Genomic DNA, 52,631 nt, shown 5'->3' with positions numbered 1-52,631 from the left:
GACTGGCAGGGCCGGTTCGCGACCTTCGAGCACGAGGCCGCCGCGGCCGCCTCGCTGGGCCAGGTGCACCGCGCCACGACCCACGACGGCCGGGCCATCGCCGTGAAGCTCCAGTACCCGGACATGCAGAGCGCGGTCGAAAGCGACCTGGGCCAGCTGCGCGCCTTGATCGGCCTCTTCAAGCGCATGGACGGCTCGATCGACCCGACCGAGATGATCGTCGAGATCGGCGACCGCCTGCGCGAGGAGCTCGATTACGAGCGCGAGGCCAGGATGATGTCCGTGTACGGAAACTTCTTCGCTGGGCGCGAGGATATCCGCACGCCGTCGCCGGTTCCGGAGCTTTCGACGGGCCGCCTGCTGTCGATGACCTGGCTGGACGGCCAGGGCCTGCTGGCCTTCAAGAGCGCCCCGCAGGAGACCCGCGACCGCATCGCCGCCCTGCTGTTCGAGGCCTGGTGGAGCCCGATGACCCATCTCGGGATCATCCACGGCGACCCGCACCTGGGCAATTACAGCTTCGGCGGGGAGGGGGCTTCGCACCTGAACCTGCTCGACTTCGGCTGCATCCGCGTGTTCCCGCCGAAGTTCGTGGCCGGCGTGGTGCGGCTCTATCGCGCCCTGTCCAACGACGATCGCGCCGAACAGATCGAGGCCTATCGCACCTGGGGCTTCCAGGGCCTGACCGACGACCTGGTCGACACGCTGAACGTCTGGGCCCGCTTCATCTACGGCCCGCTCTTGGACGATCGGGTCCGCACCGTCGCCGACGACGTCCCGCCCGGCGAATATGGCCGCCGCGAAGCCTTCAAGGTCCGCCAGGCCCTGAAGGCGGTCGGCGGCATCACCATCCCCCGCGAGTTCGTGTTCATGGACCGCGCGGCGATCGGGCTTGGGGCGGCGTTCCTGCATCTGGGCGCGAGCCACAACTGGCGGGCGCTGTTCGAGGCGTCTCTGGAAGGGTTCTCGGAAGAGGCCGTGGCGGAGCGGCAGGCGAAGGCGCTGGCGGCGGTCGGGCTCTAGCCCTCGTACTCGCTGAGCAACGTCTCCAGCCGCCGCTGCTCGGGCTTCAGGGCCATGTGGAAGCGTAGGGCGTTCCAGCCGAAGCTCGCCAGCAGCGCCCCGCCGCAGAGGGCCAGGGCCTGGATACCCTGGGCGCTGTCCATCTTGCCCTCGCGCTGCAGCCGCTCGATCGCCTGCCACATCGGGAAGACGAACACCGGGGCCATCATCCAGAACACACGGTAGTTCCGCCGCGCCGCCTGGTTGCGGGCCAGCAGGCCGGCCAGGGTGTCGCGCATCGGCCGGCCGGTGTCGCGCGGACGGGCCCGAAAGCCGTTCCAGAGCACCGCGAGCATCACGATCCAGCAGACGCCCAGCATCGCCATGCCCGGCCAGCCGTCATAGCCGTCGCCGGCCCGCAACACGGCCGCGCCGGCCACGAGGGTGAACACGGTCATCGCCGTCAGCGGGATGGCGGTCAGCAGGCGCTCGGTCCTGCGGCGGGTCTTCAGCGTGGTCATCAGTTCCTCCATCAGTCGGGCCTGCTGGGCTTCGGAAGGGCGGTTGGCCTCCGATCGCCAAGCCTGTTCGAGGCGCTCAAAGTCCATCGGCGTCCTCCTTCACTTGGGTCGCTAGCCGTTGGCGCAGGCGGGTCAGCCGCGCGCCGACATTGCTCTCCGTCAGACCGTGCAGCCGGGCGATCTCGCCATAGGCCACGCCGTCCAGCGACAGCAGGACCAGCGACCGCTCGACCGGCGCCAGGGTGCGGATGGCGGCGTACAGCCGCTCCAGCAGCGGGCCTTGCGGATCGCTACCGGCGTCGCGGACCAGCAGCTCGGCCTCGATCACCACGCCGCGCAGCCGCCGCCGGACCTCGCCGCGCTTCCACGTCAGGGCGGCGTTGTGGGCCACGCGATGGGCGAAGGTCCCGGCCGTGCTCTGCTCGCGGAAGCTCGGCCGAGCCCTCCACAGCGCCAGCGTCAGCTCCTGCAGCAGGTCGTGCTGGTCGGCCGGCTCCGCGAACGCCCGCGCCGTCCGGTGCAGCATCGGCAGATGCGGCCCCAGCCAGTCGGCGAAGTTGTCGGTGTCTCGGCTCAACCCTGTTCCCCTGTTTCGGAAGGTTAGATGCCGGCCGACGCCTCGTCCTTACGGAAGGCTTTTCTTTTTTCAAACGCTCGTTAGCCTGACTGGATGTCCGATGACCTGACAGACGCCCAGACCGGCGCGATCCCCGAAGGCTTCACCCAGTTGAACTGGTCGCGCGGCTTTGGTCGCCAGATCGGGCCCTTGTTCGAGCACCACGAGGGGCCCGGCCAGGCGCGGCTGGCGTTCCGGGTCGAGGAGCACCACACCAATGGCCTCGGCAACTGCCACGGCGGCATGCTGATGAGCTTCGCCGACATGGCCTGGGGCCGGATCATCTCGCTGCAGAAGTCCTACAGCTGGGTCACCGTGCGGCTGATGTGCGACTTCCTGTCGGGCGCCAAGCTGGGCGACTGGGTCGAAGGCGAGGGCGAGCTGATCGGCGAGGAGGACCTGTTGTTCACCGTGCGCGGCCGCATCTGGGCCGGCGACCGCACCCTGATCACCGGCACCGGCGTCTTCAAGGCGCTGAACCCCCGCAAGCCGCGTCCCGGTGAGCTGGCCTATACGGAGGCCGCCAATGGCTGACGATCAGACCTCGCCCGCTTCGCTGCTGGCTCCGTTTCATGGGCAGCCGCCGCCTGCGCCCGTCTGGTTCGAGGCCGCCATCGCCGACGCGCCCGAGCGCTCGACCTTCACCGTCGAGGGCGCGGAGATCGAACTGCTGACCTGGGGCGAGATCGGCAAGCCGGGCCTGCTGTTCCTGCACGGCAACGGCGCCCACGCCGACTGGTGGAGCTTCATCGCGCCGTTCTTCGCCAAGGATTGGCGGGTGGCGGCGATCTCGTGGTCAGGCATGGGCGGCAGCGACTGGCGGCCCGCCTACACCGCCGAGCTGTTCGCCGACGAGATCTTCTCCGCCGTCGCGGCCGCTGGCCTCGAAGCGGGCGGCGTCAAGCCGATCGTGGTCGGCCACTCGTTCGGTGGTTTCCCGACCCTCTACTGCGCCGCGCGTCACCCGGAGCGCCTGCGCGGCGCGATCATGGTCGACAGCAGCATCCAGCCGCCCGAAAAGCGCTGGAAAGGCCCGCCGCCGCGTTCGGGCCTGGGAAACCGCGTCTATCCGACGATGGAGGAGGGCCTGGCCCGCTTCCGCCTTGCCCCGCCGCAGCCGTGCGAGAACCTCTACATCGCCGACTTCATCGCGCGGCGGTCGCTGAAGGCGGTCGAGGGCGGCTGGACCTGGAAGTTCGATCCGGACCTCTGGCACAATTTCCGGATGCCGGACCTCGGGCAGCTCCTGCCGCAGATCGCCTGCCCGGCGGCCTTGATGTGGGGCGAGCGGTCGAACCTGATGCGCAGCGAGACGCTGGACTACATGCTCGAGCAGATGCCGAAGGACGTGCTGCTGCTGCCGGTGCCGGACGCGGATCACCACGTGATGATCGATCAGCCGCTGGCGTTCGTGGCTGGACTGCGGGGGCTGCTGGCGGGGTGGAAGTAGCGAGCTTCGCCACAAGAAACCCTCTCTCATAGAGAGAGGGAGGGGCCCGCGCCGAAGGCGTGGGAGGGTGAGTGGTTTCACCTTTGGCCGGAGAAGTCTGGGCCTTTCAACGACGCCCTATCGGCGCTTGGTTCTGCGAGATTATAACCACTCACCCTCCCACCGCTTCGCGGCGGGCCCCTCCCTCTCTCAAAGAGAGAGGGTGTCTTCTCGCGTCGGAGACCTCGCCCTCTTGAGCACCGCCTCCGGCCCCGTTCTCGTCTATGCCCCCGATCGCGGGATCGGCGATCTCATGTGGCATCTGCCGACCATCCGGGCGATCGCGGCGACCACGCCCGAGGGCCAGGTCGTGCTCGTCGCGCGGCCGTCCAGCCGCGCCGCCGAGGTCCTGACCGTCGAGCCCAGTGTCGCGCGGGTGCTCTACGCCCCGCACTACAAGGACAAGCTGAAGGGCGTGCGCGAGACGCTCGACTTCTACCGCCTCTGCAAGGCCGAGAAGCCGCGCGCGGTGTGGATCCTGGAGAAGATCGACCGCCCCGCCATCGCCGCCGCTCTCGCCGGCGTGCCCGAGCGGCGTGGTTTCGGCCTGGGGCACGGCCAGGAGACGTTCCTGACCACGGGGCCGTACCTGCCCAAGTCCATGCGTCCGGCCCACCGGATCGATAAGCTGGCGGCCTTCGAGAAAGCTCACGGTCTCGTCGTGGCCAGCCGCGAGCCGGCGCTGAAGCTGGATCCCAAGGCGCTGGAAGCCGTGAAGGCCAAGTATGCCGACAGGCCCGGCCCGTGGCTGACCCTGGGCATCGGCGCCAGCGAGCCCGCCCGCACCTGGCCCGCCGAGCGGTTCGCCCAGACGGCGGCCAAGCTCTCCGACCTGTTCGGCACGGTGTTCTGGGTCGGCGGTCCACACGAGGCCGAGGCCGCCAAGGCCGCGATCGGCGACCTGCCGAACAATGTCGTGGCCTGCGACCTGACGCTGGACAAGTCCGCCGCCCTGATCGCGCTCTCCGCCGGCTTCCTGGGCAACGACTCCGGCGCGTTGAATGTGGCCGCCGCCGTCGGCACACCCTGCGTCGGCCTGATGGGCACAGCGCCCGTGCCGGCCTATTCCCGCTGGCTGTCGCGCCTGGACGGCGGGGAGGGACGAATCGCGGACATCACCGTCGATCAGGCCGCCTCCGCCGTACGCACCCGCTTCCTTAAGGAGGCGTGGGACAATTCGCACGCTTGAGGCTTAAGCCCCTCCGTTGTATCGGGCGGGCTCGGTATCCTCCCTTTGCTTCCAAGGACGACACATGGCCGGCGACTATCACCGCGGTGAGATGGACATTTCTGAACAATCGGCGACGTTCGCCGCGTTCAACGGCATGACCAAGTGGGGCTCGCTGAGCGTCGCCACGCTGCTGCTGTTCATCACCCTGCTGTTCTGCACCAAGGCCGGCTTCATCGGCGCGGTGATCCCGGCCGTGGTGCTGCTGGCCGCGGGCATCTTCTTCCTCCGCGATAAGCCTGCCTCGGCCCACTGACACCGGTAGACATCGGCATATTTTCTCCCTGAGCCAGGTCTTTAGCCTCGACAAGAGGCAAGACTATCCCCTACAGAGCGCCGCATGCTGGTGAGCAAACAGCGCTCTGGGGAGGGGTATGCCGATGGCCGTTATCGCCGTCACGAAAGAGACCCGCGCGAACGAGACGCGGGTCGCGGCCACGCCTGAAACCGTCAAGAAGCTCGGCGCCGCCGGCTTCTCGGTGGTGGTGCAGGCGGGGGCGGGGACGGCCGCGTCCTATCCGGACGCCGACTACGAGGCGGCCGGCGCCAAGATCGCCAAGACGGCCAAGGACGCCCTGAAGGACGCCGACGTCCTGTTCAAGGTGCGCGCGCCGGAAGCGGCCGAGATCGCGGCCCTGAAGAGCGGGGCCATCGTCGCCGCCGCCCTCAATCCCTATCAGGACAAGGAAACGCTGGACGCCCTGGCCAAGGCCGGCGCGACGGCGATCGCCATGGAATTCATCCCGCGCATCACCCGCGCGCAGGTGATGGACATGCTGTCCAGCCAGGCCAACCTCGCCGGCTATCGCGCCGTGATCGAGGGCGCCGAGGCCTACGGCAAGGCCCTGCCGATGATGATGACCGCCGCCGGCACCGTCGCTGCGGCCAAGGTGTTCATCATGGGTGTGGGCGTCGCCGGCCTGCAGGCCATCGCCACGGCTCGCCGCCTGGGCGCGGTGGTCACCGCCACCGACGTGCGTCCGGCCACCAAGGAGCAGGTCGAGTCGCTCGGCGCCAAGTTCCTGGCCGTCGAGGACGACGAGTTCAAGAACGCCCAGACCGCCGGCGGCTACGCCAAGGAGATGTCCAAGGAATACCAGGCCAAACAGGCCGAACTGGTTTCCTCGCACATCGCCAAGCAGGACATCGTGATCACCACGGCCCTGATCCCGGGGCGTCCCGCGCCCAAGCTGGTCAGCGCCGCCCAGGTGGCGTCGATGCGCGCGGGCTCGATCCTGGTCGACCTGGCCATCGAGCAGGGCGGCAATGTCGAGGGCGCCAAGCTGAACGAAACGGTCCTGACCGCCAACGGCGCCAAGATCCTCGGTCACGCCAACCTGCCGGGCCGCATCGCCACCGACGCCAGCGCGCTCTACGCCCGCAACCTGGTGGCCCTGGCGACCCTGTTCACGACGAAGGAAGGCGCGTTCGAGCCCAACTTCGAGGACGAGATCCTGCAGGCCGCCGTCGTGACGCGCGGTGGCGCGATCGTCCATCCGAACCTGAAGACCGCCTAACAACAGCATTGAAAGGGAGGCTCCCATGGAAGCCGTTGACCCCACCGTGTTCCGTCTGGCGATCTTCGTGCTCGCCATCTTCGTCGGCTACTACGTCGTCTGGAGCGTGACGCCCGCGCTGCACACGCCGCTGATGGCCGTCACCAACGCCATCTCGTCGGTGATCATCGTCGGCGCCCTGCTGGCCGCCGCGGCCCACGGCGCCAATAGCGACCTGGCCGGCGGCGCCGTCGCCGGCTCGACCTGGATCTCCAAGGGGGCCGGCGCCGTCGCCGCGGCCTTCGCGGCGGTCAACATCTTCGGCGGCTTCTTGGTCACCCAGCGAATGCTGGCGATGTACAAGAAGAAAGAGAAGAAGTGAGCGGACGAGAGCAGGGGGAAATCACATCATGAACGCCAATCTCGCCGCCATTCTCTACATCGTCTCGGGGGTGCTCTTCATCCTCGCGCTGCGTGGCCTCTCGAGCCCTGTGACCAGCCAGACGGGCAACCGTAACGGCATGATCGGCATGGCCATCGCCGTCGGCACCACCCTGGCCACCCTGTGGAGCCAAGGGGCGCTGGACGTCGTGACCTTGGGCCTGATCCTGGGCGGCGTCGCCGTCGGGGGCGCGGTCGGGGCGATCATCGCCCGCAAGGTCGCTATGACCTCGATGCCGCAACTGGTCGCCGCCTTCCACTCGCTGGTCGGCATGGCCGCCTGTCTGGTGGCCGTGGCCGCCATCTACACGCCCGGCGCCTATCACATCGCCACGGCCGACGGCACGGGCGTGCAGCTGAAGAGCCTGATCGAGCTGTCGCTGGGTCTGGCCATCGGCGCCATCACCTTCACCGGCTCGGTCATCGCCTTCGCCAAGCTGAACGGCAACATGGGCGGCGCGCCGATCCTGCTGCCGGCCCGTCACCTGCTGAACATCCTCATCGCCCTGGCCATCGTGGCCCTGGTCGTGGTGCTGGTGCTGAGCGGCGGCCAGGCGCTGTGGGCCTTCTGGGGCATCTTCGCCCTGAGCCTGCTGGTCGGCGTCACCCTGATCATCCCGATCGGCGGCGCGGACATGCCCGTCGTGGTGTCGATGCTGAACAGCTATTCCGGCTGGGCGGCGGCGGCCCTGGGCTTCACGCTCGAGAACACCACCCTGATCATTACCGGCGCTCTCGTCGGCTCGTCGGGCGCCATCCTCTCGTACATCATGTGCAAGGCGATGAACCGCTCGTTCGTCTCGGTGATCCTGGGGGGCTTCGGCGCGGCCGACGCGGTCGCCGGCCCCGGCGGCAAGGTCGAGAGCCGTCCGGTCAAGCAGGGTTCGGCCGACGACGCGGCCTTCATCATGAAGAACGCGTCCAAGGTCATCATCGTCCCGGGCTACGGCATGGCCGTCTCGCAGGCCCAGCACATCCTGCGCGAAATGGCCGACAAGCTGAAGGAGGAGGGCGTGGAGGTGAAATACGCCATCCACCCCGTCGCCGGCCGCATGCCGGGCCACATGAACGTGCTGCTGGCCGAAGCCAACGTCCCCTATGACGAGGTCTTCGAACTGGAGGACATCAACAGCGAGTTCTCGACGGCCGACGTGGCCTTCGTGATCGGCGCCAACGACGTCACCAACCCGGCGGCCAAGACCGACCCGACCAGCGCCATCTACGGCATGCCGATCCTGGACGTCGAAAAGGCCCGCACGGTCCTCTTCATCAAGCGCGGCATGGCCTCGGGCTATGCCGGCGTCGAGAACGAGCTGTTCTTCCGCGACAACACGATGATGCTGTTCGGCGACGCCAAGAAGATGGTCGAAGGCATCGTGAAGGGGCTCTAGGGCTTCCTTCATCGCCAGAACGACGAAGGCCCCGGCAGCGACGCCGGGGCCTTTTTCGTGCGCGCTGCCTGCGATCAGGCGGCGGCGTCGATCTTCTTCAGCAGGCCGGCTGCTTCCAACGTCATATGAGCATTGATGGCGTCGATATCGCAGCCGTTCGGCCAGGTCGGAATGCCCATCTCGATGAAGACGCGGGCAAAGAAGGCGGGATCGCGAAGAGGCTCGGTCACCACTCCGGTGCTGACGAAGTCGCTGAGATCGAGGACGCCCGTCATCTGGTCGTCGAAATCGATCTCCAGGCGACAGCCCTCCAGCGCCTTGACCCGAACCGCGCTGACCATTTTGAGCTTATTCATCCGTGAGCCCTTCGATTTTGAATGTCGGCAGCTTCGCGACGGCCAAATCCCAGTTCCGCATCAGTTCGGGGCGGTTCTTCACGATCCACTCTACCACATAGCGCGTTTGGCGGCGTGGGAGCTGTCCGGCCATCCGGTGGCCTGTCGCGATGTCGAAGACGGCGCGGTGATCGCCATAGTCGGCGTGGATATGGGGCGGGTTGTGGTCCGCGAAATTGATGCGGATGACGATACCTAGGAAGATCGAGATAATCGGCACGCGCGTGCTCCAAATCTACAATCAATCTATGGATTAGTTTTTCTCGGCCTGCAATCCACACAAAACAAAGGCCCCAGGTTCTACCTGAGGCCTCTGTCGCGGGGTGTGGGGGAGTGTCTTGGGTAAGCGGGACTGATGATCACTTCGCGGCGTATTCCTGGGTCTGGGCGGCGATGGCCAGGTTGCGGTGCTGTTCGGCCGGCAGTTGGCGGCTGACTTCGCGACGGACTTCGGCGACGCAGGCGCCGATCGTGGTGTTCAGGCCTTCGCTGCTGGAGGCCTTGGCGCGGCACAGGTCTTGGCCGGCCGTTTCGACGCGGGCCTTGAAGATCTTGGCTTGGCTGGGGCTGGCCAGGTTCAGGTCGCCGTAGGGCACGCGAGCGGTGATCTCGGCGGCGTTGGCGGCTTGGGTGAGGCCCAGCACCGGAACGGCGGCGAGGCTCAGGCTGGCGACGGTGGTCAGGCTCATGATGAACTTGCGCATTTGAAGTATCCCTCTGGCTGGGCGCTATTCCCTGCGCCGATGAATACTGTATGAACCCAAGAGTTCGCCAAGTCCCGTTACGTCTCCTTCATGACGTGTAATTAAAGAAATGACGGACGTTTAATGTAATGAAGTTTCCGTAATATTTGAAGATTGCGTGACGGCTGTTCTCGACTCTCGATGCGAGCTTGGCCTTACGGTTAACGCATGGTTAAGCTGCGCCCTGTTTTTGCCCCATGCGACATTCATACACCCCGCCGATTCACCATCCCGAAAGGTCAAGCATGAGAGCTAGATCGCGCGCGGCGCGGTGCTCTCCTTGGCCGAACGTCCGAGAGGAAAGCGGTTTGATCCCCAAGAGCCTGGCCCTTCAGTCTCCGCACCTGCGCGTCGCGTTCTTCACCATGCTGGCCGTCGCGGCCATGGCGGGGACGCTGAACGGCGCCGTGGCGTTGGGCGAGTGGGTGGCCCATACGGCGCCCGTCTCCAGTCCGACCCCCGCCATCGTCCCGACCGAGCCGACCGTCGCCGAAGAGGCCGAGCCCGCCCCGCCGCCGCCGGCCTATCAGTTCGACGCGCCGCTGCCCGGCCGGGTGGTCAACTCGCCGTTCGGCCTGCGCCAGCTGCCGTGGGAAGAGAACGGCCGCCTGCACCAGGGCGTCGACATCGCCGCCCCCAGCGGCGCGGCGGTCAAGGTCGCCGCCGACGGCGTGGTCAAGGCCACGGGCCTGTCGCCGACCTACGGCCGCTATGTGCAGGTGATGCACAAGGGCGGGCTGACCACGATGTACGCCCACCTCGCCGGCCCGGCGAAGGGCGTGAAGCGCGGCGTCTATCTGCGGCGTGGCGAGACCGTGGCCTATGTCGGCAACTCCGGCCGCTCGACCGGCTCGCACCTGCATTTCGAGATCCGCAACGGCGAAAAGGCGCTGAACCCCAGCTTCTTCCTGGGTCGCAGCTTCGCCCAGGCCGACGACCTGCCGCTGAAGGCCGCCAGCCGCGTCGGCAAGAAGGTCCATCTGGCGACCGTCTCCAAATGGCCCAAGGGCGTCACCAAAGCCGGCAAGGATGGTGTCGTCGTCACCCGCGTGAAGGGCGGCCGCGTGCGCGCTACGATCCCGGTGGTCGGCGGCTCGATTCCCAGCGTCGCGGGATAAAAGTCAGCTCAGAGAGCATCGCGTTCTCGACGCGTCACAAAGCGCTACTACATTGAACGCCATGATCCAGTTTCTCGGCCGTGGCGTCGCGGGCTTCGCGCTCCTGCTCTTGTCCTATATCGCCGTCGGCGGGCTGATGAGCGCCTCAGGGGCGCCCAAGCCGCGCGGCCAGCTGATCGAGATCGAGCCGGGGCGCAAGCTCCGCCTGGTCTGCGAAGGTCCCAAGAGCGATCGTCCGGTGGTCTGGCTGGAGGCCGGCGCCTTCGGCTTCGCCGCCGACTGGGGCGCGACGCAGGAAGCCCTCACGGCCGCCGGCTGGCGCTCGTGCGCCTATGACCGCGCCGGCATGGGTTTCTCGCCCAAGGGCCCCAGCCCGCGCGACGGCATAGCCATCGTCACCGACTTCGAGAAGCTGGTCGCCGCCTCGGGCGAGCCTGGCCCCTACATCCTGGTCGGCCACTCGATGGCCGGCCTGCGCCTGCGCGAATATGCCGGCCGCAACCCCGACAAGATCGCCGGCATCGTCCTCGTGGACGCCGCCACGCCCGAAGCCGCCCAGGATCCGCGGATGCAGGGCTTCATCAACGCCTTCGCCTCGGCCTCCAAGTGGGCCGCGCGCGGGGCCTCGCTGGGCCTCTACAAGCCGCTGGCCCACACCCGCCTGGGCGACAAGATCGACCTGCCGCCGGCCGCCAAGGCCGAGAAGAACTGGGCCTTCGCCAACGGTAGCCACAACCGCGTCGCGGCCGAGGAGGTCGGGCTGTGGAAGCAGGCCTCCGACCAGGCCGGCCAGCAGCCGCAGTTCGATCCGAAATGGCCGATGGCCGTCGTCACCGCCGGTCCGGTCGCCGGCCGCGAGGACCGCAAGGCGATGCAGGCCCTGCCGGCGACGCGATCCCAGCACGGCCTGGTGGACCATGTCGAGGCCGCCACCCACACCCTGCTGATCGGCCGCCGCTTCGCCGACCACATCGTCCGGGCCGTGGCCTTCGTGGCCGACGCTTCCAAGAAGGGCTGATACAACTTTCAGGAAGCCGATTCGGGAGGGGTCCATGGTCAGCGCCGTCAGCCTGGAGGGCGTCAGCAAGACCTACGACGACTTCCACGCCGTCCGGGACGTCAGTTTCGAGGTCCCCGCCGGTCGGATCACCGGGTTCCTTGGCCCCAACGGCGCGGGCAAGACCTCGACCATCCGCATGATCCTGGGCCTGCTGCCGCCGACGGCGGGGCGGATCACCGTGCTGGGCGCGGCCGACGCCACCAAGGTCCACGAGCGGATCGGCTTCCTCCCCGAGGAGCGCGGCCTCTACAAGCGCATGACCCCGATCGACGCCATCGCCTTCTTCGCGGGGCTGAAGGGCGTGCCGGAGGCGGAAGGGCGCAAGCGGGCCAAGGCGATGCTGGAGGCTCAGGGTCTGGGCTTCGCCGCCAGGCGCCCGATCAAGGACCTCTCCAAGGGCATGGCCCAGAAGGTCCAGCTGATCTCGGCCCTGGCCCATGAACCCGAACTGGTGGTGCTGGACGAGCCGTTCTCGGGCCTCGACCCCGTCAACCAGCAGGCCCTGGAGGCGATGATCCGCGAGATCGCCGCGCGCGGGGCCACGGTGCTGTTCTCGACCCACGTGATGCAGCATGCCGAGCGCCTGTGCGACAAGGTCGTGCTGATGGCGCGGGGCCGCAAGGTGTTCGACGGCGACGTCGCCACGGCCCGCTGCGCAGCGCCCCGGGCGCTGGTGCTGGAGGGCGATCTGCTGGCCGAGCAGGTCATGGTGCTGCCGGGCCTGGGCGCGGTGACCTCCGAGCCGCTGCCGGACGGCGGATGGCGGCATGTTGCCGTCTTGCCTGAGGCTGGGACCGGGCAGGACGCCCTGAAGGCCGCCTTCGCGCGGGATCTTGCCTTGAGGCGGTTCGAGCTCAAGGAGCCCAGCCTGCACGACGCCTTCATCGTCCTGACGGGAGACCAGGCATGAGCCGCCTGCTGAAGATCGCCCGCCGGGAATACCTGGCCTATGTCCGCACGGTCGGCTTCTGGCTGTCGATCGTGGCCCTGCCGCTGGTGATCGTCATCAGCGCCGGCGCGCCCCTGATGATGATGAAGACCGCCAAGCCCGAGCGGCTGGCGATCGTCGACCTGACCGGCCAGAACCTGGGTCCCGCCGTGGCCAAGGCGATGGTCGAGGACCAGAGCCGCGCCAACGCCCGAGCCCTGCGCGCGGCGGCCCTGTCGGCGGGCGGTCCCAAGGCCCAGGAGGCCGTCGGCAAGGCCCAGGCCAAGGGCGGCCAGGCGGCGGGGCTGGAGGCTCTGTCCGGCTTCAGTCCGAGCTCGGCCGCCCGCTTCAAGCCGCCCAACGCCAAGATGGTCATCCTGCCGGCTCCCATCGCCGCCCAGGCCGCCGCCACGCCGCGCGAGGCGGGCCAGATCGCCCGTCGTGAGGTGGCCGACAAGCGTCTCGATTCGGTGCTGATCCTCAGCGGCCGCGACGAGGCCATCGTCATGGACCTGTGGAGCCGCAATCTCGGCGCGCCGGTGCTGGAGGGCGATCTGCGCCAGGTCGTGGGCGTGATCATGCGCGAACGGGCCCTGGCCCGCGCCGGCGTCTCGGCCCAGACCCTGAAGGCCGCCGATGACCTCAAGCCCGCCTTCAACAGCCTGTCGCCCCGGGCGGCCTCGGGCGAGAAGGTGTCCTTGCGCGATCGCCTGCCGACCATCGTCGGCTTCGCGGCCGGCATGCTGCTGTGGTCGATGGTGCTGACCGGGGCCAGCATCCTGCTCAACAGCGTGATCGAGGAGAAGTCGTCCAAGATCCTCGAGGTGCTGCTGTCCTCGGCCTCGGTGCCGGAGATCATGGGCGGCAAGATCCTGGGCGTGGCGGGCCTGACCCTGACCGTGCTGGCCATCTGGGCCATGGCCGGCTGGCTGGCCATGATCAACTTCGCGCCCGGCCTGGCCGGCGACCTGATCGCCGTGCTGCTGAGCAAGGGGCTGGTGTTCTACTTCGGCGCCTATCTGGTCGGCGGCTACCTGATGTACGCGGCGCTGTTCGCCGGCATCGGGGCCTTCTGCGAGAGCCAGCGCGACGCCCAGACCCTGCTGGGGCCGGTCATGATCGTCATGACCATCCCGGTGGTGTTCATGAGCCAGGCGATCCGCTCGCCCGACGCGCCGATTCTCGCCGCCCTGTCGTGGATCCCGCCCTTCACGCCGTTCCTGATGCCCGTGCGCATCGCCGGCGATCCGCCGCTGGTCCAGGTGGTCGGCACCACGGTGCTGATGATCGTCACCACGGCGGCGATCATCGCCTTCTCGACCCGGGCCTTCCATGTGGGCGCCCTGGCGACGGGGAAGGTGAACCTGAAGACGCTGGTCGGGCTGATCGTCAGGAAGCAGGCGGGCTAGGCCCAAAACGACGAAAGCCGCGCGGATCGCCGCGCGGCTTTCGAAATCTTCAGCGAAGAAGAGGTCTGGTCTTACCGACCAGCCGGCTTCTTCGGCATCGGCAGCAGGCCTTCGCGCTGGGCGCGCTTGCGGGCCAGCTTGCGGGCGCGACGGACGGCTTCGGCCTTTTGGCGCGCGCGCTTTTCCGACGGCTTCTCATAATGCACGTGCCGCTTCATTTCGCGGAACGAGCCTTCGCGTTGCATCTTCTTCTTCAGGGCCTTCAGCGCCTGATCGACGTTGTTGTCGCGGACGAAAATCTGGACCAGGGGTATCTCTCCATTCGACAGCCCGACCAATTTCCCAAGTCCCTCTTGAGGGGCCGGGCGGGCGAACAAAACCGGGTAACCTGAGAGGGGTTCTCCCAGGCGATGAGGCGGGGCTGATAGCAGAGCGAAGGGCCGCTGTCCATGCGCGACGCGGCCTAAACACCGGTGTAGACTCGGATTTATGACGCAAACGGCACACACCTCCGCTCAAGCTTCGGATCAACCGGGATCGTCGTGGGCCGACGACGCCGAGCAACGGGTGCTCGACGAGGCCCTGCGGCTCGCGCCCAAGCTGGGCTGGAACACGGGGTTGGTGTCCCGCGCTCTGGCGGCGGCAGGCCTCAGCGACGCCGAGGGCCAGCTGCTGTTGCCGGAAGGTCCGCGCGACCTGGCGGCCCTGCTGTCGCGGCGCCATGACGCGGTCGCGCTGCGCAAGCTGGCGACCTTCGACCTGGCCGCTCTGAAGATTCGCCAACGGATTCGTGAGGGCGTCATCGCCCGTCTCGACGCGGCTTCGGAGCACGCCGACGTGCTGCGCCCGCTGGCCGCCTTCCTGGCCTTCCCGACCAATTTGCCGCTGGCTCTGCGGCTGACCTGGGAATCGGCCGACGGGATCTGGCGCTGGGCCGGCGACACCGCCACCGACGAGAACCACTATTCGAAGCGCGCCATCCTGTCGGGCATCCTCGTCTCGACCCTGGCCGTCGACATGGCCTCGGGCCGCGCCTCGGCGCTCTCGCACCTGGACGCGCGCATCGACAACGTCATGGCCTTCGAGAAGTGGAAGGCGGGCCTGAAACCCATGGACCTGGCCAGCGAGATGGTCGGCGCGCTGGCTCGGATGCGGTACGGGAAGTAATCCCGAGAAGGGGCCTCAGCCCCCGAACGCCGCCGCCAGACGCTCGAACTGGGCCTGCACCGGACGCGGGGCCTCTTCGTTCGGCGATTCCACGTACATGCGGCGGTCCAGGTGCCGGACGCGCTCATACAGACGCTCGGAGCGCTGCAGCAGGTTCATCAGGCCGAAGGGCAGTTCCTCGACCGCCGGCGGTTCGCCCGCCGCTTCCTCGCCCAGGCGGTAGCTTTCGGCGCAAGCCGCTTCCGGCGGCATCTCGCCTTCACGCACCGCGCGCTGCACCAGCAGCCACGAGGCCACCTGCATCAGGCGGGTGGTCAGGCGCATGCTCTCGGTGGCGTAGCCCAGGGCGGCATTGCGGGAGAGGACCTTGCTGTCATGCCGGCCGGCGCCGTCGAGATAGGCTGCGGTCTCTTCGACCAGCTGCATGCCTTCCTCGAACGTGCGGTCGAACAGTTCCGATCGCGCGAAATCCTGGATCACTCCAGCGCGCCAAGGTGTGTCCGCGAACGCGTTCACTTCGGTCATAGCTACTCAATGCCCCTCGAAAGGCCGCGAGGACGTCTCGCTTGGCAGAGGGGAGTGCAACCCCCGTGCCAGAACTCGCCGTCCCGTTGCGACCCACCCCCTTCGATCGACCGTACTTGAAGCGTCAGAAGGCGGATGACCGCTTAAGACGCCAGTAACCTCACCGAAACCTTAAAATAAGCCTTAGTCCAGGCGACCAAACAGCGCATTGGCCGCGTCGCGGCCGGCCTTTTTCTTGGTCAGCTGGGCCTTGGTGCGTTCGATTTCGGCCTGCAGGGCCGCGATCCGCTCTTCCAGTTCCGAGACCCCGTAGACCTCCAGGTCCTCATGGGTCGTCTCGTTCAAGGCGCGTCCGTTGAAGGCGCGAGGCTCGGCCGGCTCTTCGAACATCGGCTTCTCTCCCTTTTCCGTCGGCTATCTGACGCCTACCTAGGGTCCAAGGCAAGCATGAGAGGAAGCCCGGGCATGGCCGGAACGATGACGGCGATCGCGATCGAAGGCGGCAAGGGCGCGGCCGACGCGCTGAAACCGGTCGAGGCGCAGCGACCCGAACCGGGTCCGGGACAGATCCTGATCAAGGTCGCCGCCGCGGGCGTCAACCGCCCCGATCTCCTGCAGCGCCTGGGTTTCTATCCGCCGCCGCCGGGCTCGCCCGAGACGCTGGGCCTGGAGGTCGCGGGTGAAGTCGTGACCGGTTCGGGCCGCTGGAAGGCCGGCGACAAGGTCGCCGCGCTACTGGGTGGTGGTGGCTATGCCGAATACGCCGTGGTCGACGCGCGCCACGCCCTGCCGATCCCGCAAGGCCTGGATCTGGTCCATGCCGCGGCCCTGCCCGAGACCGTCTTCACCGTCTTCGTCAATGTGTTCGAGCATGGCGCCCTGAAGGCCGGCGAGACGCTGCTGGTTCATGGTGGAACGTCCGGAATCGGAACAACTGCCATCGCCATGGCCAAGGCTGCCGGCGCCAAGGTCATCGCCACGGGACGCGGCGCCGACAAGAAGGCCAAGGCCCTGGAGCTGGGCGCCGACATCGCCATCGACACCAAGGCCGAGGACTTCGCCGAGATCGTCAAGGCCGCCGGTGGGGCCGACGTGGTGCTCGACATGGTCGGGGCCAGCTATTTCGACAAGAACCTCGACGCCCTCAAGACCGGCGGCCGCATCGTCTACATCGCCAGCCTGGGCGGGCCGGTGCTGGAAGTGCCGGTCATGAAGATCATGCAGAAGCGCGCCGTGATCACCGGCTCGACCCTGCGGCCTCGCCCGGCCGACGAAAAGGCCCGCCTGGCCGCCGAGGTCGAACGCGTGGTCTGGCCGTGGGTCGAGGCGGGGCAGGTGAAGCCGCTGATCGACGCGACCTTCCCCCTGGCCGACGCCGCCAAGGCCCACGCGCACCTCGAAGCCGGGGAGCACGTGGGCAAGGTGGTGCTGACGGTCTAGTGCGACGTGCCGCCGGTGGCCGTTGTCGCGGCGGCCGGAGCCGCGGCCACGCCCGGCGCGCTGATCGGTGTCGTGATCGGGGAGTCCTGATCGACGAAGGCGGTCAGGCGCTGGCCCGTTTTGATCTCGACGTCCTTGCCGTGCTTGATCAGGCCCAGCGGACCGAACAGCACCGTCAGGGTGATCGTGGTGCCGTAGCGCGCGTCGCCCTCGGAGCCCTTCTGCCCGCGCAGGCGGATGCGGGCATTGCCGGCCTTCAGGTAGTCGAGGCGGACGTTCAGTTCGCCCGGCTTGCCCATCATGCCCTTCTTCTTGGCGTGGGTGACCTCGCCCGCGCCGCGCAAGCCGGCGGGAAGGACGGTGCCGTCCGCCAGGGTGACGTCTTCGGCCAGGCTGATGGAGAAGCGATCGCCTTCGTGATTGGTTTCGGACGAAAGATTGTCGTCGAAGCGGACGGAAAGCTCGGTGCCTTCCGGAACCTGCACCGTCGTCTGAGCGAACGCAGGCGCGCACACGAGCATAAGCGCCGCGGCGCAGGCCGCGGTCATAAGCGTTTTCATAGGTTTCCCCCCGTCGGCCCCTCGCCGACGCATGGAGGTAAGCGCAACTTGCTCTGATTGTGAATTGATCGTTTTTCGCGGTAAGCGGTCGCGGTCCTCAAATCGCGTATCCGGCTGCGATGTTTGCGATTCAACCTTGGGCGCCGATGTGCTTGATCGGCGATGGTCGTGTTGGGGAGGAAAAGCATGAAGTATGTGATCGCTGCGGCGATGGGTCTGGCCTTGCTGGGTTCGGGCGCCGCGCGCGCTCAGGACGCCGTCGATTTTCGGGGTGCGACCCTGGGCATGACGTTGGACGCCTGGCGTTCGGGGCCCATGCCCAAGCAGCTGAAGGAGGAGGCCGCGCCGGTCTGCTCGAATGACGATGACCAGCCCAGCTATCTTGCCGAAGCCGCGCCGGAAAAGGCTGAGGTCGCGGCGGGTGTCGTGATCTGCACCTACGGCTTCCCGGCGGGCTACGGCTTCATCGGTCAACAGGTCGGCTCGGCCGAAGCCTTCAAGGTGTTGTACCGCTTCTATCAGGACCGGCTGTTCGAGATCCGTATCACGGCTGAAGTCGAGGCGGCCCCGACCTTCCTGACGGCGCTCAAGGATCGGTTCGGCGCGCCGACTAGCGCCAGTAAGCGCAAGGTCTTCAACTACATCTCCGAGACCACGACCTGGGATCGCCCCGACGTGTCGATCGTGGTCAGGTCGCCCTCGCCGCAGTCGAACTGGATGGAGGTCGTCTACGCGAACAAGGGCGTGGCCAAGACGGTCGCGGCCGCGAGTAAGGCCGTCTCCGGTGCGGACAAGCTCTAGGGCAGTCTTTTCAGGACCTTGCCGCCGAGTCCCCGTTCCCTTTTTCCGAGAACCGGATTATAGCGTTCATCAACATCCCGCCCGGCCGAAAGGCCGGGCGCCGTCATTTCTGGAGGACCGCATGTCCGACATCCTGATGCCCAAGGCGACCGCCGTCTGGTTGGTGGACAACACTTCGCTGAGCTTCGAGCAGATCGCCGATTTCTGCGGCCTGCACCCGCTGGAAGTGCGCGGCATCGCCGACGGTGAAGTGGCGCGCGACATCCGCGGCGCCGACCCGATCGGCAACGGCCAGCTGACCCGCGAAGAGCTGGACAAGGCCCAGGGCAATCCCGACTACCGCATGAAGGCCCAGGTCAGCCGTCACGCCGAGCTGCTGAAGCCGCAGAAGAAGGCCCCGCGCTACACGCCGGTCTCGCGTCGTCAGGACCGTCCGGACGCCATCGCCTGGTTCCTGCGCCACCACCCGGAAGTGACCGACGCCCAGATCTCGAAGATCCTCGGCACCACCAAGGCCACGATCGAGCAGGTCCGCGCCCGCACGCACTGGAACGCCGCCAACATCAAGCCGATCGACCCGGTGACCCTGGGCCTGGTGGGCCAGCTGGAGCTGGACGCCCTGGTCAAGAAGGCGGCCGAGAAGAAGGCCAAGGACGACCTGAAGAAGGGCATCCTGCCGGAAGACCCGACCCTGCGCCCCGCCTCGGAGGCCGGCCAGTTCGAGCCCGAGGTCGAGGAAGAGGAAGAAGACTTCCGCGCCAAGCGCGGCGACCTCAAGGCCGAGGACGTGTTCGGCCAGTCGTCGGGCTATGTGGACGAGGAAGACGAGGACTAATCCTCGGCTCCTGAGCGTAAAAAAGCAGAGGCCCCGCTCCTTGCCGGAGCGGGGCCTCGTGTTTTTCGGCTGCTGTCAGCAGCTAGTGAGTTCGCGCCCTAAGGCCCTCGATCTCCTCCTTCAGCCTGAGCTTTTGCCGCTTCAGCTCCATGAGCATCACGGCGTCGCTCCCGGGTCGATTGGTCTCCTCCTGGATCTTGCGGTCAAGGTTCTCGTGACGGGACCCAAGCTCGCGGATACGGGATTCGATGGCCATGGCTCTCGGCTCCATTGCTGTTGGAGAAGAAAGTGAACACCCGCTGCGCGGCGCTGTCAGATCACATATGATTGCAAGCGGCCGCGCTTGACGTGGCCAAATCTACTCCCAAGGCGGACGAAAATTTACCATGACCGATGCTCCGAAGACGGTTGAACGTCCCAAGCTGGTGGTAGGGATTTCGGGCGCTTCCGGGGTGGTCTACGGCATCCGGACGCTGGATGCGTGCCGCGAGCTGGGCGTCGAAAGTCACCTCGTGGTGTCCAAATCGGCGGTGCTGACGCTTCAGCAGGAGACCGGCGAGTCGCTGGCCGAGCTCAACGAACGGGCGGATGTTGTCCATCGCGTGAGCGACATTGGGGCGGCCATCGCCTCGGGCTCGTTCCGGACCCTGGGCATGGTCATCGCGCCCTGTTCGGTGCGGACGATGAGCGAAATCGCCACCGGCGTAACGTCTTCGCTGTTGACCCGGGCCGCCGACGTGACCCTGAAGGAACGCCGGCCGCTGGTGCTGCTGGTGCGCGAGACGCCGCTGCATCTGGGCCATCTGCGGACCATGACCAAGCTGGCCGAGATGGGCGCGGTGATCGCTCCGCCGCTGCCGGCCTTCTACGCCAAGCCCGCGACGATCGCCGAGATGGTCGACCAGTCGGTGGGCCGGGCGCTGGACCTTTTCGACCTGTCCTGGCAGCCGGTGAAGCGCTGGGGCGAGGACTTGGAGACGATCTCCGGCAAGGGCGCCCAAGGCGAGGAAAGTTAACGCCGATGCGGCTCTGGGACTGGGCTCTGGAGGCCTATGCGCGTCAACCTGTCGCGGAGGCGTGCCTGAGCCTGCAGGACGCCCACGGCCAGAACGTGCCCTGGCTGCTGTGGGCGGCCTGGATGGCGGGGGAGGGGCGTACGGCCGACCTCCAGGACGCCGCCAGGATGATGCGCGCCTGGGACGTCGAGGTCGGCGCGCCGTTGCGCGGCGTGCGCCGGGCGTTGAAGCCGTCGCGTCCTCCGGTCGACGACACCGCCAAGGAAGCCCTGCGCGACGCGGTGAAGGCCGTCGAGCTGAAGGGCGAGCGGGTGTTGATGGAAAGTCTGGAGGCGCTGAGCGGCCCGCCCGGCGCGCCGATCGCGGTGCTGGACGGCCTCGTAGCGGCCGCGCAGGCCTCGGGCGATCCCGCGCGCCGGGCGGCGTTGGAGACGCTGGCGTCCGCCCTTGAATTAACGTCGCGCTGAGCGCCTTTACCGGTCGTCAGCCTTTGCTATCTAAGTCCCTACTGGGGCCCACCTGAGATTTAAGTCCATGAACGACGATGATCCGTCGGAAGACACCGACATTTCGATCGAACGTCGCCTTGGCCTCCTGCGCGAGGACCATAAGGACCTCGACGACGCCATTCGGGCCCTGGAAGAGCGCTACCAGCCCGACATGCTGCAGATCGCCCGCCTGAAGCGGAAGAAGCTGGCTCTCAAGGACGAGATCGGCCGGCTGGAAGACCAGCTGACCCCGGACATCATCGCCTAGCCAGCGACCGCCTTCACGCAGGCCGCGCGGGCCTCGGGCGTCAGGTCCTTGGGCATGACGACCTGCTGGAAGCTCAGCATCGCCTTGCCCTCGGGCTTGAAGCGGATCGTGCGCTGTCCGTCGCCGTCGGCGACGATGTAGCCAATCTCGACCGAGCTGTCCCCGCCCTTGCCGCCCTGCCGACCCAGCCGCATCATGCCGTCGCGCAGGCCCGCCGCATAGGCGGGGCCGTCGGGAGCCACGCCGGTGATCACGCCATTCTTGGCGCTGGCGTCGGCGTCGAAGCCCAGGTCGAACGCCGGCCGGCTCACCGTCTTCACCGTCAGGCAGCCGCCGAACGCGTCGGGCGCCAGGACGATCGGTTCGCCCCGGGTGATCCAGCGGTCGATCTCTGGCGTCAGGTCGACGCCGGTTCGGGCCTTGACGACGCGCGGCAGCAGGTTGGCCGCCGCGTGGTCCCATTCGGCGGCGTCGCGGCCCTTGGCGTAGTCGCGCATGGCCAGCATGACGGGATCGAGACCGCCGTTCGGCTTCAGCCGGCTCTCCAGCAGCAAGGCCATCAGGGCGCCGCGTTGGTAGGGCAGCTTGTGAATGGCCTTGTCGTTCCAGAAGCGCTCGGCGATCGTCGCGTTCGGCAGGGCGCGGCCGGGCGAGGTGTCATAGGCCTCGAGCGCGGCGTTCCAGGCGGCGACGAAGGCCTCCAGGTCGACGAAGCCCGAGCGCAGCGACAGGCGACGGGCGTAATAGTCGGTGAAGCCCTCGCTGACCCAGTAGCCCAGCGGCTCGTCGGGACCGTCCTTGAGGCCGCCGATGCGGTTGGAATTCCACGTGTGGAAATATTCGTGGGCCAGGAACAGCTTGTAGTCGTCCAGCGGCACATTGCGGGTCGAGATCACCGCGAAGGCGTCGCCTAGGCCCGTGCCGCGATAGGAGGTCCATCCCGGCGGGGAGTCCTGGTCGACCAGGGTGATCAGGAACGGCTCCTTGCCGTCACCCCAGAAGGCGCGGCTGGCGCCGATGGCCTGGGACGCCATGTCGGCGAAGGCCGCGTCCGTGAACCCGAACTTGCCGCGCACGGCCAGGCGCAGCGGCGCGCCGGCGGCGTCGCGCTGCAGGAGGGTGAGGTCCTTGTAGGCGATGGCGACGCTTTCGCTGATGGCGTCGACCGTTCCAGCGTCGCCCAGCGTCTCCAGATCGGAGGCGAAGGCCAGGCCCGAGCCGGCGGGATCCCAGGCAAAGCGCGCCTTGTCCTTGTCGCGGCCCTCGGGGGTCACGAAGACGGTGTGGCCGATCACGTAGAAGCCGTCGGGGCCGATGATCGGCTGGCCATAGGTGACGCTGTCGACGGACGGCGGGCCGTCATAGGCGCTGATCACGCGATAGCGGACGGTCAGGGGCGCGCGGGGCTTGGACTTGATGGTCCAGGTCTTCTCGTCGGTCAGGGATAGCGTTCCGCCGGTGACCACGGGGGCCTTGATGAAGCGCCACAGCTTCTCGCCGCCGCCCCAGTCCTGGGGCACGCGTAGCTGGGTCTGGCCGTCGGCGTCGGCAGGCAGGGTGATGGTCACCGACAGGGCCGTGACCTTGCCGTTCTCGAGGACCGGCGCGAGGCGGTAGGTGTCCACGGGCGGCGTCGCGGCCAAGGCTGGCGCGGCGATGGCGGCGACCGTCAGGCCGCCCAGCAAGGCTTTGGTGATCAAGCGTCGTCCCCCAGTTGACGCGAGCCTAGGGGCGCCGCGGGGGACAGGTCAGCTTAAAGTTTCGTCAGGCGGCGATCAGGGTCGCTTCCAGGTCGCGGACGGTCTGCAGCAGGCGGCCGGGGGTGATCGGCTTTTCCAGCCGCGCGTCGGCGTGCTGGTCGTCCTTCAGCAGGCGGGCGTCGACGGCCGAGGCCATCAGGGTGATGGCGCTGGGGCGCGCCTTGCGTACGGCGCTGACCAGCTCGCCGCCGCTCATGCGCGGCATCGAGTGGTCGGTGATCACTAGATCGGGCTCGAACGCGTCCAAGGCCTCATAGGCTTCCTGGCCGTCCCGGCACAGCAGGACGTCGAACCCCGCTTCGGTCAGGGTGATTTCGTAGATCATCGAGAGGACCGGATCGTCCTCGGCGACCAGAATACGCTGCATGCAACCCGCCCAGTCATGCTTAACAGACTATGAACGTGTTACCGCACCCACCGGGTCCCAGTCGCCGTGCGATAAGGTCGCATTCCCTGAAGTTGTCGCTACGCCTGCTTCCGCTTGCGGACGAACATGGCGGCATCGGCCTCGGCCAGGGCCTCTTCCGGATCGGCGCCGGGCTCGATCTCGCGCACGCCATAGGAGATGTGCAGCGGGGCCGACCACTCGCCGAACTCGACCGGCTGGCTGCGGATGGCGTCGGCCAGGCTCTGGGCCTTGGCCAGGGCGGTTTCCTTGTCGGCCTGGGCCAGCAGCACGGCGAACTCGTCGCCGCCCATGCGGCCGACCAGGTCGCTCTCGCGGACATTGGCCAGCAGGCGCTTGGCCACGGCCTTCAGCGCCTCGTCGCCGGCGGCGTGGCCGAAGCGGTCGTTGACGCTCTTGAAGTTGTCGAGGTCGAAGAACACCAGGCTGGCCGACGAGCCGTAGCGCTGGGCGAAGGCCGAGACGCGCTTGGTCTCGCGCAGGAAGGCGCGGCGGTTCAGCACCGGGGTCAGGGCGTCCATGTCGGCCAGGCCCTGCGCCTCGTTCAGGCGCAGCTTCAGCATGGCGACCTCGTTCCGCAGGTCGTCGATCTCGGTCATCAGGGTCTGCAGGGCTTCCACGACCTGGGGGGTCATGTCGGCTTCGCTCAGGCCCAGGAAGGCGGCGCTGTCGGGCGCGGCGACTTCACGCGCCACGACCTGGGCGCCAGCCCTGGCCAGGGCGCGCTTGCGGATGGCGGCGAAAGGTTCGGTCCGGGCGCCGGAGATCTTCATGGGTTCACTGGGAATCGTTATGGCACAGCTCGCAGTAAGGTTAACGGGAACGCCGTTCGACGCAATCGGGGGCGCCGATAAGCCGCAGGCCGATGACGACGCGCCCACTCTAAAGGCGACCACGGAACGTTTTGTGTCGTTTTGGGCTTGCCGCAGCGGGCGGAGGCGCATACGGGGCGGCTTTCCGACGCTCGCCGAGAAGAGACGACGCCGATGACTTCGACCACCCCGCCCGTCGCCATCATCATGGGCAGCCGCTCGGACTGGCCGACCATGAAGGGCGCGGCCGATGCGCTGGACGCCCTGGGCGTGGCCTACGAGGCCAAGGTCGTCTCGGCCCACCGCACCCCGCAGCGCCTGTTCGAGTTCGCCACGGGCGCGGAAGCGGCCGGCTACAAGGTGATCATCGCCGGGGCCGGCGGCGCGGCCCACCTGCCGGGCATGGCGGCCTCGATGACCAATCTTCCGGTGCTGGGCGTGCCGGTGCAGTCCAAGGCGCTGAGCGGCCTCGATAGCCTGCTCTCGATCGTCCAGATGCCGGGCGGCATCCCGGTCGCGACCCTGGCGATCGGCGAGGCTGGGGCCAAGAACGCCGGCCTGCTGGCCGCCCAGATCCTGGCCCTGTCGGACCCGGCCCTGAACCAGCGTCTGTCGGCCTTCCGCGCCGCCCAGACCGACAGCGTCGCCGAGAGCGTCGAGGACTAAGCACACATGGCTGACTTCCCCCTCGTCCCCGGTTCGACCATCGGCATCCTCGGCGGGGGGCAGCTGGGCCGCATGCTGGCCCAGGCCGCCGCGCGCCTGGGCTTCGATGTCGTGATCCAGGACCCGGAGGAGAACTCGCCCGCCGGTCGCGTCGCCGCCCGCCAGATCGTCGCCGCCTATGACGACCGCTGGGCCTTGAAGCGCCTGGCCGAGGCCTGCGACGTCGTCACCTACGAGTTCGAGAACGTCCCGGCCGACACGGTTTCTGAGCTCGCTTCGCTCGGCGCGGTGGTCTCGCCCGGCGCCAAGGCCCTGGCCGCCGCCCAGGACCGCGTGGTCGAGAAGAGCTTCCTGGCCGAGATCGGCGTGCCCACCGTGGCCTTCGCCCCCGTCCAGGACAGCGAGAGTCTAGCCGCCGCCGTCGCCAAGATCGGCGCCCCGTCGCTGCTGAAGACCCGCCGCGAGGGCTATGACGGCAAGGGCCAGGCCTGGATTCAGAAGGCGTCCGACGCCGAGGCCTCGTTCGAGAAGATCGGCCGCCGCGCCGCCATCCTGGAAGCCCCGGCCGACTTCGGCCGCGAGCTGTCGGTGATCGCCGCGCGCAGCCGCGACGGCGAGATCGCCTGCTATCCGCTGTCGGAAAACCACCACGAGGGCGGCGTGCTCAAGCGCACCGTCGCGCCGGCCAAGGTCACGACCGCCACCCGCGACCAGGCCGAGACCATCGCCATCAAGATCCTCACCGCGCTCGACTATGTCGGGGTGATCGGGGTGGAGCTGTTCGAGCTGGCCGGCGGTAAGCTGCTGGTCAACGAGTTCGCCCCGCGCGTCCACAACACCGGCCACTGGACCCAGGACGGCTGCGAGGTCGACCAGTTCGAACAGCATATCCGCGCCGTCGCCGGCTGGCCGCTGGGTCCGACCGCGCCGCACCACCATGTCGAGATGACCAACCTGCTGGGCGCCGACGTCGACGCCTGGCGCAAGCTGGCCGCCGAGCCCGAGACCCGCGTCCACCTCTACGGCAAGGGCGAAGCCCGGCCGGGGCGGAAGATGGGGCATGTGAACCGGTTGAGGCCGCTGCGGGACTAAGATGCTCCCCCGTGATACGGGGGAGCTGTCGCGGAGCGACTGAGGGGGCTAACGCGGCCTAGGCCCAGCTCGCCCCCTCCGGCCCTCTGGGCCACCTCCCCCGCAACGCGGGGGAGGATCTGTGAGCCTCTACGACCCCAGGTGCGTGTTGAACCAACTCACGATCCGGTTCGTCAGGTCCGTCCGGTTCTTCGCCTGGCGGATGCCGTGGCCTTCGTCCTGGTAGATCACCAGCGAAGTCTCCACGCCCATGGCCTTCAGGCCGTGCCAGAACTCCATCGACTGGGCCGCCGGGGTCTCGACGTCGCGTTCGCCGACATAGATGAAGGTCGGGGTCTTGGCGGCCTTGATCGTGCGGATCGGCGACAGCTGGTCGTAGATCGCCGGGTCGTTGTAGGCGGTGTCGCCGAAGAACGGGACCATCCACTGGTCGATGCCGTTCTGGCCGTAATAGCTGATCCAGTTGGCGATGCCGGCCCCGGCCACCGCGGCCTTGAAGCGCTGGCTGTGGGTCACCGTCCACATGGTCATGTAGCCGCCGTAGCTGTGGCCGAAGACGCCTAGGCGCTTGTCGTCGACCGGGGCGATCTTCTCGACGGCATCGACGCCCGCGAGGATGTCGCGCAGGTCGCCGCCGCCGAAGTCGCGGCGGTTGGAGGTCTTGAAGGCCTCGCCCTGGCCGAAGCTGCCGCGCGGATTGGGCTGGAACACGTAGTAGCCGGCCTTCAGCAGGTCATAGACCGTGCCGCTGGAGCCGTAGCGCGAGGTCACGGCCGAGGACGGGCCGCCGTGGACGATGACCACCATCGGATAGGTCTTGCCCGGCTCGACCTTGGCGGGGGCCTGCAGCCAGCCCTGGACGTCGAAGCCCTCGTTCTTCCAGGTGACGCTCTTGCCGATATAGGTGGCGGTCAGGGCGTCGTTGTCGTGGGTGATGGGTTTGAGGGCCTCGGGCGCGCCCAGCAGCACCTGCGGGGCCTTGGCGAACGAGTCGACGACCGTGGCGGCCAGCTTGCCGCTTGGGTCGAACGAGACGCGGCCGTCGCCGGCCGAATAGCTGACCTCGCCGCGCGCCATGATGGTGACCTTGGCGCCGCCGGCCGGGTCGATGCGGGCGATGGCGCTGTCACCGCCCAGGATGGCCGAGGCCATCGGGCCCTTGGCGGTCCAGTCCAGGCTGGTGAAGGTGCCCTTGTAGCCCTCGGTCAGGTTGGTCGGCGCTCCTCCGGTGAACGGCACGGTCCAGACGTCGCCGCCGACCGCGCCGAAGTCGCTCATCAGGCCGCCGATGAAGGCCACCGACTTGCCGTCCGGCGACACGCGCGGGGCGTTCAACTGCAGCTTGGGCGCGGCGATCACGCGGCTTGCGCCGTCGACGCCGAAGGCCTGCAGGCTGGCGACCCACCAGTTGTTGTCGCCGTCGCCCTTGGCGGCCGTGCCGACGAAGCCCTTGGAGTCCGGGGTCCAGTCGTACTCGTAGACGAAGGTGTCGTCGGGCGAGGCGAACTTCAGCTCGCCGCCGGCGGTCGGGACCACGGCGATGCGCTGCTCGTCGATCGCGCCGGCGACGCCGATCTCGCCGACCTGACGGACGCCGGCCTGGGTGGCGCCGGTCTGCTTGCGGGCGCCGACCGTGGCGAGCATGGCGATCGACTGGCCGTCCGGGGCCCAGCGCGCGGTGCTGGCCACGCCGGTCACGGTCGTGACGGTGCGGGTCTTGTCGCCCTCGACCACGAACAGGGTCGCCGTCCCGGCCTTCATGTCCGAGCCGATGAAGGCCAGCTTCTGGCCGTCGGCCGACCAGGCGGGGCCAGCGTAGCGGCAGGTGTCGCAGGGATCGAAGCGGCCCGTGACCTCGCCCTTGGCCGAGCGGATGACGACGGCGGCGCGGCTGTCGGACTGGGCGCCGACGACCTCGGCGCTTTCGACGGCGGCCAGGCGCTTGCCGCCGGGGGCGAGGGCCAGGGCGTTGTAGCCGTGGACGGCGGGGGCAGCGGGCGCGGCCGCTTGCAGGGCAGCCGCGGCGACCAGGGAGAGCACGAACGACATCACGTGAGCCTTGAGTGAGCCTTGCCGGGAAGGGCGTATGCGTCGGCTTCGCCCGCCAATGTGTCTGAAAAATTTCTGTCGCAATTTGTCCGGGCTTGGCGGTCGCCGGGAAACACCTAAGGTCGAGCAACGAACCTTGGCCTTGAGGGATGACCGTGTTCCCGACGCTCGAAACCGAACGCCTGATCCTGCGGGTTCCGATCCAGGAGGACTTCGACGCCGGCTGGGCCGAGTTCCATGGCGATCCCGAATGCATGCGCTATCTGGGCGGGGCCATGCCGCGCAGCATCGCTTGGCGGACCCTGGCCCAGGTGGTCGGCATGTGGCCTTTGCGGGGCTTTGGGACCTTCTCGCTGATCGAGAAGGCCACGGGCCGCTGGGTCGGCCGCTCAGGTCCCTGGCAGCCGGAAGGCTGGCCCGAGCGGGAGGTCGGCTGGATGCTGCATCGCTCGGCCTGGGGCCAGGGCTACGCCACCGAGGCGGCGCGGGCGAGCATCGACTTCGCGTTCGGGACCCTGGGCTGGACCACGGTCGCCCACATGATCCACCCGGAGAACCTGGCATCGCAGGCCGTGGCGGCGCGGCTGGGCTCGCGGTTCCTCAAGATGGTCTACCTGCCGCCGCCGATGGACGCAGCCGGCCCGACGCAGATGTGGGGCCAGGACGCGCCCCAAAAATCCTAGTCGCCCTCGTCGTCCGCGCCGACCAGGTCGGCGGCGTCGAAGTCGTAGTCCAGCAGGTCGCCCGGCTTGCAGCCCAGCGCCGCGCACAGCCGGGCCAGGGTTCGGAAGCGGATGCCCTTGACCTTGCCCGAGCGGAACAGGGAGAGCTGGGTCTCGCTGAGGCCGACCTCCTGGGCCAGGTCGCGGGCTTTGAGGCCCTTGGCGACGATCAGGGCGTCCAGGGTGACGCGAACGGGCATCAGATCATCTCGTCGAGTTCGGCCTGCGCCGCCAGGGCCTGGTCCATCACGCGGCCCAGCAGGAACAGGGCGCCGCCGATCATGCCCAGCGTCATGCCGGCCACGTCGAAGTTCAGATAGCTGCGCTTGTCCGCCCCGACCAGCCGCATCAGGTTGATGACCACGAAGACGCTGGCCACGCCCCCGACGCCCAGGGCCAGGCCGACGCGGCGCAGGGCCGAGGGCAGGGCGGCCTGGATCAGCCGGCCCTTGGCGATCTCGCCCAGCGCCTGGCCGATCGACCACACCCCGAACAGGTAGCAGGCGGCCGGGATGTACTGGATCGTCAGGGCCAGCACCTTGGCGGGGCTCGGCGCCGTGGGCCGATGCAGGACCATCAGCAGCAGCGGCGCGATCCACGCCATCAGCGCCAGCAGCAGGCCAACGCTGATCACCATGAACACCGCCAGCCAGCGGAACTGACCGCACATGCGGCGGAATTTCTGGGCGTCGATGGCGTTCACGGCGGGCTCCCAACCTGTCTCATCTTTAATCTTGACTTAAAGACGATCGCTTCGCAACTTTATATCTAACTTAAACGAAATGAGCGCCGCGACCATGTCAGCCGCCATCGAGACCCAAGGCCTATCCCGTCGTTTCGGCCCGCGCCTGGCGGTCGACGGCGTCTCCATGACCGTGCCCAAGCGGGCCGTGTACGGCTTCCTGGGCCGCAACGGCGCGGGCAAGACCACGACGTTGAAGATGGTGCTGGGCCTGATCCGCCCGACCTCGGGCGTGGCCAGGGTCTGCGGCGTCGACGTCGCCCGCGACCGCATCGGCGCGGCCCGCAAGATCGGGGCGCTGCTGGAGGCGCACGGCTTCTACGGCAACCTGACCGGCCGCGAGAACCTGGCCCTGACCGCGACCCTGCTGGGCTGTCCGGCGACTGAGATCGACCGGGTGCTGGAGGTGGTCGAGATGCGCCCCGACGCCGGCCGCAAGGTCGCCGGCTACTCGCTGGGCATGCGCCAGCGGCTGGGCCTGGCCCGTGCGATGCTGGGCGCACCGCCGGTGCTGGTGCTGGACGAGCCGACCAACGGCCTCGACCCCGACGGCATCGCCGACATGCGCCGGTTCCTCAAGAGCCTGCCCGAGCGCACCGGCGCGACCGTGCTGCTGTCCAGCCACCTGCTGGGCGAGATCGAGCAGACCGCCACCCATGTCGGCGTGGTCAATGACGGGCGGCTGGTGCTGGAGGGCCGGCTGTCGCGGCTGAAGGCCGACCTGGCGCCGGAGATCAGCTTGCGCACCGGCGACGACGGGCGGGCAGCGGCGCTGCTGCGCGGCCACGGCCTGGACGTCCGCGCTGCCGACAGCCTGACCGTGGCCCTGGACCCCGGCGACGCCGTCGATCCGGCCGTGGCCGGGCTCACCGCCCTGCTGGTCGAGGCCGCCGTCCCCGTCTTCGCCATCGGTCCCCGCGCCCAGTCGCTGGAGGACATCTACCGCCGCGTCGCCACCGCTCCCCAACGCCAGCAAGAGGCCGCCTGATGCTCGCCGTCCTGTCCGTCGAAATCCGCAAGCTGAACCGCTCGCTGGCCGCCGTCCTGGCCCTGGCCGCGCCGTCGCTGATCGCCGCCTTCGGTTTCTTCATGCTGCTGCGCGGCGGCCAGCCAAGGCCCTGGGCGCAGTGGATGCAGATGGCCACCGGCGTCTGGGCCTATTTCATGCTGCCGATGAGCGTGACGGCCCTGACCGCCCTGGTCGCGCACATGGAGCACGGCCCGCGCGCCTGGGACCACCTGCGGGCCCTGCCCGTGCCGAGATGGCGGATCTATGCCGCCAAGGCGTTCTGCGTGGTCGCGTTGGTGACGGTCATGACGGGGCTAAACCTGCTGCTGGCCTGGGGCGCGATCTCGGCGGCGGCGACGATCAAGCCGGCCGTCGCCCCGACCGGCGCGCTCGACTGGATCGGACTGCTGGCTGTCAATCTCAAGGTGGTCGCCGCCGCGATCCTGCTGACCGCCATCCAGCTGTGGACCGCCCTGCGCTTTTCCAGCTTCGTGCCGGCCCTGGCGATCGGCATCGGCGGGACCTTCTTCTCGGTGGTGGCGACCTCGGCCAAGGAGGGGGTGTTCTTCCCCTGGCAGATGCCGGTCAACATGCTGGCCAAGGAGGCCTGGCGGGTCGAGACCGCCCTGGCGCTGGGCTGTGGCCTGGGTCTGGTCGCCCTGGCCGTGGCCATCGCCCACCTGGCGCGGCGGGAGGTGTTGTAACCCCGCGCCGGGCTCTCTAGGACCGTCTCCGACGGAGGACGGCATGAACGAACAGGCGCTCATAGGATTGATCGGCGGCATGAGCTGGGAAAGCTCGGCCCAGTACTATCGGCTGATCAACGAGGCGGTGCGCGACCGGGTGGGCGGCGTGGCCTCGGCCCGGACCCTGATGTGGTCATTCGACTTCGCCGAGATCGAGCACCTGCAGCATGCCGGCCGCTGGCCCGAGCTGTCGCGCCGCCTGGCCGACGCCGCCCGGGCGCTGGAGGCCGGTGGCGCCGACTTCCTGGTCCTCTGCACCAACACCATGCACCGCGAGGCCGACGCCATCGAGGCGGCGGTGAAGATCCCGCTACTGCACATCGCCGATCCGACGGGCGAGGCGATCAAGGCGGCGGGTCTCTCGACCGTCGGTCTGCTGGGCACGGCCTTCACCATGGAGCACGACTTCTATCGCGGCCGCCTGGAGAAGAAGCACGGCCTGGAGGTCCTGACCCCCGACGCCGACGACCGCGCCGTCGTGCACCGGATCATCTACGAGGAACTGGTCACCGGTCAGGTGCTGGACGCTTCGCGCGAGGCCTACAAGGCGGTGATCGGCCGGCTGGTCGAACGCGGCGCCCAGGCGATCATCCTGGGCTGTACCGAGATCATGCTGCTGATCTCCCAGGCCGATAGTCCGGTCCCGGTGTTCGACACCACGACCCTGCACGCGATGGCGGCCGTGGATCGAGCCTTGAACACGGCCGCCTAGCCGATAGGGTGCCCTCCGCTCAAGTTGCGGAGTTACCCTAAATGCGTCTGCGCCTCGCCCTGCTCGCCAGCCTTTCCATCCTGGCGGCGACGCCCGTCCTGGCCCAGACCACATCAGCCTACGACTCCGTCGATCCCTTCATCGGCACCGGCGGCGATGGCCACACCTTCCCCGGCGCGGTCGTGCCGTTCGGGATGGTGCAGCTGAGCCCCGACACGGACATCCTGCCGTTCAAGCAGAGCTATGCCCGGGCCGCCGGCTATCGCTTCGGCGACCCGACGATCCTGGGCTTCTCGCACACCCACTTCTCGGGCGCGGGACACTCCGACCTCGGCGACATCCTGCTGACCCCGGTCAGCGGCGAGGCCAAGCTGGAGCCGGGCGAGGTCGACAAGCCGGGCTCGGGCTACCGCTCGCGCTACAGCCACGACACCGAGGTCGCCCAGCCGGGCTACTACGCCGTCACCCTCAGCGACAGCCGCGTGCGCGCCGAGCTGACCGCGGGCCTGCGCACCGGCCTGCACCGCTACACCTTCCAGAAGGGCGACCGCGCCCAGGTGCTGATCGACCTGCGCAGCTCGATCTACAACTATCCGGGCAAGGTGCTGTGGTCGCGCCTGCGGGTGTCGCCGGACGGCGTGGTCACCGGCTATCGCGAGACGCGCGGCTGGGCCCCGGGCCGCAAGCTGTTCTTCGCCATCAAATTCGACCGTCCGCTGGTCGGCCAGTCGTTCCGCAACACCGAGAAGGACGTGCCCTATAACGGCTTCGCCCAGCCGGGCCGCACGCCGGAAGACCGCGCCCAGGTCCAGGGCCGTGGCCTGGTCGGCGTGTTCGACTTCGGCAAGATCGACGGCCCATTGACCGTGAAGGTGGCGCTGTCGTCGACCAGCGAGGACGGGGCGATCGCCAACCTCGCCAGCGACGAGCCGGGCTTCGACTTCGACGCCCAGCGCGCCCGCGCCAAGACCGCCTGGGAGAAGGCTCTGGGGGCTGTCGACATCGAGGCCCCGGCCCCGATGAAGAAGACGCTCTACACGGCGCTCTACCACACCCTGCTGGCCCCCAGTGTCTATGCCGACGCCGACGGCCGCTACCGGGGTCCCGACGATCAGGTGCATGAGGGCAAGCTGGACGGGCGCCCGTTCACCTTCCACTCGACCTTCTCGCTGTGGGACACCTTCCGGGCCGAGCATCCGCTGCTGACCCTGATCCAGCCGGCCGACTACACCAACGACGTGGTCAACTCGCTGATCGCCTCGCAGAAGGAGAGCCCGTACGGCATCCTGCCGGTCTGGCAGTTCCACGGCCAGGAAACCTGGACGATGATCGGCTACCACGCCGTGCCGGTCATCGCCGACGCCTGGATGAAGGGCATCCGCGGCTATGACGGCAAGGCGGCCCTGGACGCCATGGTCAAGAGCGCGACCTACGCCCCGTATGGCGGTCTCGGCGACTACATGAAGCTCGGCTACGCGCCGATCGACAAGGAGCCGGAAGCCGCCTCCAAGACCGTCGAATACGCCTATGACGACTGGACCATCGTCCAGATGGCCAAGGACATGGGCCAGGCCGACGTGGCCAAGACCTTCGAGAAGCGGGCGTCCTACTGGCGCAATAGCTTCGATGTGAAGACCGGCTTCCTGCGGGCCCGCAAGAGCGACGGGACCTATCGCGAGCCCTTCAACCCGACCGCCATCAACTACGGCTCGGACTATACCGAGGGCAACGCCTGGCAATATTCCTGGTTCGCGCCGCAGGACCTGGGCGGGATCGTCAAGACGCTGGGCGGCGACGCCGCGACGGTCAAGAAGCTGGACGCCATGTTCGACTTCGACAACTCGAAGATCGACTACAGCCACGCCGAGGACATCGCCGGCCTGATCGGCCAGTACATCCACGGCAACGAGCCCAGCCACCACGTGGCCTATATGTACAACTACGCCGGCGCCCCGTGGCGCACCCAGGCGCGCTTGGCCCAGATCATCAAGACCCAGTACAAGCCCACGCCCGAGGGCCTGTCGGGCAATGACGATCTCGGCCAGATGTCGGCCTGGCTGATGTTCACATCGCTGGGCTTCTACCCGGTGACCCCGGCGTCGAACGAGTACGCCATCGGCCGGCCGTTCGTGGATCGCGCGGCCCTGAACCTGCCCAACGGCAAGCGGTTCGTGGTGCGCGCCGAGGGGATGGCCGACGACAAGACGTACGTCTCGAAGGTGACCCTGAACGGCAAGCCACTGACGAGGGCGTACCTCAAGCACGACGAGATCGTGGCCGGCGGCGAGTTGGTCTTCACGATGAGCGCCACGCCGAACAAGACCTGGGCGACGAAGGTGGGTGATAGGCCGACGTCGTTGACGGCTTACAAGTAGGCCCCAGTTTCCCTCTCCCCTTGCGGGAAAGGGTGGCCCCGGCGGAAGCCGGGGTCGGGTGAGGGGTTGCACGAACAGAAACGCCGCGACAGCCGATGGGCCGGTCGCGGCGTTTTGCGTTTATCGACCCCTCATCCTGCCCTTCGGGCCACCTTCTCCCGCAAGGGGAGAAGGGATCAGTAAGGCAGCTGCGCCGGTGGGGGCTGCGCGGGACCACCCGACGGCGCCATGGTCTCCGCCGCCTTCGCCGCCGCATCCAGCTCCGAGGCCGCCCGCGCGAATTCCGCCGACAGCGTCTCGTAGTACCCATTGCGCGGGTCGGGCGTCGTCTGCGGCGCCGGATCGGGCAGCAACCACGCGAAATCCCGCACCGCCAGGGTCTGGTGAGCGGTCATCATGAAGCGACGCCAGATGCTGGCCGGGATGTCGCCGCCGACCACCTTGTTCATCGGCTTCTCGTCGTCGTTGCCGACCCAGACGCCGGTCACGTAGTCCGGCGTGAAGCCGACGAACCAGGCGTCGCGCCAGTTCTGGCTGGTGCCGGTCTTGCCGGCCGCCGGGCGGCCGAAGGCGGCGCGCTGGGCCGTGCCTTGGGTGACGACCTTCTTCATCATCTTGACCATGATGCTGGCGTGACCGACGTCGTAGACGCGGCGCTCGGCCTGTGGCGGCTGGTGCTGGAAGAGGGGCTGGCCGTCCTGGGTGGTGACGGTCTCGATGACATAGGGCTCGACCCGGACGCCGCCCTGCTGGAAGACCTGGAAGCCCGAGGTCAGCTGCAGCAGGTTCACCTCGTACGAGCCCAGGGCCACCGACAGGTCGGGCACGGGCGGCAGCGAGGTGATGCCGAAGCGGCGCACCAGGTCGCCGATCGCCGGACCGCCGGCCTCCTGGCCCAGCTTCACGGCGACGGTGTTGATCGAGTTGATCAGCGCCTTCTCGACGGTCATCGGACCGCGATAGCCGCCGCTGTAGTTCTCCGGCGCCCAGTCGCCGAACTTCACCGGCTCGTCGACGCGAATGTCGGTGGGTAGCACGCCCTTCTCGACGGCGGCGGCATAGACGAACGGCTTGAAGGTCGAGCCCGGCTGGCGACGGGCCTGGACGGCGCGGTTGAAGGGGCTTTCGCTGTAGCTGGTCCCGCCGACCATGGCCCGGATGGCCCCTTCGGTGGACAGCGACAGCAGCGCGGCCTGGTGAGCGCCCGAGCGCGTGGCCTCGGTGGCCATGGTCTGGCGCACGACCTCGGCGCCCTCGCGTTGCAGCAGCGGGTCGATGGTCAGGCGCACGATCAGGTCCGGCGCGTTCTGGCCGGCGATCTTCACGGCCTCGGTGGTGGCGTAGTCCAGCACCCAACCGTAGTCGCCTTCGTCCTGCAGGGCCATCGGCGACAGGCGCGGGGTGTCGTCCAGGGCGCGGCTTTCCTGCTCGGCGGTGATCCAGCCCTCCTTGCGCATATTGGCCAGGATCAGGCGCGAGCGGGCCAGGGCGCGCTCCATGTCGTTGGTCAAGGCGAGGCGCGAAGGCGCCTTAGGGAGACTGGCCAGTAGGGCCGCCTCCGACAGGGTCAGCTGGCTGGCGGGCTTGCCGAAATAGGTCTGGGACGCGCCGTCGACGCCATAGGTGCCGGCCCCGAAATAGATGCGGTTCAGATAGAGCTCGAGGATCTCGTCCTTGGAGAGCACCTGCTCCAGCTTGTAGGCCAGCAGCATCTCCTGGAGCTTGCGCTTGACCACCCGATCCGGCGTCAGGAACAGGCCCTTGGCCAGCTGCTGGGTCAGGGTCGAGGCGCCCTGGCGGGTCTTGCCGGCCCGCCAGTTGGTCCAGGCGGCCCGGCCGATGCCTTGCAGGTCGATGGCCCCGTGCTGGTAGAAGCGCCGGTCCTCGGCCGCCATGAAGGCCTGGGGCACGTAGTTGGGCACGCCGCCCAGGGTGATGCGCTGGCCATAGCGCGGGCCGCGCGTGGCGATCACCTGGCCGTTGCGGTCCTCGAAGCGGATGCCGGGCGCGCGGTTGACGGCGAACAGCGCCGCGCGCGAGGGCAGGGGCGGGGTGTCCTTGAGGTACTTGTACCAGACATAGGCCGCGCCACCGCCGGCCGCGAGCACGCCGATCAGGAACGAGACCAGCAGCACGCCCCAGATCCAGCCCCACTTGCGGGCCTTCTTCTTGGCGGCGCGATGCTTGAGGTCGGCGCGGAAGGGCTCTTCCGGCGGCGGAACGGGCGGCGGCGGAGGCTGGTAGGGCGGCGGGGCGGCGGGCGAGAGCTGGAAGGGGTCCTTCAACGGCTCCTGCTGCGCCCACGGGTCATGAGGCGGCTGCGGCGGCGCGCCACTGGCCGGCTCCGCCCTGCGCTTGGACGGGTCCTTGTCGTCGAACTTGTACGGCGGAAGGGTCCAGTCGTTCACGGTCTTGAGTCAGGCTCTGTTTGGTCGCCGGGTAAATCGGGTTTAGGACGGCGCCATGACGCCACGCAAACCTTTCTGGGAAACGAAGACGCTTCCCGAGATGACTGTCTCCGAGTGGGAGAGCCTATGCGATGGGTGCGGCCTTTGCTGCCTCGTTCGCTTCGAAGACGAAGATACCGGCGAAATCATCCCCACGCGGGTGCACTGCCAGCTGTTCGACGAGCATCTCTGCCGCTGCAAGGACTATCCGAACCGCAAGAAGACGGTGCCGGACTGCATCAAATTGACGCCCCACAACATCGAGGACCTGGAGTGGATGCCCCGCTCCTGCGGCTATCGCCGGATCCACGAGGGCAAGGACCTGCCGCGCTGGCACCCGCTGATCACCGGCGACCCGGACAGCACCCACAAGGCGGGAATCTCGGTGCGCGACCAGACGGTGTCGGAGCTGAGCTTCACCGACGCCGAGGACGCGCTGGACTTCGTCGCGACGGACCTGATGCAGGACCGGGGGGATGATCCGTACGATCCGGAGGACGGGGAAGACTGAGGAGCGCCCCAGATACAGAAAAAGCCGGCCCGCGAACGCGGAACCGGCTTTTCGTCGCCCTTACGGCGAGAAGCTGGAAGCTTCTTACTTCTTGGCGGTGAAGCCAGCGAACTTGGCGTTGAAGCGCGAAACGCGACCGCCACGGTCCAGCATCTGGGCGTTGCCGCCGGTCCACGCCGGGTGGGTGCGCGGGTCGATGTCGAGCGCGAGCGTCGCGCCTTCCTTGCCGTAGGTCGAACGGGTTTGATAGTTCGAGCCATCCGTCAGGGTGACGGTGATGAAGTGGTAGTCGGGGTGAATGTCTTGTTTCATGGCGGCGATCCAGTCCGACTAAGCCGGCGAGTGTGAATTGGGGTAAGCGCCATTCCCACACGCGCGGGGTGGCCCTCGAAGACGGGCGGCTATAAAGAACCCGCGCGATTTTGGCAAGGGACTGTTGATGACTGACGCGAACGGCGGCGACCAGATGGCCGAAGGCCGCCCCGGCGCGGGGGCCGAATTGGTCCAGGGCATGGCCGAGGCCAAGGCCCGCCGACCCCGCCGCAAGGACATCCGTCCGCTCGCCCACCTGCTGCCTTTCGTCAAGGCCCACAAGGGCGACGGGCTGGCGGCGGCCTTCTTCCTGCTGTTCTCGACCGGCGCGACCCTGGGCCTGACGGCGGCCTTCAAGGAGGTGATCGACCACGGCTTCGCCAAGGGCGCGGGCAGCGAGATCAACAGCGCCTTCATCGGCCTGGGCGCCGTGGCCCTGGTGCTGGCGATCGCCACCGCCTGCCGATTCTTCTTCATCACCCGCCTGGGCGAGCGGGTCGTGGCGGACGTGCGCCGTGCGCTCTATGGCCACACCCTGACCCTGGACCAGCAGTATTTCCTCAAGACCCGCACGGGCGAGGTGCTGTCGCGCCTGACCACCGACGTCTCGCTGATCGAGCAGCTGGTCGGGGCCTCGGCCTCGATCGCCCTGCGCAATATCCTCAGCCTCGTGGGCGGCCTCGGCTACATGGCGGTGGTCTCGCCCAAGCTGGCGGGCTTCATCGTGCTGATGGTGCCGGTGATCCTGGCCCCGATGTTCCTGGTCGGCCGCCGCGTGCGCAAGCTGACCGTCACCGCCCAGGACCGCTTCGCCGACGCCGTCGGCTATGCCGGCGAGAGCCTGGACGCCCTGGAGACGGTGCAGGCGTTCGGGCGCGAGACGGCCTCCTCGGCGCGCTTCGGCGGGGCAGTGGAGGAAGCCTATAAGGCCTCGGTCCGTCGCATCGTCACCCGGGCCAGCATGACCGGCATGGTCATCACCCTGGCCTTCGGCGGGATCACCCTGTTGCTGTGGACCGGCGCGCGCCTGGTCATGGCCGGCGAGATGACCGGCGGCACCCTGGCCCAGTTCGCCATGCTGGCGGTGATGGCCGCCGGCGCGATCGGGGCCCTGGGCGAGGTCTGGGGCGATGTCCAGAAGGCTTCCGGCGCCATGGACCGCATCTCCGAGCTGCTGAACGCTCAGCCCGACATCGCCGCGCCGCCCGCGCCCAAGACCCTGCCGGTCCCGGCCCAGGGCGCGATCGCCTTCGACAACGTGGTCTTCGCCTATCCGGGCCGTCCGGACCTGCCGGCCCTGAACGGCTTTGATCTTTCCGTGAAGCCTGGCGAGACCGTGGCGCTGGTCGGACCCTCGGGCGCGGGCAAGAGCACCGTCCTGCGGCTTCTCCTGCGCTTCTACGACCCGCAAAGCGGCGGCATCCGCCTGGACGGCGTCGACCTGCGCGACGCCGAGCCGTCGGAGGTGCGCGAGCGCATGGCGCTGGTCGCCCAGGACTCGCCGCTGTTCTCCGGCTCGGCCATGGACAACATCCGCTTCGGCCGCGCCGACGCCACCGAGGCCGAGGTCCACGCCGCCGCCGAGGCCGCCCAGGCCGCCGGCTTCCTGTCGGCCCTGCCGCAGGGCTTCGACACCCCGGTCGGCGAGCGCGCCAAGACCCTGTCGGGTGGTCAGCGCCAGCGCCTAGCCATCGCCCGCGCCCTGGTTCGCCAGGCCCCGATCCTGTTGCTGGACGAGGCCACCAGCGCCCTGGACGCCGAGAGCGAGCGCCTGGTCCAGCAGGCCCTCGCTGCGGCCATGGAAGGCCGCACCACGCTCGTGATCGCCCACCGCCTGGCCACCGTGCTGAAGGCCGACCGCATCGTGGTCATGGAGGAGGGCCGCGTGGTCGAGCAAGGCACGCACGCCGAGCTCTTCGCCAAGGGCGGGCTTTACGCCCGCCTGGCCAGCCTGCAGTTCGGGGTGGAGGCGGTCTAGGTCACTCCGCCGCGTAGACCAGCGGGTGGGTGTGAGCCCACAGGTGGGCGCGATAGGTGTCGAAGCACTGCTCGCCGCAGATCAGGCGCATGACCGCGCCCTCGGCGATGTACTTGGCGCGGGACGGATCCTCGGTCACCAGCGGGACCAGGGCCTCGGCGTTCCAGGCCTTGGAGTGCTCGATGTCCAGCTGGGCGTGCAGGGCGAAGTACTTGCGGGCCTCGGGCGAGACGCCGTTGCGCTTCAGGCCCGCATCGACGCAGGCCACGCGGGTCGGGGCGGTCAGCTCGACCACGCCCAGGGCGCCGATCGACTGCCAGACATAGCGCCGCGTGGTGGCGAAGGCGGTCATGACATTGGCCAGGCACAGCGACTGCCACAGGGTGCTGTCGATGGTCGGGGTCAGGCCCAGGGTCGCGGTCGTCCGCGTCAGCATCGGGCCGTGCATGCCCTTGGCGCCGCCACGGCCCATCTCGTCCCAGTAGTTGCGGGCCAGCTCCAGCTTGGCGCGGTCGGGGACCTTGACCTGGGTCATGGCCACCAGGTCGTCAAAGCCGGCCTCGCCGGCGGCCTCCTGGGTCAGGAACCACTTGAGGTCCTCCAGCGAGGCCTCGCCTTCCAGCCAGTCGAACAGCGGGTCCCATTGGCCGGGGCCGTGGTCCTTCAGCGCCTCGAACCAGGCGATGAAGCCGTCGGCGTCCTGCGGCACGTCCTCGACCAGCGGCGCGACGTGGCGGCGGAACGCCTCGATGAACGCGCCCTCGATGCGGCGCATGCGGATCTCCTGGTCCAGGTCCTCGCGCCAGCCGTCGGAGGGCGCGGCCGGGGCCAGGCGGACGTGGTTCCAGTGCGCCAAGCCCTTGTGCAGGGCTTCGGCGTCGGGGAATTGCGGGCTGAACGCGCCCAGGCGCGAAAGACGTTCGCCACCGTACACGGGGGCCTCCTCGGTCGTGAAAGGACTTGGGTCGAAAGGATTGGCCGCCTTTGCGGGGCGGCTTTGGCGAGGGGACAAACGGCGGTCGCCCCCATCGCGTTCCTGTGTCGGGGAACCGACCTCGCGCCCTAGCGCAGGATCACCGCCAGCACGGCGACGATCAGCACCACGCCCTCCAGCCCGTGGATCAGCACCGCCAGCCAGCTTGACCGGAACAGCTGGGCCGGCAGGCTGTAGCAGAGGCAGCTGATCAGCAGCCCCGGCATGATCCAGAACTTGTGGACGTGGTAGGCGGTGAACAGCACGCCGTTGCCCAGCCACGCCCACCGGCCCCAGGCCTGCTCCATGCGCGGCAGCAGCACGCCATGGAACAGCAAGGCCTCGCCCAGGCCGTAGTTGAAGACGCAGGAGGCCAGGGCCAGGGCCAGGATGTCCCAGCGCCCACCGGCCTCGGGAATCGCCAGGTGCTCGATGAAGGCGAAGGCCGGGGCGCGGGCGGCCAGTTCCCGGCCCAGCGCCGTGGCCTGGAACCAGCCGCCGGCCGCGTCGTCGCCGACGAAGCCGAGGATCGCGAACACCGGGACCAGCAGGAACGCGGCGATCGCCGGGCGTCCCCGCCAGCTCGGCGTCGTCAGCCACAGGCGGCGGGCCAGCGGCGCGAGGCGGAAGGGGACGCCCTCCAGCCGCAGCACGATCAGCGACAGGGCCAGCTGCCAGGCCATGCCGGCCAACATCAGCCGCCAGAACACCAGCCCCGACAGGGGATCGCCGGGCGTGATCAGCCGGGGCGCGACGCCCCAGGCCAGGATCGCCATCGGCGCGGCAGCCGCCAGCCAGATCGTCAGGATGATCGCGGTGCGCCGCATCCTAGAACCGCCGGACCAGGCTGACGAAGCCGGCCGCCGTATGGTCCTTGGCCATCAGCGGGCTGTCGGTGATGTCGTTGTCGAACAGCTCGACCTCGGCGGCGGCGATCACGAACAGCCGGTCGGTGACCTGGTAGCGCGCCTGCACGCCCAGCGACGGGACCAGCACTCCGCCCGACGCCGCGCGGGCCGTGCGGCCGTATTCGAAGGCGCGCACCTTGCCGGCCTCCTTCTCGCTCAGGCCATAGAGCCAGGTGGCCAGCTTCTCGTCCTTCCACGAGACGCCGGCGACCACGTCGACCGACAGCTTCTCCAGCGGCGAGGCCGACAGGGTGAGGTCCAGGTTGATCTCCTGGCCCTTGGTCTCGCTGGCGACGTCGCGCAGGTATTCGACGCTCAAGGTCGCCGGGCCGGCCGAGCCGCTGATCCGCCCGCCGATATCGACGCCGGTGTCGCGCTTGAGGAAGGCGAAGTCGCGGGTGTCCTTGGGATCGACCAGCTGGAAGCGCGGAGCGACCCGGCCTTCCAGCTTGATGTGGTCGTTGCTCCACGCCGTCACCGCCAGGCCCGACAGGTCGGCCGTCAGGCGCGGGGTCTGGTAGACGAACAGCGGCAGCACGCCGGTCTGGGTCTTCTTCTTGGCGGTCGCATAGGGGTTGGTGGTGGCGTAGACGCCGGCCCCCAGCAGGAAGAGGCGCTCGGGTTGCTGCGCCTCCTGGGCTCGGGCGGCGATAGGCGTCAAAGCCAGGACGCAAGCGATGACGGTGAAACGGCGGATCATGACTGCTCTCGTGAAGTGGAGGACAGTCATCGAATGGCCCAGCTCGGCGCGGGGCGTCGTCCGGACGGGTAGGCTAGAAGCCTCGGCGCTTCCGATCCTGCCGGCTAGGACCCGGGCCGGAAGGCGCTAGGCGGCTGGCCGGCGTGCTTCTTCACGGCCGCATTGAAGGTCGAGCGCGAGTTGAAGCCGACGTCGTAGGCGATGGTCAGGATGGCTTCGTCGGAGGTCTTGATGCGGTCGATCGCCTCCTCGACCCGCCAGCGGTTCACATAGTCGAAGAAGCTCTGGCCCAGGTGCTCGTTCAGGGCCTGGGACAGGTGGTTGGGCGTGATGGCCACGCGGCTGGCCAGGGCGCTCAGCGACAGCAGCGGATCGCGGTAGAGGGCGTCGGCGCGCATGGCCTGCTCCAGCCGCGCGGCGATCTCGGCCTGACGCGCCGAGGGCAGGGCCGAGCGGGCGTATTTCTCGGGCGAGGGCAGGACCTTGGGCGTCTCGGTCTCTTGCGTGTAGATCGGCTGCTGCGACAGGCCGAACAGGCCGATGGCGGTGGTCCAGGCCAGCTCGACCGCGGCCGCCGCGGTGTCCAGCCACGGCGCGCTGGAGCCGATGGCCAGCACCGATTTCACCGCGCCCCACGCCCAGGCCGCCAGCATGATCAGGACCAGCGCCCGCAGCCAGTTCAGCGTACGGTTCTCGAGATTGGAAAAGAGATCGCGCACCCGACGCACGTGCCGGCTCAGCACCACCAGGGCTGAGGTCAGGTAGCCGAGGGTGACCAGCAGGAACAGCAGCACGAACAACAGCTGCAGGACGCCCGCCGTGGCGTCGGTCCCGGCCTCGCCATAGACCGCCAGCTTGGTCTGGGCCGGCAGCACGAAGAACGGCGAGGCGATCAGCACCGCCACCCCGGCCGGCCAGGCGATCCGCCGCACGCGGGCGAAGGTCCAGCGGTCCGGCTCGCCGGTCATGGCCAGCACATAGGCCAGGATCGACGGCCCCAGGAACAGCGACAGCGCCCACAGGATCCCGGTCGTCCAGGGATGGGCGGCATAGGTCCCGGTGCGGTCCAGCAGCAGGTCGATCCCCGACAGTCCGCTCAGCGCCAGGAACACCGCGAGCGCCGTCGCCGGCGAAGCGCGCCAGTCGCGCCGCACCCCCAGCTGCGCGGCCGCGAACAGCCCGATCGCGGCCGTCGCCGAAGACAGGATCAGCGCCGGAGCGTCGACCATATGACGATCACCCCCGCGACCGCTGGCCTACTTGCGCAAATCCGCCGGCGTGGTCGGTTCGCTGATCACGTGCTCCATCGACGTCCAGCGGGCGGCGTCGGTCTTGCCGGCGCGGTAGACGTGGTCGCGGACCATGTCCTGGCCGAGGTTGTAGTTGATCACGTACGAGCGGTAGGTCTCGATGAACGACACCCGCTTCTCGGCCCCGCCGCGCGAATAGAGCGTGTACTTCATCAGCGCCTGAACGGCCTGTTCCTTGGTCATCTTGCCGGAGAGATAGAGGGCCGCGATCGTGTTGCCGGCGCTGGACAAGGCCGCCTTGGCTTCCTGCAGCTCGCCATAGGCCTCGGCGGTCTTCGGATCGAGGCCGGCCAGGGCGTAGAGCTTGTCGCGCTCGAAGTCGGTCTTGGCCTTGCCCGGGAAAGCCAGCTCGATGCCGAAATTGGCGCTGCCCTCGGCGATGAACGACTGCGGCGAGAACAGCGGATAGACCGAGAACTCGACCCAGCCCTTTTCCTTGGTCAGCTTCTCTTCCAGCAGGGTGTTCAGCACGTGGTGGCCCGGATAGCCCTCGTGGCAGCCCAGGTCCAAGGCGCGGCTGATATAGATCGGCAGGTCGGTGTTGATCTCGATCAGGCTGTGGGCGTCGCCCTTATACCAGTTGTAGCCGCTCCACGGCTTCTTGGTCACGAAGGCCAGGTCGAAGCGCTCATTGGCCGGCAGCTTGATGTGCGCTTCCGTCTTGGCCTTGCAGGCGGCGATGCCGGCCTGCATCACGGCCTCGACCTTGTCGGTCGGGATTACGTACTTGTTCTGGAAGGCGTCGACGCGGGCGGCCAGGTCGCCCTTGCCGGGAACGATCTTGTCGATGCGGGCCAGGATCGGGTCGTAGTTCTTCAGGGGCTTCAGCACCGGGCGGACGCCGAACAGGCCCTCGGCCTCGTCCTCGAAGCTGAACTTGTCGCCGGCGATCATGGCCAGGCGGGTCTGGGCGGCCTTCAGCTGGCCCTTCATGAACAGCTTGCGGCGGCGCTCGTCGGGCGTGAGGTCCTTGTCCTTGGTCGCTTTGACCAGGATCATCAGGCGGTCGGCCTCCTTGCGCAGCACCGAGACCGGACGCGGCGCGGCCTTGGCGCTGTCCATCAGGTGGACCGGGCCATAGTAGGCGTCGACATAGCCGGGCTCGCGCTCGCCGGCCTCCAGGGTCATGCGCACGAAGTCCTCGGCCACGCGGTCCAAGACCTCGCTGGAGGCCGTCTTGGGCGCGGCGAAGGCGGCCGAGCCCAGGGCCAGGGTGGCGGCGAGGACGGCCGTGGAGACGGCGTGACGGATCTTCATGAGGCTTCCCCTGGGAACTTGGGCGGCACGCTGCACCGCCCGCCCCCCGTTCGGCAAGGGCCGATCAGAGGCTGGCCAGTTCCAACGCCTTGGCGTCACCGGCCCAGGCCTTGCGGGCCTCGGCTTGGTGCATCTCAGCCGCCTCGATCATGCCCAGCTTGCGCTCGGCGCGGGACAGGATGGCCAGGGTCACCGGATCGCGCAGGCGCTTGGACAGCGCCGCGCGGGCTTCGTTGGCCGCGCCCTTGGCGTCGCCGGAGGCCAGCAGGGCCAGCGCCAGGTCGCGGCGCGGGGCGTACCACCAGACCGGCGGGTCGGTCTGGTCGCCGAAGCGGGTCTCTTCCAGCTCGGCGGCTTTGCGGAAGGCCTTGGCGGCGACCTTGGGCTTGTCCTCCAGCATCGCCGCCCGGCCCTCCAGCACGAGGCGCGCGACCTTGATGGCGTCGACGCCCAGGGCGCCGAACTCGCCCCAGGGCTTCAGCGCGACGGCGTCCACCTGGACCTGGGCCAGCTCGCGCCGCACGCCGGCGACGTCGCCCTTGCGGGCCAGGGCCTCGCCGCGCGCATAGCGCCACATGGCCTTGAGATAGGGCAGGGAGGGTTCCGGCAGGGCCAGCACCTCCTCGGGCGTGGCGTAGCGGCCCTCGACGGAATAGGCCGTGCCCGCGACCGCCTGGTCCCAGGGCTGGTCGGGTTTCAGCGTCAGCGAATGGGTCAGGAACGGACGGGCGATGGCCAGACCGCCCTCGGCGTCGCCGGACATCAGGGCCGAGCCCGCGCCGAACTGCACGTTGTGGGCGTGGTAGTAGAGCTTGTAGACGCCGTCCTCGCCGGTGAAGCCCTGGGCGGTGGCATTGGCCCGGTCCAGTTTGGCCGCCGAGAGGTTGGACTTCAGCGCGTCCTCATAGCGCCCGACCCAGTAGTAGGTGTGCGAGGGCATGTGCACGAGGTGGCTGGCCGACGGCGCCAGGCCTTCCAGCTTGTCGGCCCACGGCTCGGCGCGGGCGGTGAAGCCGCTCATCTCGGTGGCGTGGATGTAGAAGTGGATGGCCGCCGCGCTCTGCGGGGCGCGCTTCAGCGAGGTCTCCAGCAGCTCGACCGCGCGGGGCAGGTTCTGCTTAGCGCCGGCCAGCGAGGCTGGGACCATCAGGGCGTCGGCGGCCAGCACGGCCAGCTCGTCGTCGTCCGGATTGGCGCGGGCCAAGGCGTCCATGGCCTTGGCGTAGGCGGCGTCGCCCGCGCCCTTGCCGCCGCCGTGCTCGTAGCGGGCCTTCATGGCCGCGATCAGGTCGCGCTCCAGCGGCGGGCCGTCGGCGGCCAGCACGGTGGCGCGCGCCATCAGCTCGGCCATCGCCTTCTGGACCTTGTCGTCGACCGTGTAGTTGATCGTCGCCCCGCCGGCCCAGGCCTGGCCCCACAGGCACATGGCGCAGGTGGGATCACGGCGCGCGGCCTCCTCGAAGGCGGCGACGGCGGACTTGTGGGCGAAGGCGTGGCCCAGCTGCAGGCCGTTGTCGAAGAAGGCCTGGGCGTCGGGCGAGGCGGTGCGGATCTTCCACGTCGCCGCGCCGTAGCCGGGCAGCAGCTTCACGGCCTTGGCGGGGGCGTCGCTGGCGGCTGGGCTACCGGAGCACAGGCCCATGCCGCTGGGCGCGGGGGCGGGCGCGTCGGCCTGGGTGAAGGCCGGGATCAGGGCGAACAGCCCCGCCGTGAAGACGATCGCGCGCAAGTCAGTCATTCCCCCGAGAAGGCTCGACTGTCCGCCGTGGAACCGCGTTCGGTCAAGCGCGGGCGGCGACCGCCAGGCCCGGGAAGTCGCTGAACACGCCGTCGACGCCGGCCGCGTACAGGGCTTTGAACACCGGGGTCACGTCGCCGTGCATGGCCAGGAACGCCGGGTCCTTGGGATCGCCCTTCCGCAGGGTGGCGGGCAGGAAGAAGTTCTCGGTCCGCACGGTCCAGGGGTGCACTTGCAGGCCCGCGGCGTGGGCGTTCTTGACCAGGTCCGTGGCCGGCAGCAGCACCTGGCCGTCATTGGGGACCACCAGGCTCCAGTTGGGACCCAGGCCGTCGGCATAGACGGCGACGTCCTTCAGACCCTGGGCGGTGATCAGGTCGGCGTACTTCACGTTCGGCAGGTCGGCCGGACCGCCTTCGCCGTCGACCAGGAACACCAGGCGCGCCGGGGTCTTGGCGCGCAGCTTCTTCAGCGTGCCGACCTCGAAGCACTGCACGAACACCGGCGCGGTCGCCGAGTTCAGGTCGTTGGACTTCAGCTTGGCGACCAGGCGGTCGTCGGTCGGCAGGCCGATCGAGGCGAAGAAGGTCGGGTGCTTCAGCTCGGGATAGACGCCGATCGTGCGGCCGGTGCGCTTGGTCCCGGCCTTGGCGATGGCGACCACCTCGTCGAAGGTCAGGATCTGGGCCTGGCCGTCGAAGGCGGCGCTGGTCGGACGCAGCTGCGGCAGCCGCTCGCGGGCGCGCAGGGTCTTGATCTCGGCCAGGGTGAAGTCCTCGACGAACCAGCCGGTGACCGGCTGACCGTCGATGGTCTTGGTCGTCTTGCGGGCGGCGAATTCGGGACGCTTGCCCACGTCGGTGGTGCCGCCGATCTCGTTCTCGTGGCGGGCCACCAGGTGGCCGTCCTTGGTCGGGACCAGGTCGGGCTCGATGAAGTCCGCGCCCTGCTCGATGGCGCGCTCGTAGCTGAGGGCCGTGTGCTCGGGCCGCTCGCCGCTGCAGCCGCGATGGCCGATGACGAGGGGCTTCTTGGCCTGGGCGCGGGCGAAGCCGGGCAGCAGCGTGCCGGCGAGCGCGGCGGTGGTCATGGCGCGACGGGTAAGCAGGGTCATGGGGCGCGATTTAGCGCCGGGATGTGACGGTTTGGCTAGCCTAAGTTGTCATCCCGGCCGCAGCGAAGCGGAGAGCCGGGACCGCGGAAAGCGCGGCGCTTCCGGCGGTCCCGGATCGGCGCGCTTCGCGCTTGTCCGGGATGACAGTTTTTAACGGCCTACGCCGCCCGCAGCTTCTCCAGGATCTGCGGATAGAGGTCCTGGTTGCTGGCCAGGATCGACTTGCCGTTGACGACGTCCAGGTCGCTCTCGTCGATCGTCGAGACCTTGCCGCCCGACTCCTGGATCATCAGCACGCCGGCGGCGACGTCCCAGGGATGCACATTGCGCTCCCAGTAGGCGTCGAAGCGGCCGGCGGCGACCCAGGCCAGGTCCAGCGAGGCGGCGCCGAAGCGGCGGACGCCGGCGACCTTCTGGCTGACCTGGTGCAGCTCCTTCAGGAACTGGCCGTGGCCCGGCTTGCCGGCGAACGGCACGCCCGTGGCCAGGACGCTCTCGTCCAGGTTCCGGCGGGCGGCGACGCGCAGGCGCTTCTCGGCGCCCAGGAAGGCGCCCTTGCCCTTTTCGACCCAGAACAGGTCGTTGGAGATCGGGTTGTAGGTGACGCCGGCGACGACGCCTTCGCCTTCACGCTGCAGGGCGATGTTGACCGCGAAGTGCGGGATGGCGTGCATGAAGTTGGTGGTGCCGTCCAGCGGGTCGACGATCCAGGTGTGGGTCTTGTCGGTGCCCTCGATCATGCCGCGCTCTTCGCCCAGGAAGCTGTAGCCTGGACGGGCCTTGGTCAGGATCTCGAACAGGGTCTGTTCGGCCTTGAGGTCGGCATTGGTGACGAAGTCCGCCGCGCCCTTCTTGGAGACCTGCAGTTCCGTGACTTCGCCGAAGTCGCGAGCCAGGCCACGGGCGGCCTTCCGGGCCGCGTCGATCATGACGTTCAGGAGGGCGGAAGGGGTAGCCACGGGCGGATATCCTCAAGAATTGCCGTCGACGCCCGCCGGAAAAGTCCGGCGGCGGAGCGGTAGGTCGACGGTGTGAAAGAACGGGCGCGGAACCTAGTCGTCCACAGGGCCGATGGCAAGATGCGCCAGAAAACACAGGCTTAACGGCATTTTTCGCCGACCCGTGTCACGTCGGCGAAGGCTGGCTCGTCCTGTCTTCCGAAACCACTTCGGAGGGTGCCATGCGCTGGATCGCGATCGGACTGACGGTGCTGTTCTTAGGCAACGGCCTGGTGATGCTGACCATCCCCTATCCCTGGTACCTGACCATTCCCGGGGTCATTCAGACCGGACCGTTCAACGACCACTTCGTGCGCGATATCGGCGCGACCTACCTGGCCTGCGGGATCGGCACCCTGCTGGGCGTGCTGGACCTGCGCCGGCACGCGGGCGCGGTGGCGGTCGCCGCGGCGTTCCAGGGCGTCCATGCGATCATCCACGTCATCACGCCGTTCTGCGGGAAGGCCCTGCCGTGGCCGCTGCTGGCGCGGGACTTCCCCGGCGTCTTCCTGCCGACCCTGCTGACCCTCTGGCTGGCGGTCGCGGCCTTCAAGAAGCAGGAGGCCTGACGATGCTGAAGGCGATCATGGCCGCCGCGATTGGCCAATTCGAAAAGCGCTACGACTACGACGCGACCTATATCCGCGACCTCCTGGAGGCCAGCCCCAAGGCGGCGCGGGCCTTCCAGGGCGTGCGGACCTTGTCGGGCTATCGCGAGGGCGCGCCACCGGCGGCCCTGGCGGCGGCGGGCCTTGTCGCGACCTTGGCCGAGGACTGCGGACCTTGTGTGCAGATCGGCGTGAAGATCGCCGAGGAGAGCCACGTGCCGGCCGACGTGCTGCGCGGTATCCTGACCGGCGACCTCGCCCTGATGGGGCCGGACGCGGGCCTGGCCTTCCGCTTCGCCAAGGCCTCGCTGGCCCGCGACCTGGAGCGCTCCGACGCCCTGCGCGACGACGTGCTGGAGCGCTGGGGTCCCAAGGGCCTGTCGGCGATCGCCCTCGCCATCGCTTCCGCGCGGGTCTATCCCACGGTCAAGTACGCGATGGGCCACGGCAAGACCTGCTCGCGCGTTGAGGTGGCCGGGGAGGCGGTGGCGGTCCGAACATGACTACGGCGGACGCGATCTTCGAGGCGCGCAGGCCGGCCATGACCGGCCTGGCCTACCGCATGCTGGGCTCGCGGGCCGAGGCCGAGGATGTCGTGCAGGACGCCTGGCTGCGCTGGCGCAAGGTCGACGCCGACACGGTCGAGGAGCCCGGCGCCTATCTCAACCGCGTGGTCACCCGCCTGGCCCTGGACCGCATGAAGTCGGCCCGCGCCCGGCGCGAGGTCTATGTCGGCGAGTGGCTGCCCGAGCCGGTGGTCGAGCCCGACTTCGAGGCCGGCGGCGACGCGGATTTGTCGGTGGCCTTCCTGCTGGCCCTGGAGCGGCTAACCCCGTTGGAGCGCGCGGCGTTCCTGCTGCACGACGTCTTCGATACGCCCTTCGCCGAGATCGCCGCCGCCCTGGGCCGCAGCGAGACGGCCTGCCGCCAGCTGGCCTCAAGGGCTCGGGAGCACGTGCGCCGCGACCGGCCGCGCTACACGCCGACGGTCGACGAGGAGCGCAAGCTGACCACGGCCTTCTTCCAGGCCCTGGTGACCGGCGACGAGGTGGCGCTGCGCGACCTGCTGGCCGAGGACGTGGTCTGGCACGCCGACGGCGGCGGCAAGGCCAACGCCAACCTCAACCCGATCTATGGCGCGACCAAGCTGGTGGCCATGCTGCAGGGCATCCGGCGCAAGTTCCCGCCGCCGGCCGACACCACCGTCCGCCTGGCGCGCGTCAACGGCCAGCCGGGCCTTGTCCTGGCGTCGAACGGCGTCGTCTTCCAGACCATGAGCCTGGAGATCGAGAACGGCCGCATCGCGGCGGTCTATGCGATGCGCAACCCGGAGAAGCTCTCCGGGTTGGACGCGTAACGCGCTGGTCTAGGGCAGCTCCACCTTCGGCAGCGTATCCTTCGTCTCGCAGGCCAGCTTCCCAGCCTTGCCGACGGCGCCGGAGATGTCGTCGATCTTGGCTTCCTTGCGCCAGCCCTTGGGCAGGCCCTTGGTGCCGTCGAAGTCCATCCCCAGGTCCATCCACTTGTCGGCCGCGCAGTCCAGCGCGAAGACCAGGATCGGACCCTTGTTGGCCGGCCAGTTCTTGTAGGGACCGTTGGGCTTGCCCTCGGCGACGCGGGTGACGATCAGGCCGCTGGACTGGTCCACGCGGGTGAAGTCGGCGTCGTAGTAGGACTTGGTGTCCCCTGGAGCCTGTTTCCAAGTCTCGGCGGTCGCGGCGCCGGAAAACGCCAGGACCGGTACGCTAAGCAAACACACTACGAGTCGCTTCATCACTGCGTCTCCCCCTCTACTTTTGTTCGCTGGGGAGGACGCTATGCCTGTGTGCGGTGCGTCACAAGAGAACGCCGTTATTTCGCCTTATTTGCGCAGCGCCAGCCCTTCGGCGATGGCGGCGTTCAGGGCTGCGACGCCGGCGTCCGGGCCTTCCGGATGCGCCCAGACCCCGGCCGAGACGGCCAGGAAGTCCGCGCCGGCCGTGGCCAGGGGCGCGGCGTTGGCCGCCGTGATGCCGCCGATGGCCACGCACGGGATCTCCATCGTCTCCTGCCAGATGGTCAGGATCTCGGGCTCGGCGGTGGTGGGGGCTTCCTTGGTCGTGGTCGGGAAGAAGGCCCCGAACGCGACGTAGTCGGCTCCGCCTTCCGAGGCTTCCATCGCCAGGTGACGGCTGTCGTGACAGGTGACGCCGACCATCCGCTGGCCCATCAGCTTGCGCGCGTCCTTCAAGGCCATGTCCGACTGGCCGACGTGGACGCCGTCCACGGCCAGGCGGGCGGCGAGGTCGGGGCGGTCGTTGAGGATCACGGCCACGTCGCGGGCCTGGGCGATCGGACCCAGGGCGTCGACGGCGGCGGCGATCACGTCGTCCGCGGCGTCCTTCAGGCGGATCTGCAGAGCGGCGACGTCGCCGCCTTCCAGGGCCTTGGCCAGCTGGCGGCCGAACGCGGCCAGGTCGGTCAGGGACGGCGGGGTGATCAGATAGAGGCGGCAGTCGGCGGTCATGACGTCGCTTTATGCCAATTCGGGCCCCTGCGCGACCGCGCAGAAGCAAGGAAGGAGGGCGCGACACCTCGCCGCTGCTAACCATAGTGAGAGTCAGTTGCAAAAGCCGTCGAGAGTCGCTAATTGAGAATGACACTCAATCGGGTAGGGCGTTCTTTCCTTGTACGTCTGCAATTGTAACGGCATCCGCGAGCGCGAAGTGCGCGCCGCCATCGACGCTGGCGCCAGCCGTCCGGCGGACATCTTCCGGTCCAAGGGCTGTCAGGCTCAGTGCGCCAAGTGCGTCTGTGAAATGCGCCAGATGATCCAGGAAAGCCGCGAAGCCCTCGCATTCGCAGCCGAGTAACGGCGCAAAAGCCAACAAAGTCAGCTATCGCGAAGCACTCTCACGGTTTTCTGTGAAAGCGCGAAACACTTGCACACATTCAGGTTGAAGCGCGTTTCAGCTTGCCCCAGGTTCCGCCCGAACAGCGAACCTTAAGGAGGCGGCCATGAAGGGCGACGCCGGCGTCATCCGTATTCTGAATGCGGTGCTCACCAACGAACTGACCGCGATCAACCAGTACTTCCTGCACGCGCGGATGTACGACAACTGGGGCTTCAAGCGCCTCGGCAAGATCATCTACGACGAATCGATCGGCGAGATGAAACACGCCGACAAGCTGATCAACCGCATCCTGTTCCTGGAAGGGCTCCCGAACCTCCAGGACCTGCACAAGCTGAAGATCGGCGAGACCGTGCCGGAATGCCTGGCCAGCGACCTGAACGTCGAGCTGTTCAACCGCGAGCTCCTGGTCCCGGGCATCGTCGAGTGCGAGACCGTGCGCGACTATGTCAGCCGCGAGATCCTGCGCGAGATCCTGACCGACACCGAAGAGCACATCGACTTCCTCGAAATGCAGCTGGGCCTGGTGAAGTCGCTGGGCGACCAGAACTACCTGCAGAGCGCCATGGGCGAACTGCCGGCTTAAGGTCTGTCCCTCTCCCCTTGCGGGAGAGGGTGGCCGCCCCCCGGGTCGCGCGAAGCGCGCGCCCGAGGATAAACTCCGCCGGTCGGGTGAGGGGTTGAAGAACGAAAACGCCGCGACTGGCCCATCGGCTAGTCGCGGCGTTTCTATTTGTGCGACCCCTCATCCGTCGGCTTCGCCGACACCTTCTCCCGCAAGGGGAGAAGGAAAGACTTCTAGGCCGCGCGGGCGCCCGGACGACGCTGCTGGGCGACGGCCTTGGCTTGCGGCTGGGC

General features: G+C 68.4%; 61 protein-coding genes and 1 pseudogene (2 of these 62 running past the window's edge). 33 read left to right on the top strand and 29 right to left on the bottom strand.

Features of this window, described 5'->3' with window-relative positions:
* On the top strand, positions 1–1,023 hold the 3' portion of the coding sequence (locus AC07NI_RS10515) for an ABC1 kinase family protein (RefSeq protein ID WP_494618759.1). It extends 333 nt beyond the left edge of the window; only the last 1,023 of its 1,356 coding nucleotides appear in the window; its start codon lies off the left edge, out of view; its stop codon occupies positions 1,021–1,023.
* Here the strand turns inward: AC07NI_RS10515 and AC07NI_RS10510 are convergent.
* On the bottom strand, positions 1,020–1,610 hold the full coding sequence (locus tag AC07NI_RS10510) for a hypothetical protein (RefSeq protein ID WP_494618757.1): 591 nt from the start codon (positions 1,608–1,610) through the stop codon (positions 1,020–1,022). The two genes, AC07NI_RS10515 and AC07NI_RS10510, sit on opposite strands and share 4 nt — an antisense overlap.
* The gene (locus AC07NI_RS10505) at positions 1,600–2,100 is read right to left on the bottom strand and encodes an RNA polymerase sigma factor (RefSeq protein WP_494618755.1); all 501 of its coding nucleotides are present in this window, start codon (positions 2,098–2,100) and stop codon (positions 1,600–1,602) included. Before AC07NI_RS10505 ends, AC07NI_RS10510 begins: the two co-directional genes overlap by 11 nt.
* Positions 2,101–2,193: 93 nt before the next feature.
* On the opposite strand from AC07NI_RS10505, the gene AC07NI_RS10500 reads away from it, so the two are divergent.
* The 7 genes from AC07NI_RS10500 (at position 2,194) to AC07NI_RS10470 (ending at position 8,184) form a co-directional block, all read left to right on the top strand.
* Positions 2,194–2,673, top strand: a complete 480-nt coding sequence (locus tag AC07NI_RS10500; protein WP_494618753.1) for a PaaI family thioesterase — start codon at positions 2,194–2,196, stop codon at positions 2,671–2,673.
* A complete protein-coding gene (locus tag AC07NI_RS10495) occupies positions 2,666–3,589 on the top strand; it encodes an alpha/beta fold hydrolase (RefSeq protein WP_494618751.1) in 924 nt (307 codons plus the stop codon). The genes AC07NI_RS10500 and AC07NI_RS10495 overlap by 8 nt, the downstream gene beginning before the upstream one ends.
* Positions 3,590–3,881: 292 nt before the next feature.
* Positions 3,882–4,817, top strand: coding sequence for a glycosyltransferase family 9 protein (locus tag AC07NI_RS10490; RefSeq protein ID WP_494620498.1), 936 nt, complete (start codon positions 3,882–3,884; stop codon positions 4,815–4,817).
* Between the two features lie 64 nt (positions 4,818–4,881).
* A complete protein-coding gene (locus AC07NI_RS10485) occupies positions 4,882–5,112 on the top strand; it encodes an aa3-type cytochrome c oxidase subunit IV (protein ID WP_494618748.1) in 231 nt (76 codons plus the stop codon).
* A 118-nt stretch (positions 5,113–5,230) separates the two neighbouring features.
* Positions 5,231–6,373: a Re/Si-specific NAD(P)(+) transhydrogenase subunit alpha gene (locus AC07NI_RS10480; protein WP_494618746.1), complete on the top strand. Its 1,143-nt coding sequence runs from the start codon at positions 5,231–5,233 to the stop codon at positions 6,371–6,373.
* A 25-nt stretch (positions 6,374–6,398) separates the two neighbouring features.
* Positions 6,399–6,734 (top strand): proton-translocating transhydrogenase family protein, encoded by a 336-nt coding sequence (locus tag AC07NI_RS10475; RefSeq protein ID WP_494618744.1) that lies wholly within the window; start codon positions 6,399–6,401, stop codon positions 6,732–6,734.
* A 28-nt stretch (positions 6,735–6,762) separates the two neighbouring features.
* Positions 6,763–8,184, top strand: coding sequence for an NAD(P)(+) transhydrogenase (Re/Si-specific) subunit beta (locus tag AC07NI_RS10470; protein WP_494618742.1), 1,422 nt, complete (start codon positions 6,763–6,765; stop codon positions 8,182–8,184).
* A 74-nt stretch (positions 8,185–8,258) separates the two neighbouring features.
* On the opposite strand, the gene AC07NI_RS10465 is transcribed toward AC07NI_RS10470, so the two are convergent.
* The 3 genes from AC07NI_RS10465 to AC07NI_RS10455 form a co-directional block, all read right to left on the bottom strand.
* Positions 8,259–8,540 (bottom strand): DUF2442 domain-containing protein, encoded by a 282-nt coding sequence (locus AC07NI_RS10465; RefSeq protein ID WP_494618740.1) that lies wholly within the window; start codon positions 8,538–8,540, stop codon positions 8,259–8,261.
* Positions 8,533–8,799 (bottom strand): DUF4160 domain-containing protein, encoded by a 267-nt coding sequence (locus AC07NI_RS10460; protein WP_494618739.1) that lies wholly within the window; start codon positions 8,797–8,799, stop codon positions 8,533–8,535. Before AC07NI_RS10460 ends, AC07NI_RS10465 begins: the two co-directional genes overlap by 8 nt.
* Positions 8,800–8,938: 139 nt before the next feature.
* Positions 8,939–9,283, bottom strand: a complete 345-nt coding sequence (locus tag AC07NI_RS10455; RefSeq protein ID WP_494618736.1) for a UrcA family protein — start codon at positions 9,281–9,283, stop codon at positions 8,939–8,941.
* A gap of 347 nt (positions 9,284–9,630) precedes the next feature.
* Between AC07NI_RS10455 and AC07NI_RS10450 the strand changes: the two genes are divergently transcribed.
* From AC07NI_RS10450 to AC07NI_RS10435, 4 genes are all read left to right on the top strand, one after another.
* On the top strand, positions 9,631–10,440 hold the full coding sequence (locus AC07NI_RS10450) for a M23 family metallopeptidase (protein ID WP_494618734.1): 810 nt from the start codon (positions 9,631–9,633) through the stop codon (positions 10,438–10,440).
* A gap of 61 nt (positions 10,441–10,501) precedes the next feature.
* Complete coding sequence (locus AC07NI_RS10445; RefSeq protein WP_494618730.1) at positions 10,502–11,458, top strand: alpha/beta fold hydrolase; 957 nt, start codon at positions 10,502–10,504, stop codon at positions 11,456–11,458.
* Positions 11,459–11,492: 34 nt separating this feature from the next.
* Positions 11,493–12,410, top strand: coding sequence for an ABC transporter ATP-binding protein (locus AC07NI_RS10440; RefSeq protein WP_494618726.1), 918 nt, complete (start codon positions 11,493–11,495; stop codon positions 12,408–12,410).
* The gene (locus AC07NI_RS10435; RefSeq protein WP_494618722.1) at positions 12,407–13,837 is read left to right on the top strand and encodes an ABC transporter permease; all 1,431 of its coding nucleotides are present in this window, start codon (positions 12,407–12,409) and stop codon (positions 13,835–13,837) included. Before AC07NI_RS10440 ends, AC07NI_RS10435 begins: the two co-directional genes overlap by 4 nt.
* A gap of 71 nt (positions 13,838–13,908) precedes the next feature.
* Here the strand turns inward: AC07NI_RS10435 and rpsU are convergent, their stop codons facing one another.
* Positions 13,909–14,145 (bottom strand): 30S ribosomal protein S21, encoded by a 237-nt coding sequence (rpsU, locus tag AC07NI_RS10430; protein WP_125159223.1) that lies wholly within the window; start codon positions 14,143–14,145, stop codon positions 13,909–13,911.
* 181 nt (positions 14,146–14,326) lie between these two features.
* Here rpsU and AC07NI_RS10425 point away from each other — a divergent pair, with 181 nt between their 5' ends.
* Positions 14,327–15,004 carry a COQ9 family protein gene (locus AC07NI_RS10425; protein WP_494618717.1) on the top strand — a complete coding sequence of 226 codons (678 nt, stop codon included), beginning with the start codon at positions 14,327–14,329 and terminating at the stop codon, positions 15,002–15,004.
* A gap of 15 nt (positions 15,005–15,019) precedes the next feature.
* On the opposite strand, the gene rcdA is transcribed toward AC07NI_RS10425, so the two are convergent.
* Both rcdA and AC07NI_RS10415 read right to left on the bottom strand, forming a co-directional pair.
* Positions 15,020–15,529 carry a protease adaptor protein RcdA gene (gene rcdA / locus AC07NI_RS10420; protein ID WP_494618714.1) on the bottom strand — a complete coding sequence of 170 codons (510 nt, stop codon included), beginning with the start codon at positions 15,527–15,529 and terminating at the stop codon, positions 15,020–15,022.
* A gap of 183 nt (positions 15,530–15,712) precedes the next feature.
* Positions 15,713–15,919, bottom strand: a complete 207-nt coding sequence (locus AC07NI_RS10415; RefSeq protein WP_494618710.1) for a DUF1192 domain-containing protein — start codon at positions 15,917–15,919, stop codon at positions 15,713–15,715.
* A 75-nt stretch (positions 15,920–15,994) separates the two neighbouring features.
* Here AC07NI_RS10415 and AC07NI_RS10410 point away from each other — a divergent pair, with 75 nt between their 5' ends.
* A complete protein-coding gene (locus tag AC07NI_RS10410; RefSeq protein WP_494618708.1) occupies positions 15,995–16,969 on the top strand; it encodes an NAD(P)H-quinone oxidoreductase in 975 nt (324 codons plus the stop codon).
* Here AC07NI_RS10410 and AC07NI_RS10405 read toward each other — a convergent pair.
* Positions 16,966–17,529 carry a hypothetical protein gene (locus tag AC07NI_RS10405; RefSeq protein ID WP_494618706.1) on the bottom strand — a complete coding sequence of 188 codons (564 nt, stop codon included), beginning with the start codon at positions 17,527–17,529 and terminating at the stop codon, positions 16,966–16,968. The two genes, AC07NI_RS10410 and AC07NI_RS10405, sit on opposite strands and share 4 nt — an antisense overlap.
* Positions 17,530–17,715: 186 nt before the next feature.
* Between AC07NI_RS10405 and AC07NI_RS10400 the strand changes: the two genes are divergently transcribed.
* On the top strand, positions 17,716–18,330 hold the full coding sequence (locus AC07NI_RS10400; protein WP_494618702.1) for a hypothetical protein: 615 nt from the start codon (positions 17,716–17,718) through the stop codon (positions 18,328–18,330).
* Between the two features lie 121 nt (positions 18,331–18,451).
* Entirely contained in the window at positions 18,452–19,165 is a 714-nt protein-coding gene (locus AC07NI_RS10395) for a DUF1013 domain-containing protein (protein WP_494618696.1), read from the top strand.
* A gap of 82 nt (positions 19,166–19,247) precedes the next feature.
* Here the strand turns inward: AC07NI_RS10395 and AC07NI_RS10390 are convergent, their stop codons facing one another.
* Positions 19,248–19,421 carry a YdcH family protein gene (locus AC07NI_RS10390; RefSeq protein ID WP_494618692.1) on the bottom strand — a complete coding sequence of 58 codons (174 nt, stop codon included), beginning with the start codon at positions 19,419–19,421 and terminating at the stop codon, positions 19,248–19,250.
* 130 nt (positions 19,422–19,551) lie between these two features.
* Here AC07NI_RS10390 and AC07NI_RS10385 point away from each other — a divergent pair, with 130 nt between their 5' ends.
* From AC07NI_RS10385 to AC07NI_RS10375, 3 genes and pseudogenes are all read left to right on the top strand, one after another.
* Positions 19,552–20,181, top strand: coding sequence for a UbiX family flavin prenyltransferase (locus AC07NI_RS10385; RefSeq protein ID WP_494618688.1), 630 nt, complete (start codon positions 19,552–19,554; stop codon positions 20,179–20,181).
* A pseudogene (locus AC07NI_RS10380) lies at positions 20,120–20,648 on the top strand (TIGR02444 family protein); the annotation flags it as partial. The gene AC07NI_RS10385 and the pseudogene AC07NI_RS10380, both read left to right, overlap by 62 nt.
* 67 nt (positions 20,649–20,715) lie before the next feature.
* Positions 20,716–20,937: a YdcH family protein gene (locus AC07NI_RS10375; RefSeq protein ID WP_494618683.1), complete on the top strand. Its 222-nt coding sequence runs from the start codon at positions 20,716–20,718 to the stop codon at positions 20,935–20,937.
* Here the strand turns inward: AC07NI_RS10375 and AC07NI_RS10370 are convergent.
* The 3 genes from AC07NI_RS10370 to AC07NI_RS10360 form a co-directional block, all read right to left on the bottom strand.
* The gene (locus AC07NI_RS10370) at positions 20,934–22,637 is read right to left on the bottom strand and encodes a M61 family metallopeptidase (RefSeq protein WP_494618679.1); all 1,704 of its coding nucleotides are present in this window, start codon (positions 22,635–22,637) and stop codon (positions 20,934–20,936) included. The genes AC07NI_RS10375 and AC07NI_RS10370 overlap by 4 nt on opposite strands.
* Positions 22,638–22,701: 64 nt before the next feature.
* Complete coding sequence (locus AC07NI_RS10365; protein ID WP_494618677.1) at positions 22,702–23,064, bottom strand: response regulator; 363 nt, start codon at positions 23,062–23,064, stop codon at positions 22,702–22,704.
* A 98-nt stretch (positions 23,065–23,162) separates the two neighbouring features.
* The gene (locus AC07NI_RS10360) at positions 23,163–23,876 is read right to left on the bottom strand and encodes a GGDEF domain-containing protein (protein ID WP_494618674.1); all 714 of its coding nucleotides are present in this window, start codon (positions 23,874–23,876) and stop codon (positions 23,163–23,165) included.
* Positions 23,877–24,089: 213 nt separating this feature from the next.
* Here AC07NI_RS10360 and purE point away from each other — a divergent pair, with 213 nt between their 5' ends.
* Complete coding sequence (gene purE, locus AC07NI_RS10355; protein ID WP_494618671.1) at positions 24,090–24,581, top strand: 5-(carboxyamino)imidazole ribonucleotide mutase; 492 nt, start codon at positions 24,090–24,092, stop codon at positions 24,579–24,581.
* A 6-nt stretch (positions 24,582–24,587) separates the two neighbouring features.
* Positions 24,588–25,673: a 5-(carboxyamino)imidazole ribonucleotide synthase gene (locus AC07NI_RS10350; RefSeq protein WP_494618669.1), complete on the top strand. Its 1,086-nt coding sequence runs from the start codon at positions 24,588–24,590 to the stop codon at positions 25,671–25,673.
* A 129-nt stretch (positions 25,674–25,802) separates the two neighbouring features.
* On the opposite strand, the gene AC07NI_RS10345 is transcribed toward AC07NI_RS10350, so the two are convergent.
* Positions 25,803–27,722 (bottom strand): S9 family peptidase, encoded by a 1,920-nt coding sequence (locus AC07NI_RS10345; RefSeq protein WP_494618667.1) that lies wholly within the window; start codon positions 27,720–27,722, stop codon positions 25,803–25,805.
* 149 nt (positions 27,723–27,871) lie between these two features.
* Between AC07NI_RS10345 and AC07NI_RS10340 the strand changes: the two genes are divergently transcribed.
* Positions 27,872–28,405, top strand: a complete 534-nt coding sequence (locus AC07NI_RS10340) for a GNAT family N-acetyltransferase (protein WP_494618665.1) — start codon at positions 27,872–27,874, stop codon at positions 28,403–28,405.
* On the opposite strand, the gene AC07NI_RS10335 is transcribed toward AC07NI_RS10340, so the two are convergent.
* Together AC07NI_RS10335 and AC07NI_RS10330 are read right to left on the bottom strand one after the other, a co-directional pair.
* On the bottom strand, positions 28,402–28,644 hold the full coding sequence (locus AC07NI_RS10335; protein ID WP_494618663.1) for a helix-turn-helix domain-containing protein: 243 nt from the start codon (positions 28,642–28,644) through the stop codon (positions 28,402–28,404). The genes AC07NI_RS10340 and AC07NI_RS10335 overlap by 4 nt on opposite strands.
* Positions 28,644–29,114, bottom strand: coding sequence for a DUF2975 domain-containing protein (locus AC07NI_RS10330; RefSeq protein WP_494620495.1), 471 nt, complete (start codon positions 29,112–29,114; stop codon positions 28,644–28,646). The genes AC07NI_RS10335 and AC07NI_RS10330 overlap by 1 nt, the downstream gene beginning before the upstream one ends.
* A 127-nt stretch (positions 29,115–29,241) precedes the next feature.
* On the opposite strand from AC07NI_RS10330, the gene AC07NI_RS10325 reads away from it, so the two are divergent.
* From AC07NI_RS10325 to AC07NI_RS10310, 4 genes are read left to right on the top strand one after another with little or no spacing between them, the layout of a single operon-like run.
* Entirely contained in the window at positions 29,242–30,174 is a 933-nt protein-coding gene (locus tag AC07NI_RS10325; protein WP_494618661.1) for an ABC transporter ATP-binding protein, read from the top strand.
* Positions 30,174–30,899 carry an ABC transporter permease gene (locus AC07NI_RS10320; protein WP_494618658.1) on the top strand — a complete coding sequence of 242 codons (726 nt, stop codon included), beginning with the start codon at positions 30,174–30,176 and terminating at the stop codon, positions 30,897–30,899. Before AC07NI_RS10325 ends, AC07NI_RS10320 begins: the two co-directional genes overlap by 1 nt.
* A gap of 43 nt (positions 30,900–30,942) precedes the next feature.
* On the top strand, positions 30,943–31,653 hold the full coding sequence (locus tag AC07NI_RS10315) for an aspartate/glutamate racemase family protein (RefSeq protein WP_494618655.1): 711 nt from the start codon (positions 30,943–30,945) through the stop codon (positions 31,651–31,653).
* Positions 31,654–31,694: 41 nt separating this feature from the next.
* Positions 31,695–34,028, top strand: a complete 2,334-nt coding sequence (locus AC07NI_RS10310) for a GH92 family glycosyl hydrolase (protein WP_494618650.1) — start codon at positions 31,695–31,697, stop codon at positions 34,026–34,028.
* 176 nt (positions 34,029–34,204) lie between these two features.
* Here the strand turns inward: AC07NI_RS10310 and pbpC are convergent, their stop codons facing one another.
* Entirely contained in the window at positions 34,205–36,436 is a 2,232-nt protein-coding gene (gene pbpC, locus AC07NI_RS10305) for a multimodular transpeptidase-transglycosylase PbpC (RefSeq protein WP_494618646.1), read from the bottom strand.
* 55 nt (positions 36,437–36,491) lie between these two features.
* On the opposite strand from pbpC, the gene AC07NI_RS10300 reads away from it, so the two are divergent.
* On the top strand, positions 36,492–36,986 hold the full coding sequence (locus AC07NI_RS10300) for a YcgN family cysteine cluster protein (RefSeq protein ID WP_494618643.1): 495 nt from the start codon (positions 36,492–36,494) through the stop codon (positions 36,984–36,986).
* A gap of 84 nt (positions 36,987–37,070) precedes the next feature.
* Here the strand turns inward: AC07NI_RS10300 and rpmE are convergent, their stop codons facing one another.
* Positions 37,071–37,298 carry a 50S ribosomal protein L31 gene (gene rpmE / locus AC07NI_RS10295; protein WP_454761430.1) on the bottom strand — a complete coding sequence of 76 codons (228 nt, stop codon included), beginning with the start codon at positions 37,296–37,298 and terminating at the stop codon, positions 37,071–37,073.
* Between the two features lie 124 nt (positions 37,299–37,422).
* Between rpmE and AC07NI_RS10290 the strand changes: the two genes are divergently transcribed.
* The gene (locus AC07NI_RS10290) at positions 37,423–39,276 is read left to right on the top strand and encodes an ABC transporter transmembrane domain-containing protein (RefSeq protein WP_494618640.1); all 1,854 of its coding nucleotides are present in this window, start codon (positions 37,423–37,425) and stop codon (positions 39,274–39,276) included.
* Position 39,277: 1 nt separating this feature from the next.
* Here AC07NI_RS10290 and AC07NI_RS10285 read toward each other — a convergent pair whose 3' ends face one another.
* The 8 genes from AC07NI_RS10285 to AC07NI_RS10250 form a co-directional block, all read right to left on the bottom strand.
* Positions 39,278–40,210, bottom strand: coding sequence for an iron-containing redox enzyme family protein (locus AC07NI_RS10285; protein WP_494618638.1), 933 nt, complete (start codon positions 40,208–40,210; stop codon positions 39,278–39,280).
* A 128-nt stretch (positions 40,211–40,338) separates the two neighbouring features.
* A complete protein-coding gene (locus AC07NI_RS10280) occupies positions 40,339–41,076 on the bottom strand; it encodes a CPBP family glutamic-type intramembrane protease (protein WP_494618636.1) in 738 nt (245 codons plus the stop codon).
* 1 nt (position 41,077) lies between these two features.
* Positions 41,078–41,857, bottom strand: a complete 780-nt coding sequence (locus tag AC07NI_RS10275) for a MipA/OmpV family protein (RefSeq protein ID WP_494618634.1) — start codon at positions 41,855–41,857, stop codon at positions 41,078–41,080.
* 104 nt (positions 41,858–41,961) lie between these two features.
* Positions 41,962–43,086 (bottom strand): helix-turn-helix domain-containing protein, encoded by a 1,125-nt coding sequence (locus AC07NI_RS10270; protein WP_494618632.1) that lies wholly within the window; start codon positions 43,084–43,086, stop codon positions 41,962–41,964.
* 27 nt (positions 43,087–43,113) lie between these two features.
* Positions 43,114–44,424 (bottom strand): hypothetical protein, encoded by a 1,311-nt coding sequence (locus AC07NI_RS10265; RefSeq protein WP_494618631.1) that lies wholly within the window; start codon positions 44,422–44,424, stop codon positions 43,114–43,116.
* 64 nt (positions 44,425–44,488) lie between these two features.
* On the bottom strand, positions 44,489–46,162 hold the full coding sequence (locus tag AC07NI_RS10260; protein ID WP_494618629.1) for a hypothetical protein: 1,674 nt from the start codon (positions 46,160–46,162) through the stop codon (positions 44,489–44,491).
* A 43-nt stretch (positions 46,163–46,205) separates the two neighbouring features.
* Complete coding sequence (locus AC07NI_RS10255) at positions 46,206–47,276, bottom strand: glycerophosphodiester phosphodiesterase (RefSeq protein WP_494618627.1); 1,071 nt, start codon at positions 47,274–47,276, stop codon at positions 46,206–46,208.
* Between the two features lie 158 nt (positions 47,277–47,434).
* The gene (locus AC07NI_RS10250; RefSeq protein ID WP_494618625.1) at positions 47,435–48,235 is read right to left on the bottom strand and encodes an inositol monophosphatase family protein; all 801 of its coding nucleotides are present in this window, start codon (positions 48,233–48,235) and stop codon (positions 47,435–47,437) included.
* A 221-nt stretch (positions 48,236–48,456) separates the two neighbouring features.
* Here AC07NI_RS10250 and AC07NI_RS10245 point away from each other — a divergent pair, with 221 nt between their 5' ends.
* Genes AC07NI_RS10245 through AC07NI_RS10235 form a run of 3 tightly spaced genes read left to right on the top strand, consistent with a single transcriptional unit; the run spans position 48,457 to position 50,239 of the window.
* Entirely contained in the window at positions 48,457–48,843 is a 387-nt protein-coding gene (locus AC07NI_RS10245; RefSeq protein ID WP_494618623.1) for a hypothetical protein, read from the top strand.
* Between the two features lie 2 nt (positions 48,844–48,845).
* Positions 48,846–49,385 (top strand): hypothetical protein, encoded by a 540-nt coding sequence (locus AC07NI_RS10240; protein WP_494618621.1) that lies wholly within the window; start codon positions 48,846–48,848, stop codon positions 49,383–49,385.
* Positions 49,382–50,239, top strand: a complete 858-nt coding sequence (locus AC07NI_RS10235) for a sigma-70 family RNA polymerase sigma factor (protein ID WP_494618619.1) — start codon at positions 49,382–49,384, stop codon at positions 50,237–50,239. Before AC07NI_RS10240 ends, AC07NI_RS10235 begins: the two co-directional genes overlap by 4 nt.
* A 9-nt stretch (positions 50,240–50,248) precedes the next feature.
* Here AC07NI_RS10235 and AC07NI_RS10230 read toward each other — a convergent pair whose 3' ends face one another.
* Positions 50,249–50,656 carry a hypothetical protein gene (locus AC07NI_RS10230; protein ID WP_494618617.1) on the bottom strand — a complete coding sequence of 136 codons (408 nt, stop codon included), beginning with the start codon at positions 50,654–50,656 and terminating at the stop codon, positions 50,249–50,251.
* 87 nt (positions 50,657–50,743) lie between these two features.
* Complete coding sequence (thiE, locus tag AC07NI_RS10225) at positions 50,744–51,388, bottom strand: thiamine phosphate synthase (RefSeq protein WP_494618615.1); 645 nt, start codon at positions 51,386–51,388, stop codon at positions 50,744–50,746.
* A gap of 160 nt (positions 51,389–51,548) precedes the next feature.
* Between thiE and AC07NI_RS10220 the strand changes: the two genes are divergently transcribed.
* Both AC07NI_RS10220 and bfr read left to right on the top strand, forming a co-directional pair.
* A complete protein-coding gene (locus AC07NI_RS10220) occupies positions 51,549–51,734 on the top strand; it encodes a (2Fe-2S)-binding protein (protein ID WP_494618613.1) in 186 nt (61 codons plus the stop codon).
* Between the two features lie 145 nt (positions 51,735–51,879).
* Complete coding sequence (gene bfr, locus AC07NI_RS10215) at positions 51,880–52,359, top strand: bacterioferritin (RefSeq protein ID WP_494618611.1); 480 nt, start codon at positions 51,880–51,882, stop codon at positions 52,357–52,359.
* Positions 52,360–52,571: 212 nt separating this feature from the next.
* Here bfr and AC07NI_RS10210 read toward each other — a convergent pair whose 3' ends face one another.
* Positions 52,572–52,631: the end of a methyl-accepting chemotaxis protein gene (locus AC07NI_RS10210; protein ID WP_494618609.1), read on the bottom strand. Its footprint extends 1,362 nt past the window's final position; only the last 60 of its 1,422 coding nucleotides appear in the window; its start codon lies beyond the right edge, outside the window — the gene reads right to left on this strand; its stop codon occupies positions 52,572–52,574.

The organism is Caulobacter sp. GW821-FHT10E02, assembly GCF_059415225.1.
Note: the sequence above shows the minus strand (reverse complement) of the source record. Positions and strands in the feature narration are given on the sequence as shown.

Coding starts and splice junctions, on each gene's coding strand:
- AC07NI_RS10510 (WP_494618757.1), bottom strand. CDS start 1,610: ATGGACTTTGAGCGCCTCGAACAGGCTTGGCGATCGGAGGCCAACCGC.
- AC07NI_RS10500 (WP_494618753.1), top strand. CDS start 2,194: ATGTCCGATGACCTGACAGACGCCCAGACCGGCGCGATCCCCGAAGGC.
- AC07NI_RS10495 (WP_494618751.1), top strand. CDS start 2,666: ATGGCTGACGATCAGACCTCGCCCGCTTCGCTGCTGGCTCCGTTTCAT.
- AC07NI_RS10490 (WP_494620498.1), top strand. CDS start 3,882: ATGTGGCATCTGCCGACCATCCGGGCGATCGCGGCGACCACGCCCGAG.
- AC07NI_RS10485 (WP_494618748.1), top strand. CDS start 4,882: ATGGCCGGCGACTATCACCGCGGTGAGATGGACATTTCTGAACAATCG.
- AC07NI_RS10480 (WP_494618746.1), top strand. CDS start 5,231: ATGCCGATGGCCGTTATCGCCGTCACGAAAGAGACCCGCGCGAACGAG.
- AC07NI_RS10475 (WP_494618744.1), top strand. CDS start 6,399: ATGGAAGCCGTTGACCCCACCGTGTTCCGTCTGGCGATCTTCGTGCTC.
- AC07NI_RS10470 (WP_494618742.1), top strand. CDS start 6,763: ATGAACGCCAATCTCGCCGCCATTCTCTACATCGTCTCGGGGGTGCTC.
- AC07NI_RS10465 (WP_494618740.1), bottom strand. CDS start 8,540: ATGAATAAGCTCAAAATGGTCAGCGCGGTTCGGGTCAAGGCGCTGGAG.
- AC07NI_RS10455 (WP_494618736.1), bottom strand. CDS start 9,283: ATGCGCAAGTTCATCATGAGCCTGACCACCGTCGCCAGCCTGAGCCTC.
- AC07NI_RS10445 (WP_494618730.1), top strand. CDS start 10,502: ATGATCCAGTTTCTCGGCCGTGGCGTCGCGGGCTTCGCGCTCCTGCTC.
- AC07NI_RS10440 (WP_494618726.1), top strand. CDS start 11,493: ATGGTCAGCGCCGTCAGCCTGGAGGGCGTCAGCAAGACCTACGACGAC.
- AC07NI_RS10435 (WP_494618722.1), top strand. CDS start 12,407: ATGAGCCGCCTGCTGAAGATCGCCCGCCGGGAATACCTGGCCTATGTC.
- AC07NI_RS10425 (WP_494618717.1), top strand. CDS start 14,327: ATGACGCAAACGGCACACACCTCCGCTCAAGCTTCGGATCAACCGGGA.
- rcdA (WP_494618714.1), bottom strand. CDS start 15,529: ATGACCGAAGTGAACGCGTTCGCGGACACACCTTGGCGCGCTGGAGTG.
- AC07NI_RS10415 (WP_494618710.1), bottom strand. CDS start 15,919: ATGTTCGAAGAGCCGGCCGAGCCTCGCGCCTTCAACGGACGCGCCTTG.
- AC07NI_RS10410 (WP_494618708.1), top strand. CDS start 15,995: ATGGCCGGAACGATGACGGCGATCGCGATCGAAGGCGGCAAGGGCGCG.
- AC07NI_RS10405 (WP_494618706.1), bottom strand. CDS start 17,529: ATGAAAACGCTTATGACCGCGGCCTGCGCCGCGGCGCTTATGCTCGTG.
- AC07NI_RS10400 (WP_494618702.1), top strand. CDS start 17,716: ATGAAGTATGTGATCGCTGCGGCGATGGGTCTGGCCTTGCTGGGTTCG.
- AC07NI_RS10395 (WP_494618696.1), top strand. CDS start 18,452: ATGTCCGACATCCTGATGCCCAAGGCGACCGCCGTCTGGTTGGTGGAC.
- AC07NI_RS10390 (WP_494618692.1), bottom strand. CDS start 19,421: ATGGCCATCGAATCCCGTATCCGCGAGCTTGGGTCCCGTCACGAGAAC.
- AC07NI_RS10385 (WP_494618688.1), top strand. CDS start 19,552: ATGACCGATGCTCCGAAGACGGTTGAACGTCCCAAGCTGGTGGTAGGG.
- AC07NI_RS10375 (WP_494618683.1), top strand. CDS start 20,716: ATGAACGACGATGATCCGTCGGAAGACACCGACATTTCGATCGAACGT.
- AC07NI_RS10365 (WP_494618677.1), bottom strand. CDS start 23,064: ATGCAGCGTATTCTGGTCGCCGAGGACGATCCGGTCCTCTCGATGATC.
- AC07NI_RS10360 (WP_494618674.1), bottom strand. CDS start 23,876: ATGAAGATCTCCGGCGCCCGGACCGAACCTTTCGCCGCCATCCGCAAG.
- purE (WP_494618671.1), top strand. CDS start 24,090: ATGACTTCGACCACCCCGCCCGTCGCCATCATCATGGGCAGCCGCTCG.
- AC07NI_RS10350 (WP_494618669.1), top strand. CDS start 24,588: ATGGCTGACTTCCCCCTCGTCCCCGGTTCGACCATCGGCATCCTCGGC.
- AC07NI_RS10345 (WP_494618667.1), bottom strand. CDS start 27,722: ATGTCGTTCGTGCTCTCCCTGGTCGCCGCGGCTGCCCTGCAAGCGGCC.
- AC07NI_RS10340 (WP_494618665.1), top strand. CDS start 27,872: ATGACCGTGTTCCCGACGCTCGAAACCGAACGCCTGATCCTGCGGGTT.
- AC07NI_RS10335 (WP_494618663.1), bottom strand. CDS start 28,644: ATGCCCGTTCGCGTCACCCTGGACGCCCTGATCGTCGCCAAGGGCCTC.
- AC07NI_RS10330 (WP_494620495.1), bottom strand. CDS start 29,114: ATGTGCGGTCAGTTCCGCTGGCTGGCGGTGTTCATGGTGATCAGCGTT.
- AC07NI_RS10325 (WP_494618661.1), top strand. CDS start 29,242: ATGTCAGCCGCCATCGAGACCCAAGGCCTATCCCGTCGTTTCGGCCCG.
- AC07NI_RS10320 (WP_494618658.1), top strand. CDS start 30,174: ATGCTCGCCGTCCTGTCCGTCGAAATCCGCAAGCTGAACCGCTCGCTG.
- AC07NI_RS10315 (WP_494618655.1), top strand. CDS start 30,943: ATGAACGAACAGGCGCTCATAGGATTGATCGGCGGCATGAGCTGGGAA.
- AC07NI_RS10310 (WP_494618650.1), top strand. CDS start 31,695: ATGCGTCTGCGCCTCGCCCTGCTCGCCAGCCTTTCCATCCTGGCGGCG.
- AC07NI_RS10300 (WP_494618643.1), top strand. CDS start 36,492: ATGACGCCACGCAAACCTTTCTGGGAAACGAAGACGCTTCCCGAGATG.
- rpmE (WP_454761430.1), bottom strand. CDS start 37,298: ATGAAACAAGACATTCACCCCGACTACCACTTCATCACCGTCACCCTG.
- AC07NI_RS10280 (WP_494618636.1), bottom strand. CDS start 41,076: ATGCGGCGCACCGCGATCATCCTGACGATCTGGCTGGCGGCTGCCGCG.
- AC07NI_RS10275 (WP_494618634.1), bottom strand. CDS start 41,857: ATGATCCGCCGTTTCACCGTCATCGCTTGCGTCCTGGCTTTGACGCCT.
- AC07NI_RS10270 (WP_494618632.1), bottom strand. CDS start 43,086: ATGGTCGACGCTCCGGCGCTGATCCTGTCTTCGGCGACGGCCGCGATC.
- AC07NI_RS10265 (WP_494618631.1), bottom strand. CDS start 44,424: ATGAAGATCCGTCACGCCGTCTCCACGGCCGTCCTCGCCGCCACCCTG.
- AC07NI_RS10260 (WP_494618629.1), bottom strand. CDS start 46,162: ATGACTGACTTGCGCGCGATCGTCTTCACGGCGGGGCTGTTCGCCCTG.
- AC07NI_RS10255 (WP_494618627.1), bottom strand. CDS start 47,276: ATGACCCTGCTTACCCGTCGCGCCATGACCACCGCCGCGCTCGCCGGC.
- AC07NI_RS10245 (WP_494618623.1), top strand. CDS start 48,457: ATGCGCTGGATCGCGATCGGACTGACGGTGCTGTTCTTAGGCAACGGC.
- AC07NI_RS10240 (WP_494618621.1), top strand. CDS start 48,846: ATGCTGAAGGCGATCATGGCCGCCGCGATTGGCCAATTCGAAAAGCGC.
- AC07NI_RS10235 (WP_494618619.1), top strand. CDS start 49,382: ATGACTACGGCGGACGCGATCTTCGAGGCGCGCAGGCCGGCCATGACC.
- AC07NI_RS10230 (WP_494618617.1), bottom strand. CDS start 50,656: ATGAAGCGACTCGTAGTGTGTTTGCTTAGCGTACCGGTCCTGGCGTTT.
- thiE (WP_494618615.1), bottom strand. CDS start 51,388: ATGACCGCCGACTGCCGCCTCTATCTGATCACCCCGCCGTCCCTGACC.
- bfr (WP_494618611.1), top strand. CDS start 51,880: ATGAAGGGCGACGCCGGCGTCATCCGTATTCTGAATGCGGTGCTCACC.